We start from the raw sequence: 49,494 nt of genomic DNA on the forward strand, positions 1-49,494 counted from the left end.
TAATTTGAAACCGCTCTTTATTAAGAGAAATTTCTAATTGGATTATCATCAACGAGTGCCCACACAGATTGATAGGTTCTTATTTTTAAAGAGCTACTCTTCTTTGCGATTCGCATCACTTCGGAAGAGGCGGCCATTCTAGCGAGATAATTTTCCGTGTCAAACACTTTTTGCTTTTTATTTTACTTTTTAAAAGTAAAGGCAATTAACTATTTCGCTTTTCTTTTTGACCTTGCCGACTTTGCTTGAACCCTTATGAGCGCTTGCCCTGTCGACGAGGTGGCATTATAGAGATCGCGCTCACGTTGGCAAGCGTTATTTTGCAAAATTTGCAAAAATAATGGTTAAACGATGACTTTTCACTCAAAGCCTTATTTATCCAACTTTACCCCTAACAATCAAACAGGTTATCCACAGAGTTATCCTTAAATACCTGTTTTTGCCCCCTGCTTTTTACTTCTATAAGTAAAAAAGAGAGCTGCTTTACAGCAGCTCTCTTTTTATAGGAGATGGAGACCGAGCTCTATCTCTTCTTATATACCCGAACCATCTTGTTCAGAGTCATCATCTTCGTGAAGTCCACATTCACGCTTCAAACCAAAGAATCGAGTTTCTTCCTCTGACATTCCAGGTTCCCACTTCTGCGTTGTATGTGTATCACCTACAGAGAGATAACCTTCATCCCAAAGTGGATGGTATTTCAGTCCGTGTTGCTCTAAGTAATAGTGGACATCTTTATTTGTCCAATCGATTACTGGCAAAAACTTAAATACGCCATTCTGAATTGATAGTATCGGCAAACCTGCTCGAGATTTGCTTTGCTCTCTGCGAAGGCCAGAAAACCAAGTTCCGACTTTAAGCTCTTTCAATGCACGACGCATTGGTTCAACTTTATTGAGTTTGTTGTACTTCTCGATCCCTTCAACACCCTGCTCCCAAAGTTTTCCATAACGAGCTTCTTGCCATTGAGCACTTTCTACTGCTCGGTAAACTTTTAGGTTGAGGTTCAGTTGCTCGGTTAACTCATCAATAAAGCGATAGGTTTCAGCAAACAAATACCCGGTATCCGTTAAGATAATTGGGATGTCTGGTTTTTCTTGAGTCACAAGATGAAGCATTACTGCGGCTTGGATACCAAAACTAGACGAAACGGCAAACTCTCCGTCTAGGTTTTCCAAAGCCCATTTTACTCGCTCTTGTGCCGAAAGCTGTTCAAGTTCGACATTGATTTGGGCAAGACGGAGGATTTGCTCCGTCTTAGTTAATGTCAGCAACTCTGCCAGCTCCGGTTTGGAAGCTACAGAATCAAGCATGCAAGTCCCTCTTAGATACTTTGACTTCTTGAATGATGCCAGCGCGAATTGCAAAATCACCAAATCCTTCGCCAGTTTCACGCTCTGTGGCCCAACGACCTACAAGCTGATCAATCTCTTCTAGTATCTGTTTGTCAGTGATGTTTTCTTTATACATCTTCGGAATACGTGTACCCGCTCGGTTACCGCCTAGGTGAAGGTTGTAACGACCCGGTGCTTTACCTACTAATCCAATTTCAGCCAACATTGCGCGTCCACAACCGTTAGGACAACCAGTGACACGTAGGATGATGTTGTCTTCTTCAGGTAAACCGTGTTTTTCCAGGATACCTTCTACATCAGTAACAAACTGAGGTAGGAAGCGTTCGGCTTCCGCCATTGCAAGCGGACAAGTCGGGAACGCCACACACGCCATTGAGTTTTTACGCTGTTCACTGACGCTATCATCAACCAAGCCATGCTCACGAGCGATCTTCTCGATTAGCTCTTTTTGATCAGCCGGTACGCCCGCAACAATCAGGTTTTGGTTCGCTGTCATGCGGAAATCACCTTTGTGAATTTTCGCGATTTCAGCGACGCCCGTTTTTAGTGGCTTACCTGGGTAATCCAATAAACGACCATTCTCGATAAACATAGCTAAGTGGTGCTTACCATCAATGCCTTCTACCCAACCGATTCGATCACCGCGTTCGGTAAACTCGTATGGGCGGCTTTCTTCAAACTGAATGCCAGCACGTTTTTCTACTTCCGCTTTAAAGACATCAATACCAACACGATCTAGTGTGTATTTAGTTTTCGCGTTCTTACGGTTTGAACGGTTACCCCAGTCACGCTGAGTCGTTACAACTGCAGCGGCAACATCGAGTGTCTTTTCTAGTGGAACAAAACCAAAGTCGTCTGCACGGCGAGCGTAAGTTGACGTATCGCCATGCGTCATTGCCAGACCACCGCCAACAAGCACGTTGAAACCAACCAGCTTGCCGTTATCTGCAATCGCAACGAAGTTCAGGTCGTTCGCGTGTACATCCACATCATTTTGCGGTGGGATCACAACGGTCGTTTTGAACTTACGTGGTAAGTAATTTTTACCCAGAATCGGCTCGTCTTCTTCTGTTGATTCGACTTTCTCACCGTCTAACCAGATTTCAGCATACGCACGCGTTTTTGGTAAAAGATGCTCACTGATCTTCTTCGCCCACTCGTATGCTTCCTGGTGCAGCTCAGACTCAACTGGGTTCGTAGTACACAGTACGTTACGGTTAACGTCACCTGCCGTTGCGATTGAATCGATACCAATGCTGTTCAACGTTTGGTGCATCAACTTGATGTTTGGCTTCAGTACACCGTGGAACTGGAACGTTTGACGCGTCGTCAGACGAATACTTCCATATAGAGAGTGCTCTGTTGCAAACTTATCAATCGCTAGCCACTGCGTTGGGGTAATAATACCGCCAGGCATACGAGCACGAAGCATCACGTTATGAAGAGGCTCAAGCTTTTGCTTGGTACGCTCGTTACGGATATCGCGGTCGTCTTGCTGATACATACCGTGGAAACGAATTAACTGGAAGTTATCTGCGGTAAAGCCACCAGTAATACGATCCTGTAGGTCTTGCTCAATAGTGCCACGTAATAAGTTACTTTCTCTTTTCAGACGCTCGTTATCAGATAGTGGTCCTAGCTCTTCGCCTAATACAACCTGCTTATTATTCTCAGTCGAAAAAGTCATTAGTACACATCCCTCTGATAACGTTTCGCTTTACGTAAGTCATTAATAAATTGTTCTGCTTCATCGCGAGCCAGTTTACCTTCCTGCTCAGCGACAATGACAAGTGCGTCATGAACATCTTTTGCCATGCGGGTAGCATCACCACATACATAGATGTAAGCGCCTTCTTGAATCCACTGCCAAACTTGCTCAGCGTTTTCCAGAATACGGTGTTGTACATAAACCTTTTCTACTTGGTCACGGCTAAATGCCACATCCAAACGGCTTAGTGCACCTGACTTAAGGTATTTTTGCCATTCAACTTGGTACAAGAAGTCTTGCGTGAATGTGCGGTCGCCAAAGAACAACCAGTTTTTACCTTCTGCATCGCGGTTTTCGCGCTCTTGAATAAAGCTACGGAATGGAGCAATACCAGTACCCGGGCCGACCATGATGATTGGTGTATTGTCGTCTTCTGGCAGTTTGAAGTTGTTGTTGTGTTCGATAAACACTTTAACTTCACCACCTTCTTCCAGGCGTTGTGCCAAGAAGCTAGACGCACCACCATAACGTTTTTCTTCGTTGTGATCGTACTCGACCAAACCAACCGTCAAATGTACTTCTTCATCCACTTCTGCTTGGCTTGAAGCAATAGAGTAAAGACGAGGCGTTAGACGGCGTAGTAAACCGACCAGCTCATCAGCCGTTAGCTTAGTTTTCTTCTCTGCCAGCACATCTACGATTTGCGTGTTAGCCGAGTACTCACGAAGCTTGTCTTTATCTTCAACCAGCTTTTGCAGCTTCTTGCTACCAGAAAGCTCTGCAAACTTAGTCACAAACTGAGGGTTCGATGTCGTGATTTCGTATTTACTCACTAGCGCACTGTGAATAGATAGACTTTCGCCATCGACTTCTACCGTTTCAACACCTGACAGGCCAACTTTGCCAAGAACCGCATTTGCTAGCTCTGAGCTGTTTTCATACCACACACCTAACGCATCACCAGGTTGGTAAGTAAGACCAGAGTCTTCCAGATCGATTTCGATATGGCGAACGTCTTTACCTGAATCTCGGCCAGTGATCTTTTGGCTGGTCAACAGTGTCGCTGTGTAAGGGTTCTGCTTGTTGTATTGCGAATGCGTTGCTGCTGCTTGTCCAACAGGAAGTTGCACAACTTCAGCTTCGTTACCAGATGAAAGTGTTTCTTTTACTTTCTCCAGTGCGCTCTTACGCCATTCAGTAGCAGGTGCTTCGTAGTCAACGTCACAGTCAATGCGGTCGATAAACGGCTTCGCACCTAATTTTGATAAATAAGTGTCGAAGTCTTTACCTGTTTGACAGAAGAATTCATAGCTTGAATCGCCAAGCGCAATAACACCATACTGAAGGTTAGGCAGTTTTGGCGCTTTCTTAGATTGCAAGAACTCATGCAGTTCAATGGCATTATCTGGCGCTTCGCCTTCACCATTCGTTGACGCGACGAAAATAACGTGCGTTTCTTTAGCTAGGTTTTTGCCTTTGTAATCGCTGGCATCAAATAGCTCAACGGCAATTCCTTCTGCTTTTGCTTCTTGCTCTAAAGCTTCAGCAACACCTTTGGCATTACCGGTTTGAGAAGCAAAAATAATACTCAGTTTACCTGCTGGTTTTGCTGATACAGCGGCTGCAGCTTGCGTAATTGGCGTAGCCGCTGCACTCGGTTGATTTTGAGCCAAACCCCAGAAGTAACCACTGACCCAAGCAAGTTGTTGCGAAGACAACCCAGAGACAGTGTTTTGGAGTGAATTAAATTGTTGGTCATTCAGCGGGCTAGCGATTGGAGGAACTCCCCCTTGCCCGTTATTATCATCAGACACATTATTGTGTGAATACTCATTCTTTTGAAAAGACATTATCACGACATCCCTATTCATTGCGTGACGATAGAGTACCCACTCTCCTTAATAACAAGAAAGAATAGAAGTGAATGTTTTATAACTTTTTGGAAGTAAGAACGGCTTAGTTTTTGCTCAACGGTCTTCAATGCGGACTTGTTGAAACCCTACGGCCATCGCTGACTTTGATGCTGCATCCAAATCTTCATAAAGACATTCTTCACCATGATTGTCTGTCAGAAACACGAATCCACCTCGTGCATGCCTAAACTCCACGACCCAACCACCTTCTTGGATCGACGGTTCAATAATGGCTTCCACAAGCTGGTTTTCACGAAATAGATGTCTTAATTCATTTATTGTCATCGCTATCCCTGCTCTAACTTTCACATTGATCCTAGATAAGCATGGTCTAACTGGAGAAAATAGGCAGAAAAATTCGATTACATATAATGAAGAGGTATAAAAAAACGCCGCTTATAATGCGACGTTTTAAAACCAGAACCGTTAATCGGCTTAAAAAGTGTATTCAGCACTCAAGAAAAAGCCATCGGCGAAAATGAACTCTTTACCTAAACTTGAAAGAAATTGTTCTGATTCCAAGTCTATCACTCGATAACCACCACGAAATGCCAGTTGGTTTTCTTGCAAAGGCAGTTTGTATTGAATGCCTGCCATTAGATCTGTGCTTTTAATGCCTTTACTGTCACCAAAGTTCATTTCTCCAATCACATCAAAATTGGTATTTGGAACGGTTATTTCCGCGTAGCCGTACCATGCCCAAATGAGGTCATCAAAATCTTCAGTGCGAGGAGAGGTGCCAGCATCAATGTACTTCGTATCACTTAAATTACTGAAAGTAAGGCCGGCATCAAAGTGCAATAAATCATGCTCTAACACTTGGTAATACAGCGTCAGATCTAATTTATCAAAGCCCATGTAATCAGCATCAATGCTGGTATATCGCAAGCGTGCATTAGGAACGTATTTTACGTCATGTTCAATTGCGGCATAGAATGCGCCAGTCGTACTGCTATCTCTTCTGACTTCGTTAACTTTTGTATCTGCCGCCCAGACATCCACGCCAACTTTAGTTGAAACGGAAGACTCAGCGAAAACAGGAAAAGTGGCTGCCAGCGATAGTGCTGTTAAAGCGATGGTCGCTTTATTTGTCATGTAGTGTGTTCTCCGAGATAGCTGATATTCAACAGTTAGGGTATGAGTAGAAATATACCACACTCTCATACCCCTCCATCAACTAAATCAATGAGATCAACGGATCGCCTATTTGTAGCGAGGCTGCGCAACCACGTTTTTGAAAAACCAAATACCCAATGCGATGACAATTAGCCAAGGTAACAGTTTTAGTACCGCACCTATCATCCCCAGTAAAAACATCACAACCAGAGCAATACCTGTTGCCGCGAATACTGTCACCATTGTGATGCCCGTTACTAATAGGGTCGCCGCAAAGACTAAAAGAAAGATCAGCTCCAACATAATTACTTCTCCATACATTTTTCAAATAACAGAGCAGGTAACATGCCAACTTGAAAGAATTAACATAACCTTTTGATATATAAAAACAAAAAAGCCAGAGGCATTTCTACGCTCTGGCTTACTCATTCTCTAGTTGGTCATTTTTACCAACCACTGGTGAATTTTACACATTCAACTCTTTTGGGATCTTCGCTAACGCATCTTGTAGCACTTCTAGGCCAGAACCAGGCTTGTGCGCATTTTCACTGATATGACGACGCCATTGACGAGCACCCGGCATGCTTTGGAATAAACCCAGCATATGACGAGTAATATGACCAATATATGCGCCTTTTGCGAGTTGCTCTTCAATGTAAGGGTACATTTCTTCTACAATTTCGCTGCGCTTTTTCACGGGAGCACTCGAACCAAATAGTTCTTGATCGACCGAGGCAAGAATATACGGACTTTGATAAGCTTCGCGGCCAATCATCACACCATCAAGATGTTGTAGATGCGCTTTCGCTTCTTCTAACGATTTTACCCCGCCATTGATAGCGACAGTTAGATGAGAGAAGTCTTTCTTTAACTGGTAAGCACGCGGGTAATCCAATGGTGGAATCTCGCGGTTTTCTTTCGGGCTAAGGCCACTTAGCCAGGCTTTGCGCGCGTGAATGGTAAACTGCTCACAACCGCCTTTCTCAGACACTATCGACACAAAATCCGTCAGGAACTCGTAAGAGTCTTGATCATCAATACCGATACGTGTTTTTACTGTAACGGGTACATCAACTACGTCTTTCATTGCGGCGACACAGTCTGCGACCAGCTGAGGCTCCGCCATCAGACACGCACCAAAGCGACCGTTTTGCACACGATCAGATGGGCAACCCACGTTCAGGTTGATCTCATCATAACCACGCTCCTCGGCAAGCTTAGCACACTTAGCTAGGTCTTCAGGGTTCGAACCACCCAACTGAAGGGCTAACGGATGCTCCTCTTCGTTGTAAGCAAGAAAGTCTCCTTTTCCATGAATGATCGCGCCTGTGGTCACCATTTCAGTGTACAGCAGGGTTTCTTTGGTCATTAAGCGATGGAAGTAGCGACAATGACGATCGGTCCAATCCAACATTGGTGCTACGGAGAGCCTGCAAGAATGAGTCATGATTTCAACACCCGTTTTTATGTTACCAAGGTCGAGCGCAGCAGTACGCCCAAAAAATAAGTCGGGTATTGTATACCCAAGTCACCTTAAGGTGCTAGTTTCCACATGAAGTTCTTGGCCATAAAACCAATCCGCAGATGATGTGAATACTGTCTCCAGCAAAGAAGAAGTGGTCGATTAAAACGATTTCTGCACCGTCTTACCATTCTGTTATGACCACTTCGTCACGCTGCGAGGAGCGATTTGCTTTAATTCATGATTTTCGCAGTGATAGTAGGTAAAATGAAATATCTCTAGACGAACTTCGTCGAGAAAAAATTGATAATAGAGCACGTCCAATAGTTATGGTGAAAGGTTTGACCCCAACAATCATTGAACAAGTTGAAAATATCTGCGCCGAGCGCGGAGTAAGATTGACTCCCCAGCGCCGACGTGTGTTTGAACTTATCTGTTCGAATCGCAGTGCATCAAGTGCGTATGAGCTATTGGAGCAATTAAAAGAGAGCGAACCACAAGCGAAACCACCTACGGTTTATCGCGCCCTGGACTTTCTCCTCGAGCAAGGCTTTATCCATCGAGTAGAATCAACCAACAGTTTTATAACTTGTTGTTCTTTCAATACGCAACAACACTTTTTTCAATTACTAATTTGTGATAAATGTGGTGCTGTTGTTGAACTCGAAGACGAAAACTTGATCGCCCTGTTAGCTAAAAATGCTGAAAAGCATGGATTCAAACTCACTAATCAAGTTATTGAAACACATGGTGAATGCCAAGCCTGTGCTTCCGAAACGAAAGAATAAGTATAGAAGACCAATATGCGCGCTGAATTTGTAAACCCGTTTTTAGCTTCTTTAATGAACGTGCTGAAAACAATGGCTTCTCTGGAGCTGAAGCCTCAAAAACCTCGAATCAAAAAAGATGAAATCGCACGAGGTGATGTTTCAGGTTTAATAGGCATGGTTGGTCCGCAAACTCGTGGCTCAATGTCGATTACCTTCGATGAAGCGTTAGCATTGGAAATCATGCAAAACATGCTTGGAGAGCGCCCTAACGGACTCAATGAAGAAGTGACCGATATGGTCGGTGAAATCACCAACATGGTTACTGGCGGAGCAAAGCGTATTCTGGCTGAGAGTGGGTTTGATTTTGATATGGCAACACCTGTGGTGGTTTCTGGCCGAGGCCATACTATTCGTCACAAGTGTGAAGGTTCGATAATTATCATGCCTTTCTCCTCACAATGGGGAAATGCGTTTATCGAGATTTGCTTCGAATAACCCTCTCTATTAATGAGTGAAACTAACGCACTCAACTCAGAGATTCAAAAAAGGTCAGCAATTGCTGACCTTTTTTATTCTAATCGTGCATTACGCTTTGAAAGCTTTGAATGCGTTGATCAGACCATTTGTAGAGCTATCGTGTGAACTGATTGCCGATTCATCAGCTAGCTCTGGCAGGATTTGGTTTGCTAGCTGTTTACCAAGCTCAACACCCCATTGGTCAAAGCTGAAGATGTTCCAAATAACGCCTTGTACGAAGATCTTGTGCTCGTACATTGCGATCAGGTTACCTAGCGTGCGAGGTGTGATTTTCTTAACTAAGATAGAGTTAGTTGGGCGATTACCTTCAAATACTTTGAATGGAGCGATAGCCGCTACTTCTTCTGCATTTTTACCAGATAGTACCAACTCTTCTTTCACTGTCTCTACACACTTACCAAACGCAAGCGCTTCTGTTTGTGCGAAGAAGTTCGACATCAGTTTCTGATGGTGATCGCTTGCTGGGTTGTGGCTGATTGCAGGTGCAATGAAGTCACATGGGATCAGCTTAGTACCTTGGTGGATTAGCTGGTAGAACGCGTGCTGGCCGTTTGTACCTGGTTCACCCCAGATGATTGGGCCAGTTTGGTAAGTCACAGCATTACCGTCACGGTCAACGTATTTACCATTTGATTCCATGTTACCTTGCTGGAAGTACGCTGCGAAACGGTGCATGTACTGATCGTAAGGCAGGATAGCTTCAGACTCTGCGCCGTGGAAATTGTTGTACCAAATGCCGATAAGCGCCAGGATCACTGGGATGTTGCTTTCCAGTTCTGTTGAGACAAAGTGCTTGTCCATCTCGTGCGCGCCATCAAGTAGCTCAACGAAGTTGTCGAAGCCAACGGCTAGTGCAATTGAAAGACCGATTGCAGACCATAGTGAGTAACGACCGCCAACCCAGTCCCAGAATTCAAACATGTTGTCTGTGTCGATACCGAACTCAGAAACTGCAGTCGCGTTAGTAGAAAGTGCCGCGAAGTGCTTAGCAACGTGTGCTTGATCGCCAGCCGTTTCCAGGAACCAATCACGAGCAGAATGCGCGTTCGTCATGGTTTCTTGAGTTGTGAATGTTTTAGAAGCGATCAGGAATAGTGTTGTTTCAGGATCGACTTTCTTTAGTGTCTCTACGATGTGAGTACCATCAACGTTAGACACGAAATGCAGGTTTAGATGGTTTTTGTATGGTGCCAGTGCTTCCGTCACCATGTAAGGACCAAGGTCAGAACCACCTATACCGATGTTTACGATATCTGTAATCGCTTTACCAGTGTAACCTTTCCATTCACCGCCAATCACACGCTCTGTGAAAGACTTAATTTTTTCCAGAACGGCATTTACAGCTGGCATTACGTCTTCACCATCAACCATAACCGATGTATTCGCACGGTTACGCAGAGCGGTGTGCAGAACTGCACGGCCTTCTGTTTGGTTGATCGCTTCACCACTGAACATCGCTTCGATTGCAGATTTCAGCTCAGTCTCTTTAGCAAGAGTGAACAGGTGCTTCAGAGTTTCCTCATTGATGAGGTTCTTTGAGTAGTCGACAAGAATGTCTGAGCCGAAACGTGCAGAGTATTTGTCAAAACGATCCGAGTCTTGAGCAAACAGCTCTTTTAGATCCATATCTTGTGCAGATTCGAAGTGCGCTGTTAACGCTTTCCAAGCTTGTGTTTGCGTTGGATTGATATTTTTCAACATGGTCTTTATCCCGATGTTACAGTAGGTTCCATTCCTTACAGTCTAGCGAAAACTGCGGAATCCCCGATTTAGCAAAAAGAATTTAAATGTAGATGTTTGGGCGTTTTGCCACAAAACAAGTCTTTGTAATTTTTTTTCAGGCAACAATTATGACCGAGAGCATTTACCCTCACATTGAGTTAGGTCACGTTAGCTGCCCTGAATTTGAACAATTCATTCATAGGTATAGAATAATATCATCAAGTAATGACAGGCTCTAATTGGATTAGAATAGACGCCAAATTAGAAATGTCCAAAGGAACGCGTATGTGGACGCAAAAAACACTAAATTTAAAAGCAAGAAGTCGCGGTTTTCACCTGATTACTGATGAAATTGAACAACAATTACCGCAAATAAGTACTCTTTCAGTAGGTTTGTTACACCTTTTTATTCAGCATACCTCTGCGAGTCTGACCTTGAATGAGAACGCTGATCCTACCGTCCGTATGGATATGGAAGCGCATTTCAATAAGTATGTTCCTGAGCGCGCTTCTTATTACCAGCATACTTATGAGGGTGACGACGACATGCCTGCCCATATTAAAGCATCACTACTTGGCAGCAGTGTGACGATTCCAATTCAGAATGGTCGCTTGGCGTTAGGAACATGGCAGGGCATTTACTTAGGTGAACATCGAGATTTTGGTGGCAGCCGTCGTATCATCGCGACGTTAAATGGTGGATAAAAAATAGGGGCTAACGCATTGGTTAGCCCCTATTCTTGAATTGCTATTATCCGGAAGTTACTTTGAATATTCCATTTCGACACGTGGCGTTAGCTTGGTCACTAACTCATACGCTATGGTACCAATGTGATGAGCCACTTCCTCAACAGGTAACTCTTTGCCCCACAGAATTGCTTCATCACCGACTTTGTCTTTCGCATCCGGCCCAAGATCGACGGTCAGCATATCCATCGAGACCCGACCGGCGATAGGCACTTTACGCCCGTTGACCCACACTGGTGTACCATTCGGCGCGCCTCTTGGGTAACCGTCGCCATAACCAACTGCAATCACACCTACTTTGGTGTCTCGCTCGCTCGTCCAGGCTCCACCGTAACCAACACTCTCGCCTTTTTTCACTTCACGCACTGCGATCAGGTGAGACTTAAGCGTCATCGCGGGTTGGTAACCTAAATCTTGTGCCGTTTTATCCCCAAACGGAGATACGCCGTACATGATGATTCCCGGACGAACCCAATCGAGGTGGCTTTGTGGCCACGCCAGTAGCCCCGCTGAGGCTGCTAGTGAACGCTCGCCATAACAGCCCTGCGTCAATGAATTAAACAGTTCTATCTGCTGAGATGTGATTTCACTGTCTAACTCGTCAGCACAACCAAAGTGGCTCATGTAACGCAGCGGTTTAGCCACATTAGGACACGCTTTGAGTCGTGAGGCTAATTCATCAAACTGCTCAGGGCGTACACCCAGTCGATGCATACCACTGTCAATTTTGAGCCATACCACCACTGGTGTTTCCAGCTCGGCTTGCTCAAGAGCTATCAACTGCTCTTCACAATGCACAACGGTTTGGATGTTATTAGTCACCAATACAGGTAAATCACCCGAAGAATAAAACCCTTCTAACAACAAAATTGGCTTCACGACACCGCAAGCTCTCAGTTGCAGCGCTTCTTCAATACGCGCAACACCAAAAGCGTCGGCTTCACCAGTCTGCTTTGCTACGTGACGCAAACCATGGCCATAACCGTTGGCTTTCACCACTGCCATTACTTTGCTGTTTGGTGCTTGAGCTTTAACTCGGCTTAAATTGTGTTGCAATGCAGACAGGTCAATACACGCCTTCGCGGCTTTCATGTAGCTCATGGCATTACTCATCATCAATGTCGAATGCTGGACCCGCATAATTGTCAAAGCGTGAGTGTTGGCCTTGGAAAGTGAGACGTACAGAACCGATTGGACCGTTACGCTGCTTACCAATAATAATTTCAGCAGTACCTTTATATGCGCTATCTGGGTGGTAAACCTCATCACGGTAAATAAACATGATCAAGTCGGCATCCTGCTCGATAGAGCCCGATTCACGCAAGTCCGAGTTTACCGGACGTTTATCTGCACGTTGCTCCAAAGAACGGTTTAGCTGCGAAAGTGCCACAACAGGTACATTCAATTCTTTCGCCAGCGCTTTAAGCGAGCGCGAGATCTCAGCGATTTCCAGAGTACGATTGTCTGTTAACGCAGGCACTCGCATCAACTGAAGGTAGTCGACCATAATCATGGATAAACCACCGTGTTCACGGGCAACACGACGAGCACGAGAACGTACCTCTGTCGGCGTTAGACCAGAGCTATCGTCGATGTACATGTTTTTCTTCTGCATCAGGATACCCATGGTAGAAGAAATACGCGCCCAGTCTTCATCATCCAGCTGACCAGTACGAATTTTAGTTTGGTCGACACGCGACAAGGATGCCAGCATACGCATCATCAACTGTTCAGCAGGCATCTCTAACGAGAAAATCAGCACGGGTTTATCTTGCTGCATTGCCGCGTTTTCACACAAGTTCATCGCAAAAGTGGTTTTACCCATAGATGGACGTGCCGCGACAATAACCAAATCAGAACCTTGTAGGCCTGCGGTTTTCTTATTGAGATCGGTAAAGCCAGTGTCGACACCTGTTACACCATCCTGCGGAGTTTTATATAACAACTCGATACGCTCGAGGGTTTTTTCCAGGATGTTGTCGACGTTTTGTGGCCCTTCGTTTTCACTGGTACGAGACTCGGCAATCGCGAAAACTTTACTCTCCGCTAAGTCGATCAAATCTTCTGAACTGCGGCCTTGCGGATCATAACCCGCGTCAGCGATATCGTTGGCCACGCCAATCAAGCCACGAACGATAGCACGCTCGGCAACGATATCGGCATACGCATTGATGTTAGCCGCACTCGGTGTGTTTTTCGCTAAGTCAGCTAAGTAAGCAAAGCCACCCACATCATCTAACTGCTCGTGACGTTCGAGGTATTCCGACAACGTGATAAGGTCGAGTGGTTTGCCATCTTCAAGAATGGTTTTTACACCTTCAAAGATAAGGCGGTGCGGACGGCTATAGAAATCACTGGCGACAACGCGCTCGGCAACGGTATCCCAACGCTCATTGTCCAGTAAGAGACCACCAATCACTGATTGCTCTGCTTCTAGTGAGTGAGGTGGCACTTTGATTGCGTCGACCTGACTATCTGAAGGTTTGCGATTTCTGTTTTCCGCCATGATTTTGCTCGATAACTACTAATGACCCAAGATTATAACCTTAACCCAACAGAGATGCTCCCTTGAAGCGAAAATTACTTGTTAAGAATCGGAATGCGTTCGGCTGACAAACATTTTGATAACCAGGTCCGCTGGATAGTTAAAGCCCTAAGATAAGTGCCTACTTTATGGGAGATTTTAGCTTCTTTAATCCTGTAATTTTGCTCTTTACTAAGATTTAGTTAGCCTAACCAGGTCTAATAAAATTTAACCTACCATTGACCAAAGCGAGCATCTGTATCAGTATCATGCCCCTCCTTTTCATTACGTTCGAGGTTCATGTGTCCCGATACTGGTTACTAAGCGTTAGCATACTATGCGTGGGAGCATCGTACGCTGATGAATCAGTACAACCAGAGCAAACTATTGATGTGCCAGATCCACTGCAAACAGAAGTGGAATTTGGTTATCAAGCTCACACAGGTAACACGGACTCTCGTTCCCTGAATGCTCGTTTGAGTGCTGAATACATATCTGGTCGACATCGTTCTTATGGGGAGTGGAAATACTACAACCTGTATAAAGACGGTGAAGAAGATAAACGCTCTTCCACTTATTCAGTGCAGAGCGACTACAAACTCGGCCCTAGAACCTATTTGTATAGCAGTTTCAAAGGCGTGGATTCACGCTACAGCGCGTATTTTAAAGATTACACGCTTTCTGGAGGCCTGGGTTACCAGTTCTCCTACACGGAAGATCTCGTATTAGAGGTCGAGGTAGGTCCGGGTTATCGTTACCAGGAGCCTAATCTGGATGAAATAGATGACGACGATATTGTATTTCCGGATATCGTCCGTGAAGGGATCTTTCGTGGCAACCTGAACGCAACTTGGCATGCATTGGACAACCTAAGTTTCGCAGCGGATCTCACGTTGGTAACCGGTAGCAGTAATACCAGCTTGGATAGCGAGTTCAGTGTTACTAACGACATTACTGAAGATATTGCGTTAAAACTGACTCACTCGCGTCAATACCACGACAGAGTGCCTGAGGGGTTAAGTAAAGCGGATAGTGTTTTCTCTGTAAATTTGCTTTTCGTTTTCTAATATCCATTTACCGTTCATGCCCAAACATCAGACATAAAAAAAGCACCTCCGAAGAGGTGCTTTTTAGTATTTCGTCTTGATACTGAATTACTCAGCAGCAACAACTTGTAGGTTCACAGTTGCGAAAACTTCAGAGTGAAGTTGAACGCTGATCTCGAACTCACCAGTTGTACGTAGAGCACCTTCAGGAAGGCGAACTTCGCTCTTAGCAACTTCAACGCCTGCAGCTGTAATAGCGTCAGCGATGTCACGAGTACCGATAGAACCGAATAGTTTGCCTTCGTCACCAGCTTTAGAAGCGATAACAACAGCTTCTAGAGCGTTAACTTTCTCAGCGCGAGCTTCTGCAGCAGCTAGTTGCTCAGCAACTTTAGCTTCTAGTTCAGCACGACGTGCTTCGAACATTTCAACGTTGCCTTTAGTAGCCATAACTGCTTTACCCTGTGGGATAAGGAAGTTACGAGCGTAACCAGATTTAACGTTAACTGTATCGCCAAGAGCACCTAGGTTACCGATTTTATCAAGTAGAATAACTTGCATTGCTTAATCCTCTTTCTTAATAAACGGAACCGATTACTGATGCTTGTCAGTGTACGGTAGTAGAGCTAGGTAGCGTGAACGCTTGATAGCACGTGCTAGTTGACGCTGGTACTTAGCGCTTGTACCTGTGATACGGCTAGGTACGATTTTACCAGCTTCAGTGATGTAGTTTTTAAGAGTTGCTACGTCTTTGTAATCAATCTCTTGTACGCCTTCTGCAGTGAAACGGCAGAATTTACGACGACGGAAGAAACGAGCCATGGGCTATCTCCTGATCTTAAATTTGAGTAATGTTGTCGGCATGTAACACTAATTTCCCAACACCATTTCGGCCGGTCTGATAAGCGACAAAGCCACTTACCTTAATGTTACTACCTTGTACTAAATTCTGAGTTATTGCTTGTGACCCAAGCCCGCTGACTACAACCGGCATACGACAATAAACTTGTCTCGGTAAATCAGCTTCGATAACAGTAGAGCGATGCTCTAGCCAAAACCGACAGTGTTCAATGCCACCAGGGCTTTTACTACGAATGGGCGGTTTGGCAATAGTGCCGCTCAGCTCCATTCGATTGGTCATAACAAATATTACTCAGCAGCTTCTGACTTAGCTTCAGGCTTAGCTTCAGAACGCTCTTCACGACGTGGAGCACGCTCTTCTTTTTGCTTAAGCATGATAGATTGCTCAGTGATCGCTGCTTTAGTACGCATGACCATGTTACGTAGAACTGCATCGTTGAAACGGAAAGCAGTTTCTAGTTCATCAATTACAGCTTGGTCAGCTTCAACGTTCATTAGAACGTAGTGAGCTTTGTGAAGCTTGTTGATTGGGTAAGCCAGTTGACGACGACCCCAGTCTTCTAGACGGTGGATTTTACCGCCAGCTTCAGTGATAGAACCAGTGTAACGCTCGATCATGCCAGCAACTTGCTCGCTTTGATCTGGGTGCACCATGAATACGATTTCGTAATGACGCATTGGTTGCTCCTTACGGATTATTCAGCTTCCACAATTGGCTCAGTCGTCCAGAGGAAGCAAGGAACTAAAGATAATTGACTGAGTTTTAAGGAGCACGAATAGTACAGAAAGGACGCAAATTAGGCAAGTGATTATTTGCTCAGCGCGGTGGATATTTTCTTTTCGCAAAAACCAGAAACAACAAAGGCTGCCACTCATTGGACAGCCTTTCAAATCAGCAGGTTAAATTGCTTATCTTACCTGTGATAGCTCTTCACGCATTTGGTCGATCACGGCTTTGTAATCTGGCTGACCAAAAATCGCTGACCCAGCAACAAACATGTCTGCGCCCGCTTCAGCAATTTCACGGATGTTGTCCACTTTAACGCCACCGTCGATTTCCAGGCGAATATCACGACCTGATTCATCGATCATCTTACGTACCGCGCGTAGCTTATCCATTGTATGAGGAATGAAAGACTGGCCACCAAAACCTGGGTTGACCGACATCAGCAGAATCATATCTACTTTGTCCATAATGAACTCAAGGCTTGCCAACGGCGTTGCCGGATTTAGTACTACACCCGCTTTACAGCCGTGCTCTTTGATAAGCTGCAGAGTACGGTCAACGTGCTCAGACGCTTCAACATGGAAGGTGATCATCGATGCGCCAGCTTTCGCGAAGTCAGGAATAATGCGGTCAACCGGCTTAACCATTAGGTGAACATCGATTGGTGCAGTGATGCCGTAATCACGTAGCGCTTTACACACTGGTGCACCAAAAGTCAGGTTTGGCACATAGTGGTTATCCATAACATCGAAATGCACCACATCTGCACCCGCTGCGAGAACTTTTTCTACGTCTTCACCTAGACGAGCGAAATCTGCGGATAAAATGGATGGAGCAATAAGAAAATCTTTCATACCTGACCTCAGTAGTGACGAGCAAACCAATTTGCGCGCAATTCTACCGAAGCCAGTGGGGAGATCCACTATTTAGAACAAATAGTGTGAGAACTATGAAGCAGCGCTGTCTGAATCAGGAGTATTAAAAAGTGCCAGCAGTTCATCGACTTTATTTCGACCACTGCCATTACGGCTGATGGTGCGCTTCACTTTTACCACGCTCAAATCCGCTCCGTGGTATAAACGACGCGTTAATGTTGTATCGTGGTTTGAAATCAGTACCGGAATGCCGCGTTCAGTGGCGGTTCTTTCCGCGATATCGGCCAGTGCCGCCTGATCATCGAGCGTAAACCCATTTCCTGCGTAAGAGGTGAAGTTTGCGGTATTTGAAAGCGGCGCATACGGTGGATCGCAGTAAACAACGCTGCCTTTACGCGCACGACGAAACGTCTCGGGATAGCCTTCACAAACAAACGTGGCTTTCTTGGCTTTTTCTGCAAAGAATTCCAGTTCAGCTTCAGGGAAATACGGTTTCTTGTATGACCCAAACGGGACATTGAAACCGCCTTTTTTGTTGTAACGGCACAGGCCATTAAAACCAAAACGGTTCATGTAAAGAAAAGCAAGTGAGCGATACATCACGTCGTCAGTCTTGTTGAACTCAGCGCGAATACTCAGATAAGCTTCTTTGCGGTTATTTTCGGCCACGAACCAACGCTTCGCTTCAGAGATATACTCCTCCGGACGCGCTTTAATAAGGTTATACAGATTGATCAAATCTGGGTTGATATCAGCCAGTAAATACTGATCGTAATCTGTATTCAAAAAAACAGAGCCAGCGCCAACAAAAGGTTCAACTAGCTTTCGAGCCGGTGGTAAATGACGTTGGATGTCTTCAACCAGTCCGTATTTTCCTCCTGCCCACTTTAGAAAGGCTCGTTGCTTTTTCATCTACTGCTCTATCTATCGACCCAAAATTAAGGTTGCGGAATGTAACATATTTTTCAGCGAAGCTCAGGTTTATTTCACGCGGTCAATTTCACGCTGTACCTGGCCTAAAGATTTTGCCCATGGACTGAGCGACTTAAGTGAATCTGGCAGCGCTTCAACGGCATCGCGAGCCAATTGAATTGTCTGATAATCTCGGTAGGTGATGATAAACCATTCCACTTCATTACGGACCGTTGGGTAAATACGCACTTCGTTATTCAACTGATACTCATCAAGGAATATCTGTACATCTTCCATTGAGGTCATCGCAGCAAGTTGGATGGTATAAGCGCGAGGTGACAACGCCTTTAGCTCTTCGCGAGCAAATGAAAACTTAACAACGGGCTTAGTCGCCGTCACCGATGATTCAGCGTTTTGCACTGACGAAGCATCATTTGGCTTCACCACTTTTATCAAGGACGAGTTCGTCTCTCCTTGATCTGGTGTTGTCGCTTCTTCGGCTTGTTCGTCGTCAGATTCATCAGGTTGATCTTCTTTTCCTTCAAGCAGGGCGTCAACAACATCAGACTCAATCACTACACGTTGGTGCGTATCATCAATACCGACACTGGCCACCTCTTCGGTAACTGTTGGTGGTAATGAGTCAGAATCATCACTTGCATTAAAAGCACCTGAACCAGTGGAATCACCTGTCACGGAAGTCAATCTACCACTTTCCGTCTCTGATAAAGTCGGGATCGCCGTTTGTTCAATGTTACCGGTCAATTGTTGCGCTCTATCATCTGGGCTCGGTTGGCTGAACATCCACCAATAACCACCAGCAACCAGCAATAACAACACCAAAATTACCAGCGTAATCTTGAGCGGGCTGCCGACAATTGAGCGGATAATGATCCTTTTTTCCACTTTCATCTCTCCTAATGCCATGATGTCACCTGGGATCGGATCCACTCTCTTAAATGCATCCCGAACTCGTTTTTCCGATTGATCATCCACATACCGTGCAACTAAAAACTCGAAAAAGCGACGAGCTTCTACTTCAGACAGCATATCGATATCCACCTCAACCGGCTTTATTTCTAACCCGTAGCTTATACGCGAAAGTACACCATCTAATCGGCCTGGTAGAGTGAACAGCAATACATTGATTGTCCAGTTCGGTTTTTCCTGCGCCTGCAACACGAGTGTCCATAACTCTGAAATCAGAGTCGCACTCAACAACTGTGCATCATCAACGACAATGACGATATCACAACGCTCGTCACCTAATACTCGCTCGAGAGTATCAACCAAAGGCTCCTGTTGGTTGAATAACGCGTCGGATAGTAGTTGGCTCAATATGAGAATGCGATGCTGAAGATCATCTTGATTTCTATGACAAAGTAGCAAACATTGGTTTTTGTTGCTGGCACCCACTTCAAGATATCGTTGTGCCAACCAAGATTTACCAAAGCCAACATCGCCATTTATCACGATCAGGTTGGAACCAAAGTTGGTTAATAACCTCAATCGCTCTAATAGCTCTGTTTGAGAATCTAATTCCAGACCGTGAGCAGCACTCATCTAATAACCGTAAATCCACAAAAGAATGACGCCCAACGGCGCCATTACAAGATTAAATATTCCGACCAAATTCGATAGCTTGCTTAAGCACTTCTTGAGTCGTATCAGCGATGACCTCAGCAGTACCAATGCCAGTAGGTAAAACTAACCTTAGTTGACCAGAAAGAACCTTTTTATCGCGCATCATATGTTTGATAAAGTCGTCAAAGCTCATGCTATCCGGCGTATGCACTGGTAACTTAGCCCGGCGTAAAATCGCCACAATACGTTCAAATTGCTCTTCAGAAATAAGCCCACGCAAAAGCGAAGTTTTTGCAGCCATTACCGTGCCGGATGACACTGCTTCACCATGCAGCCAGTTACCATATCCAAGCTCAGCTTCAATCGCATGACCAAAGGTGTGGCCTAAGTTTAGTAACGCGCGAATGCCGGACTCTTTTTCATCCTGAGCCACAACTTCAGCTTTAATTTGGCAACAACGAGCAATCGCGTAAGTTAGTGCATCTTCATCCAACGCATACAGACGCTCTAGGTTTTCTTCCAGCCAAGCAAAGAAATCTGCGTCATAAATGATGCCGTATTTGATGACTTCAGCCATACCCGCTGCGAATTCACGCTCAGGCAACGTAGACAAGCAATTGGTGTCAATGATTACCGCTTTAGGTTGGTAAAACGCACCAATCATGTTTTTCCCCATGGGGTGATTGACCGCAGTTTTGCCACCGACCGAGGAATCTACTTGAGACAACAAAGTGGTTGGAATTTGAATAAAATCCACGCCACGCTGGTAACACGCTGAAGCAAAACCAACCAAATCACCGATAACACCGCCACCGAGTGCGATAATAACCACATCACGCGCATAGCTTCCTTCTAGCAGAAAGTTCATGACCTGATTAAACACTTCCAGGTTTTTGTACTTCTCGCCGTCAGGCAGTTCTAGCAACGATGCGCTGCATCCAAGTTGTTCTAGTTGATTAAGAATTTTATCTGCATACAAAGGGGCTACCGTGACATTGCTGATCACGACCACTTTTTGATTTGCATTTTTGTTTGAGAGAACTTGAGAAAGGTACGCCGGGTCCTCAAACAACCCGGCGCCTATAGAGATTGGGTAGCTACGCTCAGCTAGATTGACCGTAATCCGTTCCATCGGTGTGCTCCAATTTAAAAAAGATAAATACTTATCTCTCTTCTAGCATTTTTACGATCTGGTTGGCTACCACTTTTGCACTCTGATCGTCAGTGCGAACAGTGTAATCCGCTACTTCTTCGTATAGAGGGTTACGTTCTTTAGCTAATTGCTCCAATACTTCACGAGGACTATCCGTTTGAAGTAGTGGACGCTTCTTGTCACGGTTAGTACGTGCAAGTTGCTTTTCAATCGTCGTTTCTAGGTAAACAACAACACCACGTGCAGAAAGGCGGTTACGGTTTTCTTTACTCTTTACAGAGCCACCACCCGTTGCAAGCACGATGCCTTGCTCTTGTGTTAGGTCTTCAAGCACCGATTCTTCACGCTTACGGAAGCCTTCTTCACCTTCTACATCAAAAACCCAAGAGATGTCTGCACCAGTGCGTTCTTCGATCACTGTATCGGAGTCAACAAACTCCATATGCAGCTGCTGTGCTAGATGTCTACCAATTGTACTTTTGCCGGCGCCCATAGGCCCAACAAGGAAAATATTACGTTTCTCAGCCATGTTTAGCAGTAATTTACAACATTGATTCAATAAGATCGCCACAAGAAAACACAGCTAAGCCGCTGTTCTACAAGGCTTGTGGCACCAATTCCTCACAGATAATTCGTGATAAGACCCGAAATTATCCAAGCATGGTGCCACTAATGCAACTTTATTTTTGATCTAATCTTCTTTTTGCTCACTTATGGCTATTGAATAACAACCTTTGGTGTAACGAAAATCAGCAGTTCACTTTTGCCAACTTTTTCATAACTTCTGCGGAAAAGAGCACCTAATAACGGCAGATCACCGAGTAATGGCACTTTATCGACAGAGTTGGTAATGCTGTGTTGGAAAATGCCGCCAAGAACAACCGTCTCACCGTTGTTGACTAAGACTTGAGTCCCGATTCTCTGGGTGTCTATTGTGACCGCTTCGCCAGTTCCCGTTTTTACCACTTGCCCCGGTCTGTCCTGAGTAACACTTAAATCCAACACCAGACGGTTATCCGGGGTAATTTGTGGCGTTACCTTTAAACTTAACACCGCTTTTTTGAACGTGATGGTTGTCGCACCACTCGATGATGATTCTAGATACGGAATTTCTGTACCTTGTTCTATATAGGCAGGTTTTTTATTAGTCGTGATTAAACGAGGGCTTGAGATGATCTCAGCTTTCGACTCCTGCTGCAGTGCAGAAAGTTCCAGATCGAGCAAAGTGTCAGAGCCCAACTTGGCGACCTGAAACGCAATGCTGGTTGCGCTCGGGTTAGTAGCGGCCAGATTGACGTTAAGAAAATCATCAATTCCAACACTGCCGCCCTCACCCTCTTCACCATCACCTTCATAAAGCCCAATGGTTGCGAGGTTATTCTCAATCGAGCCACCAACGGTGTTATTGCCGTTGATGGAAGAGAATCCCCATCGAATGCCGAGTTCATCCATATTCCCTTCACTGACGGTGACAATTCTCGCTTCGATTTGGACCTGCTTAACCGGAATATCGAGTGACTCAATAATGTCACGAATAACCAAGATATTCTCTGGCAATTCTCTGACCAATAGTGAGTTAGTGCGCTCATCAATCGTCATGCTGCCTCGCTCAGAGAGCATGCTGATATTGCCTTCACCATTAATCATCTCAGCAATATCGGATGCTTTGGCAAAATTCACTTTGATGATTTCAGACGACAGTTCGCCCATTTCCTCTTCAAGTTGCTGCTTCTCTAGTTGCTGCTTCTCTCGAAGGTCAAGTTCATCCGTCGGCGCGACAAGAATGACATTACCATCAACTCGCTTATCCAAACCTTTTACTTGCAGAATAATGTCCAAAACCTGCTGCCAAGGTACACCATCAAGTCGCAGTGTCAGGTTGCCTTCGACCGAGTCTGATACCACCAGGTTAAACTGGTTATAGTCGGCAATGAGCTGTAAGACGTTACGTACCGGGATATCCTGGAAGTTAATCGATATCAGTTTGCCTTCTTTCTCTAAAATGCTCTTATCTGGTATTTTTTCATCAGACTTGAGTTTACTGACCGTGATTTCCAAATAGCGCCCTGCCAAGCGGTAATCATGGGTGTAATCATCACTGATATGCGTGACCAAACGAGTCGTCGAGGTATCACGAAAGACTTCTACGCTGTCCACTACCGTTGAAAAGTCTTTTACATCGAGGAGATATAACTGCTCATCTTTCACTGACGTATTAAGCAAGTCGATGCTCAGTCCTTCCTGAACCCGCTGAATATCGACTATCGACGCTGGGGAAGACAGTTCCACCACAATCACCGCGTCTTTGTCCTTGTTCGTGCGAAAGTCGATACTCTTTAACGCATTAGACATCCCGCTATCAGCCAAAGCAAAAGGGGTGAAAAGTAAAACTAACCAAAAGGATAAGAGCCCAGTGAGCATCCTTGGTGTACGTGTAAGTCCTTGTCTCATTATCATCACTCAATATCAAAAATAATTAGAGATTTATCTATCTCAAAGCCAGCTTTACTTTGCGTTTCTGCCAGCAACCCAAACCATCAGGCAGCGTTTCGTCGATCAGTAAGTAAGAATGGGTAATTTTGGTGACCTTACCGTTATTACGTCCGAGATACTGACCGGGGGCGACTTTGTAAACCGTTCCATTCGGAGCCTGCACAAGCCCGGAGACTGTGCTGCCTATCCCCATAACGCCTTTCAGCCTTAGCTGACTTAACGGAACTTTTTCTAACTTGCCAGTACGAGTTCTGGATGGCGGCTGCCAGCAGTCTTTTCTCGCAATAGGTTGAGTCGCAATCGTCGCCTCTCGGGGTAATTCAAAAGGCGCTCTCATTGTTTGCGGCGCGTAGGCAACCGCGACATATTGGTCCGATGGTTTGAGCTTCTCAACATCCCGCCTCGCCTGATTTTCAACGTCACGTATAAAGTCCGTTAACGACTCATCATTTGCCTGACACCCCACCAGCAACGCCCCTATCAGAACCATCAGCAAAGATTTATTTTTCATCTTTCTTTTCCTCTGGCTTGAACTGATAGGTATGTGCTCTTACCCGGAAGTGCAAAGTTTCACTCTCCTGACTGACGCGTTGCCAAGTCACATCTTGAAAAGTGATGATGCGTGGTAAAGTTGCAATCGCTTGTGAGAAACGGCCGATGTCATGAAAATCACCGGTTAACTCGATGTTAAGTGGCAGCTGATACAAAAAGTGATCAGACTGCTTTTCTCCCCAGTCAATGCGCGTGAAGGTCAGTTTATTGTCTATGCCGAGCTCATTAACGGACGCCAGCATGGTGGCTAACTCTTTCTGGGCGGGTAATTGCTGCAACAACAACTCGTAACGTGTAGTCAATTCATCTAATTGAGATTGGAGCTGCGGTAATGCGGCAACCTTGTTGGCTTTAATTCGTAACGCAACTTTGAGTGTTTCTTCCTGCTGAATGAGGTCATTTAACCGCTCTTCCTTAGGCACTAGGTAGAACCAATAGCCGACACCTTGGAGCAAAAGAATGAACAAACTAATGGCGAGCAACTGAGGAATTAAAGGCCACTCAGCAATCTCATCCATTTCCAGATCTTGCCAGTTAACCATGCTGACCTCCCTCTTCCTGCTCTACCGCTTTAAATATGAAAGACACTTTGAAGGTTTGAAATTCTTTACCGAAGCGTTCTTTGCCATGGACAATAGAGTGCATTTCAACGTCCAATAGCTTTGCCGAACGCTCCATGTTATCGAGCATGGTTGCCAGACGTGGTGTGCTATCAGAAATCCCCGCGATTTCGATTTCCAGATCATTCATTTTGATCTTATCGACGTAAACACCTTCAGGAATAACAGCAGGCATCAGGTTCATGAACTCTGTGGTTTTGTTGCGACCATTTTGCAAGCCTTCGACCACCTTCAAACGCTCTAATATTTTGCTGTGCTCTTGCTCGGCAATTTTCATTGCTTCAATACGTTGATCAAGTTCCGTAATATAGTGAGTAAGATAGTCGAGTCGGTCTTGCTGCTGATCTTGTTGGATCTCATAAAACTTCCCAATCCCCCATTGAATACCAACAGCACAAAACAAGCCCAGAATGAACATGCCAACAAAACGACGGCGATGTTCTTCCCTTTGGTTCTCCCTCCAGGGCAATAAGTTAATTCGATAAAGCACGGCGACCTCCTAACCATTGGATACCTCGTACTGCCAAGCCAGCGGCGGTTGAAAAGTGCTGCCACTCTGCCGCTCGACGCTTACGTTTAGCGACGTTCATTTCAAATAAGCCTAACGGGTTCAGTAACTCGCACTCTATCGCCAATTGATGAGATAGCTCCTCAGCCAGCATTGGCGTTGTTGACCCTTCACCGGATAACCAAAGACCTTTGATGTTTTGTGATCCGTTAATGGACGTATAAAGCTGTATCTGACGTTTAACACGATCGACCATCTGACGGTTAAATTGACTCGTTTTGGCTTGCTCTTCTCCGGACAGAGGACTTTCCTGCACAGAGCACTGAATGGAACCTGTTCCACAGGCAAATTCTTTATGAAATAGCTCGTTTTGCTCGGTGAACATCGTGAAAGAGCTCGACACAGAACCAACATCAAGCAAACCGTACTGACTTTTATCTGGAAAACGTTCTGTGGCCAGTTTCCATATCTGCCCGAGGCTTTGTGAATGGACCTCGACGAGGACAGGTTTAAAACCGGATTTACGTATTGCTTCAACCCGACTCTCCACGACATCTTTACGTGTTGCAAAAACTTGGTAGCTAACTGGCCCTCGCAGGCCTCCTTCATGATTAAGACGGACAAAGTCCAGACTCAACTCATCTACGGGGAAAGGAGATTGATGAGAAAATGCCTGCACGACCGCGAACTCTATTTCGTTCTCTTCAAGGTCTTGTTCGATGTGCAGTTTTTTGCTGATAACCGCATTATCAGGCACTGAAATTGCCACTCTGCTTGCACCAAATGGCAGGTCTTTTTTCACCTGTTTAAGGGTATTTACAATTTCTTGATGATTTATGGTGTTATTTTCAGCGACAATACCATCCTTAAGTAATATTTCTTTGTAACCCAACAAGGCGAATTGCTCGCCATTGGGTTTAAGTACGACGGCTTTGAGGCTGTTATGGCCTATATCGATGCCTGTAACGATTCGCTTATCCATCTTCTACTCTCGCTCCGAAATTTCTTCGCGCAAAGGTTGTTATTAACGCCCAAATAAGAGTTAATATCTCTATGTGCTAAATTTTTGACCTAAGAGTACAAGGGTTTGCAGTTACACAGCCTCAACCAATCAGGGATTCTCCGGTGAAGTTCATAAAGCGTTTATTTTTATTAACATTGATTTGCATAATTCTTGGAGTCACCACTATTTTTGGCTTCTATCAGTACGTGAAGCCTGAATTACCAGATGTTGCAACTCTAAAAGACGTTGAATTACAAACACCTATGCAGGTGTTTAGTCAAGACGGGAAGCTGATCGCACAGTTCGGTGAAAAGCGTCGCATTCCTGTAACTTATGATGAAATTCCTCAAGACTTGATTCATGCGTTAATCGCAACAGAAGACAGCCGTTTTTACGAGCATCCTGGTATCGACCCAATCGGTATCACTCGTGCTGCAGTAGTCGTTGCGCTTTCTGGTTCAGCAAAGCAAGGGGCGAGTACCATTACTCAGCAGTTGGCGCGTAATTTCTTCTTATCAAATGAGAAGAAACTCATGCGTAAAATTAAAGAGATTTTCATCGCAATCCACATTGAGCAATTGCTGAGTAAGCAAGAGATCATGGAACTTTACGTTAACAAGATCTTCCTCGGTTACCGCTCATATGGTTTTGGTGCAGCTGCGCAGGTTTACTTTGGTAAAAGTCTCAACGAACTGACACTCAGTGAAATTGCAACGTTGGCTGGTATGCCAAAAGCGCCATCAACCATGAACCCGATTTACTCACTAGAGCGTGCGACTAATCGTCGTAACGTCGTCTTAATGCGTATGCTGGATGAGGATTACATCACTCAAGAACAGTACGATGAGGCTCGTAATGAACCGATCGTAGCGCGCTATCACAGTGCGGAGATCGAGTTATCAGCACCGTATGTTGCTGAGTTAGCTCGTGCTTGGGCAGTGAAAGAGTTCGGTGAAGAAAAAGCTTATACGTCAGGTATGAACATCTACATGACGGTAGATTCAAAACTTCAGGATGCCGCAAACGCTGCTGCCGTAAATAACCTGCTCGCCTACGATGAACGTCATGGTTATCGTGGTGCCGAAAAAGCACTTTGGAAAAAAGGTGAAAGTGCCTGGGATACCGAGCAAATTGAACAGCACCTTAAGAAGCAGCCTACCTACGGCGACCTTTCTCCTGCAGTAGTAACCAAAGTAGAAGGCAAAACGGCGCAGGTATGGGTGAAGAACAACCAGATGCAAACGATCCCTTGGTCAGGCATGAACTGGGCACGTAAATACCTAACGGATAATCGTCAGGGCTCAGCGCCAAAATCAGCGCAGGATATTCTCTCTGAAGGTGATCAGATTTGGGTTCGTGAGATGAGCTCTAGCGATGACGAAGGTAATACGGTACACAATTGGAAGCTGAGTCAGGTTCCGAATGCCAACACCGCGTTTGTCGCCATGAATCCAGAAAACGGCGCTATCTTGTCTATGGTGGGTGGCTTTAACTTTATCCATAGCAAGTTTAACCGTGCAACCATGTCGGTACGTCAGGTAGGTTCGAGTATCAAACCGTTCATTTATTCTGCCGCTATTGATAAAGGTCTGACGCTGGCGACGCTCGTCAACGATGCACCTATTAACAAATGGGATGCAGGCTCTGGTTCTGCATGGCGACCAAAAAATTCACCGCCAACTTACGGTGGTCCAACTCGCCTTCGTATCGGCCTTGCTCAATCTAAGAACGTAATGGCTGTTCGTACACTACGCGAAGTGGGTCTGGATGAAACACGTCAATACCTAACACGTTTTGGTTTTGATATTAACGATGTTCCGCGCTCAGAAACCATTGCACTTGGTGCTGGTAGCTTAACGCCGATGAAAGTCGCGCAAGGTTATTCCGTATTTGCTAACGGCGGTTACTATGTTGAACCGTTCTATGTCGACCGAATTGAAGATGCGTTTGGTGAAGTACTGTTTAAAGCAAACCCTAAGAGCGTTTGTAAGCAGAACTGCCCACAAGTCGTCGAACAATACACCGAGGATCGCTTTGCGAATGAGTTTGGTGAACAAGATGTCGAGATTGAAGGGTTAGCAACAGACAACGCGCTAGACAGTGATGAACCTCAATACGCCCCTCAAGTTATTTCACAAGAAAATGCATTCCTGATGCGTGAAATGATGTATAGCAATATTTGGGGTGGCGGTGACTGGCGAGAAGGCACTGGTTGGAACGGCACAGGTTGGCGTGCACAATCTTTGAAACGTCGTGATATCGGCGGTAAGACGGGTACAACGAATGACTCTAAAGACGCCTGGTACAATGGTTACGGCCCAGGTGTTGTAGCTGTCGCCTGGGTTGGCTTTGACGACCACTCACGAGCGCTTGGCCGTGCTACGGTGAACAGTAACCTCGGTCAAGGCCAAGTATCAGGTGCAGAGGCTGGCGGTAAAACAGCCGAGCCAGCTTGGATCGACTTTATGCGTGTGGCGCTTGAAAACACACCAGAGCAGACTAAACAGGTTCCGGACAACATTGTACAAGTACGCATTGACCGTAGTAGCGGCATGCTGACCGACAATGTCGATGGCAGCTCTATGATGGAATACTTCGAGAAAGGTACAGAGCCAACCGAATACTCAGGTAGCTTCTTGGAAGACAGTATTTACTCCAGCGGTGGTGGAGCAACCGAAGAACTGTTCTAAAACCTGCACAATAAACAACAAGGGGAGCCAATAGCTCCCCTTTTTTACATAAACTCATCGCTATTAAGCTGCAATAGAGGATGGGTAACTCGCCAGAATATCTTTGATCTTCGCCGCGAGTGCTTCAAATCGTGCACGAAGTGGTGAGCCAGGACGGTACACCAGAACAATTTTACGAGTGGGCGTCGGATTTACCGCTGGAATGTAACTAACGCCATCTTTTTGCTTTTCATGTGGCAGTGATAGCTGAGGTAGCAAAGTGATCCCAGCGCCTGCAGCCACCATATTACGCAGCGTCTCTAAACTCGTGGCTTTGAATCGCTCATCATCTTTTGCACCTGCCGCAAAACAAAAGCCTAGCGCCTGATCACGTAAGCAGTGGCCATCTCCGAGAGCCAGTACCGTCTTCCCCTTCAGGGACATCATGTCAATTTTATCTAACGATGCCCACTCATGATCGCAAGGCACTGCAACACTTAACGGCTCGTTATACACCTCGATCTCTTTGAATGGTTCGGTTTCTGCCACGGACGCCAGTACCAGACAATCCAACTTACCATCTTCCAACTGATGCACCAGTTGCTGGGTTTGCGCTTCATGTAGGAATAACTCCAGATCCGGAAATTCAACTTTTAGATCTGGCAGGATTTTAGGTAATAAGTAAGGACCGACTGTAGGTATAAAGCCAATATGCAATGGACCGGTCATCGCGCCATTTTGGCCGCTCGCCATATCCTTAAACATTTTCACTTCACTTAAAATACGTTTTGCTTGATCCACCAGTTGTAAACCAGAGTCAGTAAACAGCACTCGGCGGCTGCTGCGCTCCAAAAGCGTTGTTCCAAGCTCGTCTTCTAACTTACGAATTTGTCCGCTAAGGGTCGGCTGGCTGACAAAACATGCTTCTGCCGCCTTACGGAAGTGTTTATGTTCCGCAAGCGCGACGAGGTACTCAAAGTCCCTAATATTCATAACACACGATTCGCTTCTATTTAGTGATAGTTAACACCTATCAAAACCATAACACTAAACGATTACAGCTATCAAAAGATTTTTATCATAATAAGCCTAATCAAACAGAACAGATACGAGCCGAACGCTCACGACTAAAAAGAATTAAAAGGAACACTATGTCTATCTCTAAAGAAGGTCAGAACATCCCACAAGTTACTTTCCCTACTCGTCAAAACGGCAGCTGGGTTAATCTCACCACGGATGAGCTTTTCAAAAACAAAACGGTCATCGTATTCAGTTTACCAGGCGCGTTTACTCCGACTTGTTCTTCAAGCCATTTGCCTCGCTACAACGAACTGCTTCCAGTATTTAAAGAGCACGGCGTGGATGAAATTTTATGTGTATCAGTTAATGACACGTTTGTAATGAACGCATGGAAACAAGAGCAAGAAGCGGAAAACATTACCTTCATCCCTGACGGAAACGGTGAATTCACCGAGGGTATGGGAATGCTGGTTGATAAAAGTGAACTAGGCTTTGGTAAACGCTCTTGGCGCTACAGCATGTTGGTGAAAAATGGTGTGGTTGAAAAAATGTTTGTTGAACCTAATGAGCCAGGCGACCCGTTTAAAGTCTCAGATGCGGATACAATGCTCAACTACATCGCTCCTGACTACAAGACGCAGGAATCAATTACGGTCTTCACCAAGCCAGGTTGCCCATTCTGCGTGAAAGCGAAGCAGAACCTTATTGATAAAGGGCTTCAGTATGAAGAAGTGATCCTGGGTAAAGATGCAACGACAGTAAGCCTACGCGCGATTTCAGGCCGTACTACTGTGCCTCAGGTATTCATTGGTGGCCGACTCATTGGCGGCAGCGAAGAGCTGGAAACCTACTTAGGCTAAACCAGCCTCATTACTCAAATTACAGATAGAAAAAAGCCCCAAAATCAATATCGATTCTGGGGCTCTCTTAGATTCTTCTAAGAAAAAGCAGTGGTACTTTAATAGACCCGGCTTCCTCTTAAAGGTTCCATCTTTTTTCGAATTTTTTAGCAAATACTTATGTAACGATATCGCCACTCAGTTATGTCGTTGAATGCTAAAACGATCGACCATTTATGCTACATAACTTTTCTGGATCAACTGCTCGACCAAATTGATCTCCAGCGCAACTTCATCACACGCATGTTGACGAGGGCACTGGTCACAGTCTTTCAGTACTTTCTCCGGTAATAGAGATTTCGAAGTCGGTACAAAGTTCTGTTTCATAAAGAACTCAGGTGTTCTTGTTAACACAAAGACTTTTTTTATCGCCATTTGACGCGCTTTTTCCACTAAGTAGTTCACAATCGCACTACCCTGCCCCTGGCCTTGCCAGCCAGCTTCAATGCCCAGAGAGCGAACCTCGGCTAACCCAGAGTCATAGACATACAATGAAGCGCAACCAGTGACTTCACCATGATGCTCTGCGACCGCAAATGAGCCAATATCGCGCACCAATTCATTACGAGAGCGTGGCAGGTTTTCACCCAGGTTAGCCCAGTAAGCGACCATACCTTCTAACGTCTCAATGTCAGTCAAACGCGCAGGACGTACTTTAACTGCCGCATTATCACGCTGAATTAAACGCTTGTCTGCCTGATCAACCGCATAAGCCACTTGCTGTGGTGACACACCACCAAGCGCACAACGTTTTTCAAGACAAGATTCGATAGTAAGAATCTCATACACATCATCTTCAATGACGTCAGAGAATACTTTCAGCTCTTCTAAAGACAGCTCTTCAAGCGCGCAGCCTTTCTCAATCGCACCGACTACGGCAACACCAACAATATGGTGAGCTTCACGGAATGGAATACCTTTCGCAACAAGGTAATCAGCCAGCTCAGTCGCATTCGCATAACCCTGCTTCGCCGCTTCCAGCGTTCTTTCACCATTGACTTTGATACCATCGAAACACAACGCTGCCATTTCCATGCAATCGTTCCAGGTATCTAATGCGTCGAACAAACCTTCTTTGTCTTCCTGCATGTCTTTGTTGTATGCCAGTGGCAGCGCTTTAACGGTCATCATCATCGCAGAAAGCGCACCGTAAACACGGCCAGTTTTGCCACGGATTAACTCAAGTGCATCTGGGTTTTTCTTCTGTGGCATCAAGGATGAACCAGAAGTCACCGTATCAGCCAACTCGATGAAGTTCGACTCACCTGAGTTGTAGAAAATCATATCTTCAGCCAGACGCGAAAGGTGCAGCATAGAGATAGAAGCGACAGACATCAGTTCCATCACATGGTCACGGTCTGATACCGAATCCAGTGAGTTACGCGTTGCACGGTGGAAACCGAGATTGTGCGCCAGTTGCTCACGGTTGATTGGGTAAGCAGTACCCGCCAGAGCACCAGAGCCCAGTGGACAGGTGTCCAAACGCTGTAGTGCGTCACTCAAACGAGAGTGGTCACGCTCAAACATTTCAACGTAAGCCAGACACCAGTGAGCAAAGGTCACAGGTTGTGCACGTTGAAGGTGAGTGTAACCTGGCAATACCGTGCCTTGGTGTTGCTTAGCAACGTGGACCATTTGCGATTGCAGACGGTCTAAAGCAATCAATAATTGCTGACCTTGTTGACGACACCAAAGCTTAAGGTCGGTGGCTACCTGATCGTTACGTGAACGGCCAGTATGAAGTTTTTTACCTAAGTCACCCACTTTACCGATAAGTTGCTGCTCAACCCAAGAGTGGATGTCTTCTGCGTCAGAGCCTAGGATCTGATGCGGATCTTCCATCACTTCAAGTTTCAGCTCGTTTAAAGCGAGTTCAAGTTTCTGTTGTTCTTCTGCCGACAGCACATCGACAGACAGCAATGCCTTAGACCATGCAATTGAGCCTACAATGTCTTGCTCAGCCAATCGGTAGTCGAAACGCAACGAATCGTTGAATTCTTTGAATCTGGTATCTGCTGCTTGGGTAAATCTTCCGCCCCATAATGCCATTGCGTCTCTCCTGATGACTATTGCTAACTCTAAAGTACTCTAATTAGTGATGACTAAATTGATGGTCATTTGCTCACTTTTTCTTATAGGCCAACGTTACGGCAATTTGAAGAAAAAATAAAGTATAAATTCAATATTTTTACATATCTATTCACGATAATTTAGTTTCATACACATAAAAACGCGTTGAAAACAAAAAGACCTGCCAAACAATGGCAGGTCTTTTTAATCAATGATGAAATATGCTTATTTCTTCTGGCTGTTCAGAGCGCGGATACGGCTTGATAGCGAGTAAAGACGGATGAAACCACCAGCATGGCTTTGGTCGTAAACCTCGTCCTCACCGAAGGTAGCAAACTCTTCTGAGTACAGGCTGTTGTCAGAACGTTTTTGAGTAACCGTTGCCTGACCTTTGTATAGCTTAACAACCACTTCGCCATTCACATCTTGAGCAAGCTCTTCTGAAGCCGCTAGGATTGATTTACATAGCGGCGTGAACCAACGACCATCGTACACAAGGTGAGAGGCTTTAAGACCTAGCTCTTCACGGAATTCGAATGATGATTTGTCTAGCACTAGCTGCTCAACGGCACGCAGTGCTTCCATCATGATGGTGCCTCCCGGAGTTTCGTAACAACCACGAGACTTCATACCCACCAAACGGTTCTCTACGATATCGATACGACCAACACCGTGCTTCGCGCCTTTCTCGTTTAGGTAAACTAACGCATTGTATGGCGTCATTGCTTCGCCATCTACTGCAACCACGGCACCTTTCTCAACTTTTAGCGTCACGTATTCAGCTTCGTTTGGCGCTTGCTCTGGATCAACTGTCCATACCCAGCAATCTTCGTTTGGTGCATTCCAAGTATCTTCTAGCACGCCACCTTCGGTTGAGATGTGCCATGCGTTTGCGTCACGAGAGTAAATCTTAGTCAGAGACGCTGAACAAGGAATGTTACGCTCAGCCAGGTAATCCAGACATTGCTCACGGCTTACTAGATCCCATTCACGCCAAGGCGCAATAACATGTAGATCTGGTGCTAGTGCTGCAAACGCACCTTCAAAACGAACCTGGTCGTTACCTTTACCAGTACAACCGTGACACAGTGCGTCAGCGCCAACTTTACGAGCCACTTCAACCTGTGCTTTCGCGATGATTGGACGCGCCATTGAAGTACCTAGCAGGTATTTACCTTCGTAGTAAGCGCCAGTTTTTAGCGTTGGGTAGACGTAGTCTGCAACCATCTCTTCTTTCAGGTCCGCGATGTAACATTCAGATGCACCTGATGCTTTCGCTTTCGCTTCAATGCCTTCTAGCTCTTCTGCGCCTTGGCCTACATCAGCGACAAACGCCACAACTTCACAGTTGTAGTTCTCTTTTAGCCACGGGATGATTACTGAAGTATCTAGACCGCCTGAGTATGCGACTACTACTTTATTTACGTTCACTTTGCTCATTTTTTTCTCCAAATTTAACTGGCTCTGCTCTCGGCGGTCAGTGCCAACTACTTCCTAATGTTTAATTCTTTAAATTCTTTACTGCGACGTTATTGAGGCAGAAATTGCGTACCGATGCTCTGACCAGCAAATAGCTGCTCCAGCTTCTCAGGGTAACGCCAGGTTGCTACTTCGATAGGACGACCAAGATCATTGGCAGCCTCCAAAGCGGCTTTAACTTTGACGATCATGCCGTCAGTGATCACATGACCTTCGATCAATGCATCGGCTTCTTTTTCAGACAAGCTTTTGATCAAGTGACCTTTACCATCCAAAACGCCGCTTACATCTGAAAGCAGAACCAACTCCGCATCCAGTGCACCAGCAACCGCAACGGCCGCTTGATCCGCATTGACGTTCATCAGTTGACCTTCTTTTGTCAGGCCAATTGAACTGATGATTGGCAGCGCGCCAGTGTTTAAGATCGCTTGGATCAGTGTTGAATCACCCGGAGAGGCTTTACCTACTGCGCCCAATTCCGGATCGAGTTCTTCCACCTGGCATAAACCGCCATCCGCTAAGCTCATGCCCACTGCGTTAAGACCATCTGCAATCGCCTGACCTTGTAGTAACTTATTTGCTGTACCCGCTAGTGCTCCTGCAATAACTGGAATTTGATCGTATGGCGTCACGCGTAATCCGTGCTTCTTTACGGTTTCGAGCTGCAACTTGCTCATTAGCTCGTCCACCAAGTAGCCACCGCCATGAACGATGGCGATTTGTCGCTGCGCCGAACTTTGATAGGCCGCGATGGCACCAAAAAGTTGGCTTAAGGTTTTTGTGCAAGATAAAGCTGCACCGCCTAGCTTAATGACTAATGGAGCTTGATTGGTTTGCGTCATTGCTTTTCCCTCTATCAACGACTACAGCAACGCTGTCAGTTCTGGGTAACCGTAATGAATATTTAAACATTGCATCGCTTGACTTGATGCACCTTTGAGTAGGTTGTCGATGGCAGAAATCACAATCACGTGTTCGCCTTGAACCTTCCAGCCGATATCGCAGAAAGGCGTATTTTCAACATCCTGAATACGTGGAATACCATCGCCTTTTAGACGTACCGCAGGCTTGCCTTGATACGCTTGTTCGAACGCCTGAGTCACTTGCTCTGCAGTCACACCTGCGGACAACTTCATTGTGATGGTGGCTAGAATGCCACGCTTAAAGTTGCCCAGATGAGGCGTAAAAATCACATCACAACCCAAGTGTTGAGCGATCTCTGGTTGGTGACGGTGGTTGAACACTCCGTAAGGTTGCAGGCTCACTTCGCAGAAGCTGTTGGTCATCGACGCTTTTCTGCCTGCACCAGATACGCCACTCGTCGCGTTGATCACTGGCCATTGTTGAGTATCCAATAAACCACCTTCTAAAAGGGGCTTGATGGCCAATTGCGATGCTGTTGGGTAGCAGCCAGCTACCGCAACTAAAGGAGTGTTTTTAATTGCTTCGAAGTTCCACTCCGCTAAGCCGTACACCGCTTTATCTAGCCAGTTGTTAAATTGATGCTTGAAGCCATAGAACGTGTCGTAAAAGCCTTCGCTCTGAACACGGAACGCGCCAGATAAATCGAAAACCTGACATCCGGCATCAAGGAAAATTGGGGCGAGGTCATGGCTGACTTCATGTGCTGTTGCTAAAAACACCACATCAGATTCTTCAGCCACTTGTTTTGGATCGGTTAACGGATTCACTGGCATATCGATAACGCCAGCTAACTTGCCGTGCAGTTGGGCAATACTTTTTCCTGCATCTACACTGTTGGCGGAAACGTATAAACCTGATAGCGTGAGTTCTGGGTGTTTGTTAACCATTAAAGCTAACTCTGCGCCGGTGTAACCGCTGGCTCCGATAATCGTGGTTTTTAGCATTCTATAACATCCGTAAACTTAAAGGCTCAAGTGACTATTCATATTTAATTTTTGCTATATTTTGATTTTTTATTCATTAAATATGATTTAATATGTGTTTTACAGTTTTGTGCTCTGTCTGTCAATAGGAGATTTGAAGAATCCATGCAATTACCAACGTTTCTAGAGGTCTATGAAGGACTCATCAGCACCTCTTCGATCAGCTCCACCGACCCAAAATGGGACCAAGGCAATGCCAAAGTCATAGAGAAACTCGCATCCTGGTTCAAAGATCTTGGGTTCAGTGTGGAGGTGGTAGAAGTCGAACCAGGCAAACACAATATGATCGCACGTATGGGCGAAGGCGAAGGTGGCCTCCTCTTAGCCGGTCACAGCGACACGGTGCCATTTGATGAAGGGCGCTGGAACTTCGACCCGCACAAACTGACTGAAAAAGACAACCGCTTTTACGGTCTGGGTACGGCAGACATGAAAGGCTTCTTTGCGTTCATTTATGAAGCCGTCAAGAAAGTCGATTGGAGTAAACAGAAGAAGCCACTTTATGTATTAGCGACCTGTGATGAAGAAACCACGATGTTAGGTGCTCGACACTTTACCGCTAATGCGCCGTTTAAACCGGACTACTGCATTATTGGCGAACCGACCAGCCTGGTTCCAATTCGCGGCCACAAAGGTCATGTCGCCAACGCCATTCGTGTTACGGGTAAATCAGGTCATTCATCCGATCCTGCACTTGGCGTTAACGCCATTGAGATCATGTATGAAGTGATGTTTGCCATGATGCAGCTGCGCGATAAGTTAATTAAAGAGTACCACCACCCGGGTTTTGCTATACCTAACCCAACATTGAACTTGGGCCACATTCACGGTGGTGACAGCGCAAACCGTATTTGTGGCTGCTGCGAATTGCATTACGACGTTCGCCCTTTACCTGGTATTAGCTTAGATGGTCTGGAGAACATGCTGCGCGGAGCTTTAAAAGAAGTGGAAGCCAAATGGCCGGGACGTATTGAGATAGTACCTCTGCACGAATCGATTCCGGGTTACGAGTGCCCTCATGACCACCCGTTCATTGGTGGCGTAGAAGAACTGTGTGAAACCAGCTCTCAAACCGTGAACTACTGTACAGAAGCGCCATTTCTACAGGAACTGTGCCCAACCTTGGTACTTGGACCGGGCTCTATCGATCAGGCCCACCAGCCAGATGAGTTTCTTGCTTTTGATTTTATTGACCCGACCATTGATGTACTGTCTAAAGCAATGGTCAAATACTGTTGTTAGCGAAATAAAAAGACAACGTACCTGTACAGCTCCGATGAGCTGTACAGACGGTTATTTATCACCACAATGAGTTAACCGTTAACACTAATTTAACTTGTTATTTTGTAATTAATTTTCATTTATTACGCCATAGGCCTAGTAACTTTGCTCTAAATCAGGAGAGAAGCGGAATAATTACAAACATAGTCGGCTTTATTTGACTAGAACTGGTGCTTTTCGCTAGATTGGTGTCTTAACAAGGACAATGGATGTAGTTTTTTTACGAGGCAGGACGACAATGAACGAGAAATACGCCGCACTCAAAAGCAATGTGCGCATGTTAGGCCACTTACTGGGTAATACCATTCACGATGCCCATGGCGAAGAAATCTTCGAGAAAGTGGAAACTATTCGTAAATTATCCAAATCAGCCCAAGCAGGAAACCAAGCAGACAAAGAAAGCTTGATAGAAGAAATTAAACACCTTCCTGATGAGCAATTGACACCAGTCACTCGAGCTTTTAACCAATTTCTAAACCTCACGAATATTGCTGAGCAATACCACACGATTTCACGTCACTGTGAAGAGCACATCTGCGAACCAGACGCGATCAACTCGCTATTTTCTAAACTGGTACAAAACGATGTTAGCAAGCTTGATACTGCTCAGGCTGTACGTGACCTGAATATTGAACTGGTACTGACGGCTCACCCAACTGAAATCACTCGTCGCACCATGATCAACAAACTGGTGAAAATCAACGAGTGTTTATCAAAGCTAGAGTTAAGCGACCTTTCATCGAAAGAGCGCAAGAAAACTGAACGTCGTCTGGAACAGCTGATTGCCCAAGGCTGGCACTCAGACGTCATCCGCCAACAACGTCCGACACCGCTTGATGAAGCGAAATGGGGCTTTGCTGTTGTAGAAAACTCACTATGGGAAGCCGTACCTGAGTTTTTACGCGAGATGAATGATCGTCTGGAATCTTATCTTGGCGAAGGTTTACCAATCGACGCACGTCCAGTGCATTTCTCCTCTTGGATGGGCGGCGACCGTGACGGCAACCCGTTTGTTACGCACAACATCACGCGTGAAGTTCTGCTTCTATCGCGTTGGAAGGCGGCAGATCTTTATCTAAATGACATCAACGAACTGATCAGTGAACTGTCGATGACAGTCAGCAACGATCAAGTGCGTGAACTGGCTGGAGATGATCAACACGAACCATACCGTGCGATCCTCAAGCAGCTTCGCTCTCTGCTCAACGAAACCAAAGATATTCTTGATGCGAAGATCAATGGTCAGAAGCTGGCAGTCAAAGCACCACTACAAAAAGTAGAACAGCTTTGGGAACCTCTATACGCGTGTTACCAATCACTACACGAGTGTGGTATGGGTGTAATCGCAGATGGCTCATTGCTTGATACTCTGCGCCGCGTGAAAGCATTTGGTGTTCACCTAGTTCGTCTGGATATTCGTCAGGAAAGTACTCGTCACGCAGATGCACTATCTGAGTTGACTCGCCATCTTGGTATTGGCGACTACCAGCAGTGGAGTGAGCAAGACAAGCTTGCGTTCCTAACCAATGAGCTAGCTTCCAAACGCCCTCTTCTACCTCGTGACTGGGAACCATCTGAACCAGTTCAAGAGGTTTTGGACACCTGTAAGATCATTGCTGCACAATCTCGTGAAGCATTCGGTGCTTACGTTATCTCCATGGCACGTACCGCGTCAGACGTACTGGCAGTTCACTTACTGCTACAAGAATCTGGCTGTCCTTACCGTATGGATGTCTGTCCTCTGTTTGAAACCCTGGACGACTTGAATAACGCTGAGTCAGTTATTAAACAACTGATGGATATCGACCTATACCGTGGCTTTATCCAAAACCACCAAATGGTCATGATTGGCTACTCTGACTCTGCAAAAGATGCGGGTGTTATGTCTGCAGGCTGGGCTCAGTACCATGCAATGGAGTCTCTGGTTAAAGTTGCTGAAGAGGAAGGCGTGGAACTGACATTATTCCACGGCCGTGGCGGTACGGTTGGTCGTGGTGGTGCTCCTGCGCATGCTGCGTTACTGTCTCAGCCACCTAAGAGTCTTAAAGGTGGCCTGCGTGTTACCGAGCAAGGCGAGATGATTCGCTTTAAGCTGGGTCTACCAGACGTTGCCGTAAACAGCTTTAACCTATACGCCAGCGCGATTCTGGAAGCGAACCTGCTACCGCCACCAGAGCCAAAACAAGAGTGGCGTGATCTGATGGAAGTGCTGTCTCAGGTGAGCTGTGAAGCGTACCGTAGCGTTGTACGAGGCGAACCAGATTTTGTACCTTACTTCCGTCAGGCGACCCCAGAACTGGAACTCGGTAAACTGCCACTGGGATCGCGCCCTGCGAAGCGTAACCCTAAAGGTGGTGTAGAAAGCTTACGCGCCATTCCATGGATCTTCTCATGGAGCCAAAACCGTTTGGTTCTGCCAGCATGGTTAGGTGCCGGTGAAGCAATCCAGTACTCGATCGACAAAGGTCATCAAGCGTTACTGGAAGAGATGTGTCGTGAGTGGCCATTCTTCTCAACGCGCCTTGGCATGTTAGAAATGGTGTACTCGAAGTGTAACATCGATATCTCTCGCTACTACGACCTGCGCTTGGTTGATGAGTCACTTCGTCCATTAGGCGAAAGATTACGAGAGCAGCTTCAGAAGGACATCAAAGCGGTTCTGAATGTAGAAAACAACGAGAACCTGATGCAGCATGACCCGTGGGGTCTGGAGTCCATCCGCTTACGTAACATCTACGTTGAGCCATTGAATATGCTTCAAGCCGAGTTGCTGTATCGTACACGTCAAAATGAGGAAGCATCAGCAGACCTTGAAGAAGCGCTAATGGTGACTATTGCGGGTATCGCGGCAGGTATGCGTAACACTGGTTAAAATAGCCTGTTACTTGTAACAGATTATGATATAAAAGGCTGAGCAATCGCTCAGCCTTTCTTATACCCATCAAATTGAACAGCAATTAACCAGATAAAGCCCCTAAAAACAACCCAAAAAGAACCAATAAATCAGAATAAATAACCACAAAAACACATTACTGAGTATTATGTTAGTTTTTTAGTGTTATTCTTTCCTAGTATTCCACTTCATGCTTATTATTTATATACTACTCGCCTTGCTGAGAGCGAATAAATCCAACCATATCAGCTCCAGCCTTGATGGGTTCCACCCATCTTTCTAGGTGATAAACGGCTTTAAGGTGACAGGACCAACATTTGTTGGTGCTACTTATGCATAAAAACTCAAAACGCCATTAAGAGCGCAGCTGAAAGTATAAGTAGCTTGTTTACAAGTTTATTGACCATTTGGATTGAAGACATGTCATTACCACACGTAATCTTAACTGTGCTTAGCACGCGCGATGCAACCGGTTACGATATCACAAAAGAATTCTCAGCTAGCATTGGTTACTTCTGGAAAGCGAGCCACCAGCAAGTTTACCGTGAGCTAAACAAAATGGCTGAGAAAGAACTGGTTACTTGCGTACTAGAGCCTCAAGAAGGCAAACCAGACCGTAAAGTGTACTCCATCACAGATGCTGGACGTAGCGCACTAGGTGAATGGTTTGATCAGCCAACTGCACACCCAACAGTTCGTGACGAGTTCTCAGCGAAGCTGATGGCTTGTGCTGTGCAACCGTCTGCACCTTTCCGTGAGCAACTGTCTGAACTGGTTGAAGAGTCACGCAAACTGGTTTCTCACTACAAAGAAATAGAAGCTGCATACTACGCGACGCCGTCTACTCTGGATAAACAAGCACGTCTGGAGCGCCTGACACTGCGCCGCAACCTTCTACTACGCGAAACGTGGATCACGTGGGCAGAAGAAGTGCTAACTGAACTTGAAGTTATCGGCTAATCCACTTCAAACAGCTCATAGCTTAACAACAAAAAAGGCTTGCCATTGGGCAAGCCTTTTCTTTTTCACTCACGTTTTAGACTGCAACTTGAGGACGTACACCCAAGGTGTGACACAACGCGTAAGTCATCTCAGCTCGGTTTAGAGTGTAAAAGTGGAAGTCTTTCACACCTTCACGGCTCAGTACACGCACCATATCAATCGCCTGACTTGCACCAACTAGTTGACGAGTAACCGGATCATCGTCCAGCCCTTCAAACTGTTTGCTCATCCAGCCTGGAACTTTTACGTTATTTTGCGCAGCAAAGCGAGACGCCTGTTTAAAGTTAGATACTGGCAAGATACCCGGTACGATTTCTACGTCGATACCAGCGACAACACAGCGGTCACGAAAACGTAGGTAAGACTCTACATCGAAGAAAAACTGAGTAATCGCTCGGTTAGCACCTGCATCCACCTTACGCTTCAGGTTTAGCAGATCAGCCTGTGCGCTTTTTGCTTCAGGATGCACTTCTGGGAAAGCTGCAACTGAGATATCGAAATCATGACGAGACTTCAACAGTTCAACCAGGTCAGATGCGTACATATCAGGAGCGCCGCCACCTGGTGGAATATCACCACGTAGTGCGACGATATTTTCGATACCGTTGTTCCAGTAATCATCGGCAATCTCAATCAATTCTTCACGAGTCGCATCGATACAAGTCAGGTGCGGTGCTGCCACTAAGCCTGTTTCTGATTTGATTTCTTTGATGATGGAATGAGTTCTGTCACGCTCGCCTGAGTTAGCTCCGTAAGTAACTGATACAAACTTAGGCTTGAGTGTTTTTAGACGGTGCACAGAGTTCCATAGCGTCTCTTCCATCTTTTCATTGCTTGGCGGAAAAAACTCAAATGAAACATTAATATTGTCTGACAATTCAGCGATATTCTGGTTTAAGGCATCGATATGGCCTGCGTGCGTGTAACCCATCTTACTCTCCCTGTGGCAACCCGCCACGAAATCAAATTCTCAAATCGACGTTTAGACGTCTATATGTCTACAGAATGTATTGAATACGATTTAATGTCAACCTTGTGATTATGAATTTTTTTCACGTTAATGATGAGGATAGTTCAAGTTGATTATTAGCTAATATTTATCCACAAAAATAGTTCGCCAATAACGGTTCTGAGATTAATTATGGCACCAAGACAGGAATAAAAAACCCCGGATGAATTCCGGGGTTTTGAGTGTTTAGAATAGCCCAGCAAGGCGGTTTAAATCGGACTGAATCGCCCCTGCCGTAACTTCACGTCCAGCGCCAGGACCGCGGATAACAAGCGGGTTGTCTTTGTACCACTTGCTCTCAATAGCAAAAATATTGTCGCACGGCAGTAGGTTAGCCAGCGCATGCTCACGGGATAAGGCTTCAATGCCGACGGTCGCTTTGCCATCTTTCTCTAAACGCGCAACGTAACGCAGTACCTGATCGTTTTTCTGCGCTTTGGACAAACGTTCTTGCAGAGTCTGGCTCAGCAGTGCGGCGTTATCAAAGAACTCATCTAAGCTCAGCGTGCGCAGTTCTTCAGGAACTAACGATTCTACCTTTACGCTTCCCGGCTCGATGTCCAGACCAGACTCACGGGCCAGAATAACCAGCTTACGCATCACATCAGAGCCATCTAAGTCAGAGCGAGGGTCAGGTTCTGTTAATCCTTGCTGCCAGGCTAAATCCACTAACTCGCTGAATGGCACTGAGCCATCAAACTGTTGGAATAACCATGAAAGCGTACCGGAGAAAATACCAGAGAGTGCAATAATCTCATCACCACTCTCACGAAGATCGCGCACCGTATGGTTGATTGGTAACCCAGCACCTACCGTAGCGTTGTACAGCCAGTGACGTCCAATTTTGGCAAACGCATCCTGGACCTGATGGTAATATTGACTATCAGCTGAACCTGCGACTTTATTCGCTGAAATTAGGTGAATGCCTTGCTGAGCGATATCAACGTAACATTTCGCTAATTCCTGACTGGCGGTGACATCGAGGACCACAGCTTCATCGTAGTCCTGCAAAGCACCAAGACGAGATAACCAAGAGCCGTCGTTTGCAATACTTTCGTCATTGAAGCGTGCTGAAACACTGGATGCATCAATGCCTTGGCTATCAAACCAATACATTTGGCTATCAACCACCGCGACTAAGTCAAAGCTCATGCCATGACGTTTTTCAAGTTCATTCTTCTGTGAAGCGAATAAACTCAGCCAGCTCGAACCGATATTCCCTTTACCGCATAATGCGACAGCAACGCGCTTCTGTGCCTGAAATAACTGGCTGTGAACCGTCTGTACCAGTTCTTCGGTATCAGTGTTACGTAATACTGCTACCAGGCTTAAACCAGACTCCGTCTCAGAGATAAATTCCACCGGAGAGTGTTTCAGCTTTTGCTGAAAACCAAAACAGTGGTTGGCATTAGTTGTCACACCAGCGCCTACAGCAGCAATCAGAGAGTAACCCTCAGTGAGGTTAATCTCCGCATCCAGATCAGATTCCTGTAGATACTTGAGTGCACCGCCAGCAATTTCTGCTGTGTATGCCAGTCGTAATATCTGCTGTTCAGGCTGAGCTTCAAATGCCAGTGGCTCCAACTGAACGCGTTTTAGGGATTCCAGAACATCACTCTGTGCTTTCTCAAAGTCATGTCCATGCGCAAATGCTAGCTGAACCAATAGCACGTCATCCAGTGAGGTGATGATTTTCGCCCCGCGACCAGAAGCCAGAACTCGCTCAATGCGGGTCGAACCTGACTCTGGCAGGTAACTGCATTTAAGGCTCAAGTCCATGGTACTTTGAGCCACAGGCTGCAAGGTTCGGCTGTGCAGTACTGGCGCAGCTAAACGAGCCAGCTCACTCGCTTCATCCAGTCTTAAGAGTGGTAGTAAACATGCATCTGATACCAGACGAGGGTCTGCGCTATAAACGCCCGCTACATCACTCCAAATCGTCACTGTACTCACTTCTGCAAGCGCACCAATCACGGTTGCAGAGTAGTCTGAACCGTTACGGCCAAGCAGAACAGTTTCACCGTTATCGTTTTGTGCCATGAAGCCGGTAATGATCACACGCTTGTGACTATGTTGTGCCAGTGCCTCTTTGATAAGCGGATATGAACGAGCACGATCAACTTCTGGTTGAGTACCCGCTTCTGCGCGTAGGAATGCTCGCGCATCTTGCGCTACAGCAGGCAGTTGCTTTTGCGTCAGTAAAGCGGCCAGTAATCGAGAAGACCATACTTCTCCGTGGCCTAATACCGCCGCCTTTTGCGCTTCGGTTAGCGGAGAGGTCAGTTCCGCTAATGTACTGAATTCATCTTGTAAGGAGGCAAGCAGCTGTTCTTGCGCGTCTCCCTCTAATAACTCTTCAATGAGACTGATTTGAAACTGTCTCAAGCTCTGCAAAGCTTCATGCGCAATTCGACCATCTTTTTCTAAGCCTTCAAGGAACTCAATCAGGCGGTTGGTTGTTTTACCTGCTGCAGAGACCACCACCAAGTCATTTTCTGCAGAGTATTCCTTGAGAATTCCCGCTACACGTAAATAACACTCTGGGTTTGCCAGGCTGCTACCACCAAACTTGTGTAGCTGACGTTGTACAGTCATTATTAACTCCTATTGCTGTGCAGATTTAGTGAATGCTTGTTCTAGGTCGGCAATAAGATCTTGTGCATCTTCTAGCCCTACAGAAAGGCGCAGCAATTGCTGTGATACACCCGCTTCAGCCAAGGCTTCTTCACCCATCGCGCGATGCGTCATAGATGCTGGGTGACAAATCAAGCTTTCTACCCCGCCCAGAGACTCTGCAAGTGAGAACAACTGAAGCTCTTTAACAAAGGCTTTAAGCTGCTCAAACGAGCCCGCAAACTCAAAGCTCAACATAGAGCCAAAACCAGACTGTTGCTTTTTAGCAATCTCATGGCCAGGGTGCTGTGGAAGACTTGGATGATAAATTTTCGCCACCAAAGATTGCTTCTGCAGGTAAGCCAGCACCTGCTGTGAGCTTTCTTCATGCACTCGCATGCGCGCACCTAAGGTACGAAGACCTCTCAAGGTCATGTAGCTATCAAAAGGTGTGCCTGTCGCACCAATACAGTTACCCCACCACGCTAACTCTTCTGCATGCTCTTCCGTTTTAGCGATAATCACACCACCAATGACATCTGAGTGTCCATTGATGTATTTCGTTGTAGAGTGAATAACAAAGTCAGCGCCTAGTTCTAATGGCTTCTGGTACACAGGAGTCAAAAAGGTATTGTCTACGGCGACTAATGCGCCAACCTGCTTCGCTTTTTCACACACGACAGCAACATCGACAACACGAACCAGAGGGTTAGATGGCGTTTCTAGCAGAACCAGTTTTGGTTTCTGTGCTAATGCCGCATCCAGCGCCTGTTCGTCAGTTTGATCGACAAACAGCACCTTGAAATCGCCTTTGTTTGCACGAGTGTTAAACAGACGATAAGTGCCCCCATAACAGTCGTTTGGCGCAACAATAAGATCATCAGGTCCAATAAAAGCAGACACCCATAAGTTCAGTGCGGACGTACCACAGTTAGTGATGACAGCCCCTTTACCTGACTCCAACTCAGACAATGCACTTTCTAATAATCCACGGTTTGGGTTACCAGAGCGCGTGTAGTCGTACTTAGGCACTTCCCCAAACGCAGGAAAGCCGTAATTCGTTGAAAGGTAGATTGGTGGAACGACAGCATGGTATTGAGTGTCAGACTCAATACCAGTGCGTACAGCAATAGTTGCAGGCTTACGGGAACTCATGGGTGTATCCTTTCACAGGTGATGACTTCTAAATGGGAATGCGCTATATCTAAGTGGTCAGATTCAATGAATTGCACACTTCCCTTACTGTTCTTGTCACTTTACTCGCCAAAAATTAAGACGTCAACACTTCTAGACGTCTATATGTCTTTGCTTATGGCAGTAAATGCAGCTAAAATCAGCACCTCAATTAGTTTTTAACCTATTACAAATATGAAGGTACGCAATGGCTGACTGGAATGGCGAATACATTAGCCCATATGCTGAGCATGGAAAGAAAAGCGAACAAGTAAAAAAAATCACTGTATCTATCCCGCTGAAAGTTTTAAAAGTGCTAACTGATGAACGTACTCGTCGTCAGATCAATAACTTACGCCACGCAACCAACAGCGAACTCCTATGCGAAGCATTCCTACATGCGTATACGGGTCAGCCACTTCCAACGGACGAGGACCTTCGTAAAGATCGCCCTGACGATATTCCGACTGAAGCAAAAGCTCTGATGACCGAAATGGGCATCGAATTTGAGTCATTTGACGAAGAGTAATTAGGAGCACGTTGAATACACCAAACGGTTATTTAGCGCCTAATACTAAAAATGACATAAAAAAATGGGACGCCATCGCGTCCCATTTTTTGTACATCGTTTAAATCTTTGTCTTACTCTGCCATGTAGTTTTCAGGCATTTCAATACGAGCAACACCAGAGTCAACCGCCGCTTGAGCAACAGCTTTTGCAACGCGAGGCAGTAAGCGAGCATCCATTGGCTTTGGAATAATGTAGTCAGTGCCGAACTCAAGCTTATCTACACCCGCCGCTTTCAGTACCGCTTCTGGCACTGGCTCTTTCGCCAATTGACGAATAGCGTCAACCGCAGCCAGTTTCATCTCATCGTTAATTTCGCTTGCGCGCACATCAAGCGCACCACGGAAAATAAACGGGAAACACAGTACGTTGTTTACCTGGTTCGGGTAATCACTGCGGCCCGTGCCCATAATTAAGTCATCACGAACTTCATGTGCTAGCTCTGGCTTAATTTCAGGATCTGGGTTTGAACATGCGAAAACAATCGGCTTATCCGCCATCAGTTTTAATGCTTCAGGTGGAAGCAGGTTTGGACCTGATACGCCAAGGAACAGGTCAGCACCTTCAATTACATCTTCTAAAGTACGCTTGTCGGTGTTATTTGCGAATAGCTCTTTATACTCGTTAAGATCATCACGGCGAGTATGAATCACGCCTTTACGATCCAACATGTAAATCTTTTCACGCATCGCGCCACATTTGATCAGTAGTTCCATACACGCTACTGCAGCCGCACCGGCACCAAGACAAACGATCGTAGAGTCTTCAAGCTTCTTACCTTGCAGCTCAATTGCGTTCAGCATGCCAGCGGCCGTTACGATAGCGGTACCGTGCTGGTCATCATGGAATACAGGCACATCACAGCGTTCGATAAGACGCTTTTCAATTTCGAAACAGTCTGGCGCTTTAATATCTTCAAGGTTAATACCACCGAAGGTATCAGCAATGCTTGCTACGGTATTAACGAACTCGTCGATCGTGCGGTGTTTTACTTCGATATCAATCGAATCAAGTCCAGCGAAACGCTTAAACAGTAGCGCTTTACCTTCCATTACAGGTTTAGAAGCAAGCGGACCTAAGTTACCCAAGCCAAGAATCGCGGTACCGTTAGAAATAACGGCAACCATGTTACCTTTCGCGGTGTACTTGTATACATTGTCTGGGTTTTGTGCGATTTCACGTACAGGCTCAGCTACACCTGGGCTGTATGCTAGTGCAAGATCACCGGCGGTTTCTGCGGGTGTTGTCAGCTCGACTGCAATCTTCCCTGGGGTTGGGTATGCATGATAGTCAAGGGCTCGTTGGCGCTGCTCTTCTTCGGGAGTTACTGCTTTGTCTTCAGACATGTGGGCGTTTCTCTTTTTATTTTTTAGGTAAGGGGGAATAAATTCTAATGGATAGAAGTCAATCTTCATAGGTAAGATTGCGAGCAATATCCTTAAAAAATCGATATTAAAAGAGATTAGACCAGATAAGCAGGAAAAGCACCCAACTTTTAAGTCAGGTGCACTGCTGTAAGCATCAGATTTGTAAACATAACGAGGAAATTGCCGAGATTATTCCTCATCGACATACTGCGCTTGCAGATAATTTTCGATGCCAGACATCTCGATTAAGCCAAGCTGAGTCTCAAGCCAGTCGACATGTTCTTCTTCATCTTCGAGGATATCCTGAAACAAATCACGTGAAACGTAGTCTCGAATATCTTCTGCGTAAGCAATCGCATCTTTTAAATCAGGAATAGCGGCCATTTCCAGTTTAAGATCGCATTCAAGCATTTCTTTGGTATCTTCACCGATCATCAGCTTGCCGAGATCTTGCAGGTTAGGTAAACCTTCTAAGAATAGAATACGTTCAATGAGATGATCGGCATGCTTCATTTCATCAATAGACTCGTGATATTCCTTATCAGCCAGGTGCTTTAAACCCCAGTCTTTATACATACGAGCATGAAGAAAATACTGATTAATAGCGACGAGTTCGTTACCAAGTATTTTGTTGAGATGTTGGATTATGATTGGATCGCCTTTCATTGACTAGCCCCTCCTCTATTTAGGCTTCATTTAAATGTAGAAGCAAATGAGAAGGTGTCAAAAGGCTCAGCGCTTTCACCAGAGCAATTACAGTGATTAGCTAGCTTGTTTTAGTTCGGTGTAGTGTTCTGCTAAAATTTCTTTGGCTTGTCGGATGCACTTCCCGCATTGGCTACCCAAAGCTGTACATCGCTTTATTCCCCTGATATCCGTTATGCCTTCATCAACTGCCAACTTCCTAATTTTCTTGTCAGAAACACCATGACAAAGACATACAAACATACTCAAAACCCATAAACAGTAACTATCGAAAAAACAATATAAACAAGAATAGTTCTTGTTACCAGTCGTATTGAAAGGTCAATTCAGAACATTTGGTTATATTAATCTTGGAAGAATAAGAAAGGATCAAGCACTTAGAATGCAGAGATAAAATGAAGATATTGGTAAGAGGGTAACACGCTGTTTTAAAGAAAGAAAAAGTAGGATCGTTTTTTATCTGCTTATAACTGAATGGATCATTAGATATGAAAAAGGGAAGCCAAAGCCTCCCTTTTTCTGCTGCGTTTTCTTCAAGATGAAGAAACGTGCGAGATTTCGTTTAATTCGTTAAGAATTAGTCGAAGATCTTAGCAACAACACCAGCACCTACTGTACGGCCACCTTCACGGATCGCGAAACGTAGACCTT

Annotated in this window: 45 protein-coding genes and 1 pseudogene; 10 read left to right on the forward strand and 36 right to left on the reverse strand. The window is 45.6% G+C overall.

From position 1 onward, the window contains the following. Positions 1-533: 533 nt before the first annotated feature. The 7 genes from V1U08_RS22035 to dusA all read right to left on the reverse strand — a co-directional run bounded on the left by V1U08_RS22035 (position 534) and on the right by dusA (position 7,539). Positions 534-1,313 carry a phosphoadenylyl-sulfate reductase gene (locus tag V1U08_RS22035; protein WP_065297443.1) on the reverse strand — a complete coding sequence of 260 codons (780 nt, stop codon included), beginning with the start codon at positions 1,311-1,313 and terminating at the stop codon, positions 534-536. After that, a complete protein-coding gene (gene cysI, locus V1U08_RS22040; RefSeq protein ID WP_014233128.1) occupies positions 1,306-3,042 on the reverse strand; it encodes an assimilatory sulfite reductase (NADPH) hemoprotein subunit in 1,737 nt (578 codons plus the stop codon). Before cysI ends, V1U08_RS22035 begins: the two co-directional genes overlap by 8 nt. Then, positions 3,042-4,913 (reverse strand): assimilatory sulfite reductase (NADPH) flavoprotein subunit, encoded by a 1,872-nt coding sequence (locus tag V1U08_RS22045; protein WP_014233129.1) that lies wholly within the window; start codon positions 4,911-4,913, stop codon positions 3,042-3,044. The genes cysI and V1U08_RS22045 overlap by 1 nt, the downstream gene beginning before the upstream one ends. A 117-nt stretch (positions 4,914-5,030) precedes the next feature. Beyond that, positions 5,031-5,261 carry a hypothetical protein gene (locus V1U08_RS22050; RefSeq protein ID WP_014233130.1) on the reverse strand — a complete coding sequence of 77 codons (231 nt, stop codon included), beginning with the start codon at positions 5,259-5,261 and terminating at the stop codon, positions 5,031-5,033. Positions 5,262-5,411: 150 nt separating this feature from the next. Further along, positions 5,412-6,071, reverse strand: a complete 660-nt coding sequence (locus V1U08_RS22055) for a TIGR04219 family outer membrane beta-barrel protein (protein ID WP_020334602.1) — start codon at positions 6,069-6,071, stop codon at positions 5,412-5,414. A 108-nt stretch (positions 6,072-6,179) separates the two neighbouring features. After that, a complete protein-coding gene (gene pspG / locus V1U08_RS22060; protein ID WP_014233132.1) occupies positions 6,180-6,395 on the reverse strand; it encodes an envelope stress response protein PspG in 216 nt (71 codons plus the stop codon). Between the two features lie 163 nt (positions 6,396-6,558). Beyond that, entirely contained in the window at positions 6,559-7,539 is a 981-nt protein-coding gene (gene dusA / locus V1U08_RS22065) for a tRNA dihydrouridine(20/20a) synthase DusA (RefSeq protein WP_014233133.1), read from the reverse strand. A 344-nt stretch (positions 7,540-7,883) separates the two neighbouring features. Here dusA and zur point away from each other — a divergent pair, with 344 nt between their 5' ends. Both zur and V1U08_RS22075 read left to right on the forward strand, forming a co-directional pair. After that, positions 7,884-8,342: a zinc uptake transcriptional repressor Zur gene (gene zur, locus V1U08_RS22070; RefSeq protein ID WP_014233134.1), complete on the forward strand. Its 459-nt coding sequence runs from the start codon at positions 7,884-7,886 to the stop codon at positions 8,340-8,342. 15 nt (positions 8,343-8,357) lie between these two features. Beyond that, positions 8,358-8,819 (forward strand): chemotaxis protein CheX, encoded by a 462-nt coding sequence (locus tag V1U08_RS22075; RefSeq protein WP_005381269.1) that lies wholly within the window; start codon positions 8,358-8,360, stop codon positions 8,817-8,819. Between the two features lie 90 nt (positions 8,820-8,909). On the opposite strand, the gene pgi is transcribed toward V1U08_RS22075, so the two are convergent. Further along, complete coding sequence (pgi, locus tag V1U08_RS22080) at positions 8,910-10,562, reverse strand: glucose-6-phosphate isomerase (RefSeq protein ID WP_330471423.1); 1,653 nt, start codon at positions 10,560-10,562, stop codon at positions 8,910-8,912. Between the two features lie 306 nt (positions 10,563-10,868). Here pgi and V1U08_RS22085 point away from each other — a divergent pair, with 306 nt between their 5' ends. Beyond that, positions 10,869-11,288, forward strand: coding sequence for a secondary thiamine-phosphate synthase enzyme YjbQ (locus V1U08_RS22085; RefSeq protein WP_118119485.1), 420 nt, complete (start codon positions 10,869-10,871; stop codon positions 11,286-11,288). A gap of 57 nt (positions 11,289-11,345) precedes the next feature. Here the strand turns inward: V1U08_RS22085 and alr are convergent, their stop codons facing one another. After that, on the reverse strand, positions 11,346-12,422 hold the full coding sequence (gene alr, locus V1U08_RS22090) for an alanine racemase (RefSeq protein WP_330471430.1): 1,077 nt from the start codon (positions 12,420-12,422) through the stop codon (positions 11,346-11,348). Positions 12,423-12,435: 13 nt separating this feature from the next. After that, positions 12,436-13,836: a replicative DNA helicase gene (locus V1U08_RS22095; RefSeq protein WP_020334607.1), complete on the reverse strand. Its 1,401-nt coding sequence runs from the start codon at positions 13,834-13,836 to the stop codon at positions 12,436-12,438. A gap of 320 nt (positions 13,837-14,156) precedes the next feature. On the opposite strand from V1U08_RS22095, the gene V1U08_RS22100 reads away from it, so the two are divergent. Next, the gene (locus V1U08_RS22100; protein WP_024372658.1) at positions 14,157-14,921 is read left to right on the forward strand and encodes a DUF481 domain-containing protein; all 765 of its coding nucleotides are present in this window, start codon (positions 14,157-14,159) and stop codon (positions 14,919-14,921) included. An 87-nt stretch (positions 14,922-15,008) separates the two neighbouring features. Here the strand turns inward: V1U08_RS22100 and rplI are convergent, their stop codons facing one another. The 14 genes from rplI to pilM form a co-directional block, all read right to left on the reverse strand. Beyond that, entirely contained in the window at positions 15,009-15,461 is a 453-nt protein-coding gene (gene rplI, locus V1U08_RS22105) for a 50S ribosomal protein L9 (protein WP_065297445.1), read from the reverse strand. 33 nt (positions 15,462-15,494) lie between these two features. Next, positions 15,495-15,722: a 30S ribosomal protein S18 gene (gene rpsR, locus V1U08_RS22110; protein ID WP_000090472.1), complete on the reverse strand. Its 228-nt coding sequence runs from the start codon at positions 15,720-15,722 to the stop codon at positions 15,495-15,497. 16 nt (positions 15,723-15,738) lie between these two features. Further along, entirely contained in the window at positions 15,739-16,041 is a 303-nt protein-coding gene (gene priB / locus V1U08_RS22115) for a primosomal replication protein N (protein ID WP_014233141.1), read from the reverse strand. A gap of 8 nt (positions 16,042-16,049) precedes the next feature. Next, positions 16,050-16,439, reverse strand: a complete 390-nt coding sequence (gene rpsF / locus V1U08_RS22120) for a 30S ribosomal protein S6 (RefSeq protein ID WP_014233142.1) — start codon at positions 16,437-16,439, stop codon at positions 16,050-16,052. Positions 16,440-16,670: 231 nt separating this feature from the next. Next, on the reverse strand, positions 16,671-17,342 hold the full coding sequence (gene rpe, locus V1U08_RS22125) for a ribulose-phosphate 3-epimerase (RefSeq protein WP_014233143.1): 672 nt from the start codon (positions 17,340-17,342) through the stop codon (positions 16,671-16,673). 93 nt (positions 17,343-17,435) lie between these two features. Next, positions 17,436-18,275, reverse strand: coding sequence for a Dam family site-specific DNA-(adenine-N6)-methyltransferase (locus V1U08_RS22130; protein WP_020334610.1), 840 nt, complete (start codon positions 18,273-18,275; stop codon positions 17,436-17,438). 69 nt (positions 18,276-18,344) lie between these two features. Next, on the reverse strand, positions 18,345-19,838 hold the full coding sequence (locus tag V1U08_RS22135; protein WP_330471425.1) for an SPOR domain-containing protein: 1,494 nt from the start codon (positions 19,836-19,838) through the stop codon (positions 18,345-18,347). Positions 19,839-19,890: 52 nt separating this feature from the next. Then, positions 19,891-20,991 carry a 3-dehydroquinate synthase gene (aroB, locus tag V1U08_RS22140; RefSeq protein ID WP_020334612.1) on the reverse strand — a complete coding sequence of 367 codons (1,101 nt, stop codon included), beginning with the start codon at positions 20,989-20,991 and terminating at the stop codon, positions 19,891-19,893. Positions 20,992-21,022: 31 nt separating this feature from the next. After that, a complete protein-coding gene (gene aroK / locus V1U08_RS22145) occupies positions 21,023-21,541 on the reverse strand; it encodes a shikimate kinase AroK (protein ID WP_014233147.1) in 519 nt (172 codons plus the stop codon). Positions 21,542-21,729: 188 nt separating this feature from the next. Beyond that, positions 21,730-23,433 (reverse strand): type IV pilus secretin PilQ, encoded by a 1,704-nt coding sequence (locus V1U08_RS22150; protein WP_330471431.1) that lies wholly within the window; start codon positions 23,431-23,433, stop codon positions 21,730-21,732. A 67-nt stretch (positions 23,434-23,500) separates the two neighbouring features. After that, complete coding sequence (locus V1U08_RS22155) at positions 23,501-24,016, reverse strand: pilus assembly protein PilP (RefSeq protein ID WP_014233149.1); 516 nt, start codon at positions 24,014-24,016, stop codon at positions 23,501-23,503. Further along, positions 24,006-24,599 (reverse strand): type 4a pilus biogenesis protein PilO, encoded by a 594-nt coding sequence (locus V1U08_RS22160; RefSeq protein WP_014233150.1) that lies wholly within the window; start codon positions 24,597-24,599, stop codon positions 24,006-24,008. Before V1U08_RS22160 ends, V1U08_RS22155 begins: the two co-directional genes overlap by 11 nt. Beyond that, the gene (locus tag V1U08_RS22165; protein ID WP_243975175.1) at positions 24,592-25,167 is read right to left on the reverse strand and encodes a PilN domain-containing protein; all 576 of its coding nucleotides are present in this window, start codon (positions 25,165-25,167) and stop codon (positions 24,592-24,594) included. The genes V1U08_RS22160 and V1U08_RS22165 overlap by 8 nt, the downstream gene beginning before the upstream one ends. Then, complete coding sequence (gene pilM, locus V1U08_RS22170) at positions 25,151-26,167, reverse strand: type IV pilus assembly protein PilM (protein ID WP_330471426.1); 1,017 nt, start codon at positions 26,165-26,167, stop codon at positions 25,151-25,153. The genes V1U08_RS22165 and pilM overlap by 17 nt, the downstream gene beginning before the upstream one ends. Positions 26,168-26,310: 143 nt before the next feature. On the opposite strand from pilM, the gene V1U08_RS22175 reads away from it, so the two are divergent. After that, a complete protein-coding gene (locus tag V1U08_RS22175) occupies positions 26,311-28,878 on the forward strand; it encodes a penicillin-binding protein 1A (RefSeq protein WP_330471427.1) in 2,568 nt (855 codons plus the stop codon). 63 nt (positions 28,879-28,941) lie between these two features. Here the strand turns inward: V1U08_RS22175 and oxyR are convergent, their stop codons facing one another. After that, a complete protein-coding gene (gene oxyR / locus V1U08_RS22180) occupies positions 28,942-29,850 on the reverse strand; it encodes a DNA-binding transcriptional regulator OxyR (RefSeq protein WP_014233154.1) in 909 nt (302 codons plus the stop codon). Positions 29,851-30,008: 158 nt separating this feature from the next. Between oxyR and V1U08_RS22185 the strand changes: the two genes are divergently transcribed. Next, the gene (locus tag V1U08_RS22185; RefSeq protein ID WP_014233155.1) at positions 30,009-30,737 is read left to right on the forward strand and encodes a redoxin family protein; all 729 of its coding nucleotides are present in this window, start codon (positions 30,009-30,011) and stop codon (positions 30,735-30,737) included. Positions 30,738-30,950: 213 nt separating this feature from the next. Here the strand turns inward: V1U08_RS22185 and argH are convergent, their stop codons facing one another. The 4 genes from argH to argC all read right to left on the reverse strand — a co-directional run bounded on the left by argH (position 30,951) and on the right by argC (position 36,193). Continuing rightward, a complete protein-coding gene (gene argH / locus V1U08_RS22190; protein ID WP_014233156.1) occupies positions 30,951-32,825 on the reverse strand; it encodes an argininosuccinate lyase in 1,875 nt (624 codons plus the stop codon). 246 nt (positions 32,826-33,071) lie between these two features. After that, positions 33,072-34,286, reverse strand: coding sequence for an argininosuccinate synthase (locus tag V1U08_RS22195; protein WP_014233157.1), 1,215 nt, complete (start codon positions 34,284-34,286; stop codon positions 33,072-33,074). Positions 34,287-34,375: 89 nt separating this feature from the next. After that, a complete protein-coding gene (gene argB, locus V1U08_RS22200) occupies positions 34,376-35,167 on the reverse strand; it encodes an acetylglutamate kinase (protein ID WP_014233158.1) in 792 nt (263 codons plus the stop codon). Positions 35,168-35,188: 21 nt separating this feature from the next. After that, on the reverse strand, positions 35,189-36,193 hold the full coding sequence (gene argC, locus V1U08_RS22205; protein ID WP_020334620.1) for an N-acetyl-gamma-glutamyl-phosphate reductase: 1,005 nt from the start codon (positions 36,191-36,193) through the stop codon (positions 35,189-35,191). A gap of 144 nt (positions 36,194-36,337) precedes the next feature. Here argC and argE point away from each other — a divergent pair, with 144 nt between their 5' ends. From argE to V1U08_RS22220, 3 genes are all read left to right on the forward strand, one after another. Continuing rightward, the gene (gene argE / locus V1U08_RS22210) at positions 36,338-37,474 is read left to right on the forward strand and encodes an acetylornithine deacetylase (RefSeq protein WP_014233160.1); all 1,137 of its coding nucleotides are present in this window, start codon (positions 36,338-36,340) and stop codon (positions 37,472-37,474) included. Positions 37,475-37,751: 277 nt separating this feature from the next. Continuing rightward, positions 37,752-40,385: a phosphoenolpyruvate carboxylase gene (gene ppc, locus V1U08_RS22215; protein WP_330471428.1), complete on the forward strand. Its 2,634-nt coding sequence runs from the start codon at positions 37,752-37,754 to the stop codon at positions 40,383-40,385. Between the two features lie 441 nt (positions 40,386-40,826). Beyond that, entirely contained in the window at positions 40,827-41,366 is a 540-nt protein-coding gene (locus V1U08_RS22220) for a PadR family transcriptional regulator (RefSeq protein ID WP_014233162.1), read from the forward strand. A gap of 76 nt (positions 41,367-41,442) precedes the next feature. Here V1U08_RS22220 and metF read toward each other — a convergent pair whose 3' ends face one another. The 3 genes from metF to V1U08_RS22235 all read right to left on the reverse strand — a co-directional run bounded on the left by metF (position 41,443) and on the right by V1U08_RS22235 (position 46,185). Beyond that, on the reverse strand, positions 41,443-42,339 hold the full coding sequence (metF, locus tag V1U08_RS22225) for a methylenetetrahydrofolate reductase (RefSeq protein ID WP_014233163.1): 897 nt from the start codon (positions 42,337-42,339) through the stop codon (positions 41,443-41,445). A 264-nt stretch (positions 42,340-42,603) separates the two neighbouring features. After that, positions 42,604-45,012, reverse strand: a complete 2,409-nt coding sequence (locus tag V1U08_RS22230) for a bifunctional aspartate kinase/homoserine dehydrogenase II (protein WP_330471429.1) — start codon at positions 45,010-45,012, stop codon at positions 42,604-42,606. A 9-nt stretch (positions 45,013-45,021) separates the two neighbouring features. Then, positions 45,022-46,185, reverse strand: a complete 1,164-nt coding sequence (locus V1U08_RS22235; protein ID WP_020334622.1) for an O-succinylhomoserine (thiol)-lyase — start codon at positions 46,183-46,185, stop codon at positions 45,022-45,024. Between the two features lie 226 nt (positions 46,186-46,411). On the opposite strand from V1U08_RS22235, the gene metJ reads away from it, so the two are divergent. After that, the gene (metJ, locus tag V1U08_RS22240) at positions 46,412-46,732 is read left to right on the forward strand and encodes a met regulon transcriptional regulator MetJ (RefSeq protein WP_014233166.1); all 321 of its coding nucleotides are present in this window, start codon (positions 46,412-46,414) and stop codon (positions 46,730-46,732) included. A gap of 113 nt (positions 46,733-46,845) precedes the next feature. On the opposite strand, the gene V1U08_RS22245 is transcribed toward metJ, so the two are convergent. The 4 genes and pseudogenes from V1U08_RS22245 to V1U08_RS22260 form a co-directional block, all read right to left on the reverse strand. Continuing rightward, positions 46,846-48,117 carry a malic enzyme-like NAD(P)-binding protein gene (locus tag V1U08_RS22245; RefSeq protein WP_014233167.1) on the reverse strand — a complete coding sequence of 424 codons (1,272 nt, stop codon included), beginning with the start codon at positions 48,115-48,117 and terminating at the stop codon, positions 46,846-46,848. Between the two features lie 210 nt (positions 48,118-48,327). After that, a complete protein-coding gene (bfr, locus tag V1U08_RS22250) occupies positions 48,328-48,804 on the reverse strand; it encodes a bacterioferritin (RefSeq protein ID WP_014233168.1) in 477 nt (158 codons plus the stop codon). A gap of 96 nt (positions 48,805-48,900) precedes the next feature. Continuing rightward, on the reverse strand, positions 48,901-49,086 hold the full coding sequence (locus V1U08_RS22255; RefSeq protein ID WP_076633424.1) for a (2Fe-2S)-binding protein: 186 nt from the start codon (positions 49,084-49,086) through the stop codon (positions 48,901-48,903). Positions 49,087-49,420: 334 nt separating this feature from the next. Next, a pseudogene (locus tag V1U08_RS22260) lies at positions 49,421-49,494 on the reverse strand (elongation factor Tu); the annotation flags it as partial.

Source organism: Vibrio sp. YYF0003, from assembly GCF_036350715.1.
GTDB classification, from domain to species: Bacteria; Pseudomonadota; Gammaproteobacteria; order Enterobacterales; family Vibrionaceae; genus Vibrio; species Vibrio natriegens.

What these genes read in the sequence shown, in the direction of transcription:
- V1U08_RS22035 (WP_065297443.1), bottom strand. Translation starts at nt 1,313, where the DNA reads ATGCTTGATTCTGTAGCTTCCAAACCGGAGCTGGCAGAGTTGCTGACA.
- cysI (WP_014233128.1), bottom strand. Translation starts at nt 3,042, where the DNA reads ATGACTTTTTCGACTGAGAATAATAAGCAGGTTGTATTAGGCGAAGAG.
- V1U08_RS22045 (WP_014233129.1), bottom strand. Translation starts at nt 4,913, where the DNA reads ATGTCTTTTCAAAAGAATGAGTATTCACACAATAATGTGTCTGATGAT.
- V1U08_RS22050 (WP_014233130.1), bottom strand. Translation starts at nt 5,261, where the DNA reads ATGACAATAAATGAATTAAGACATCTATTTCGTGAAAACCAGCTTGTG.
- V1U08_RS22055 (WP_020334602.1), bottom strand. Translation starts at nt 6,071, where the DNA reads ATGACAAATAAAGCGACCATCGCTTTAACAGCACTATCGCTGGCAGCC.
- pspG (WP_014233132.1), bottom strand. Translation starts at nt 6,395, where the DNA reads ATGTTGGAGCTGATCTTTCTTTTAGTCTTTGCGGCGACCCTATTAGTA.
- dusA (WP_014233133.1), bottom strand. Translation starts at nt 7,539, where the DNA reads ATGACTCATTCTTGCAGGCTCTCCGTAGCACCAATGTTGGATTGGACC.
- zur (WP_014233134.1), top strand. Translation starts at nt 7,884, where the DNA reads ATGGTGAAAGGTTTGACCCCAACAATCATTGAACAAGTTGAAAATATC.
- V1U08_RS22075 (WP_005381269.1), top strand. Translation starts at nt 8,358, where the DNA reads ATGCGCGCTGAATTTGTAAACCCGTTTTTAGCTTCTTTAATGAACGTG.
- pgi (WP_330471423.1), bottom strand. Translation starts at nt 10,562, where the DNA reads ATGTTGAAAAATATCAATCCAACGCAAACACAAGCTTGGAAAGCGTTA.
- V1U08_RS22085 (WP_118119485.1), top strand. Translation starts at nt 10,869, where the DNA reads ATGTGGACGCAAAAAACACTAAATTTAAAAGCAAGAAGTCGCGGTTTT.
- alr (WP_330471430.1), bottom strand. Translation starts at nt 12,422, where the DNA reads ATGAAAGCCGCGAAGGCGTGTATTGACCTGTCTGCATTGCAACACAAT.
- V1U08_RS22095 (WP_020334607.1), bottom strand. Translation starts at nt 13,836, where the DNA reads ATGGCGGAAAACAGAAATCGCAAACCTTCAGATAGTCAGGTCGACGCA.
- rplI (WP_065297445.1), bottom strand. Translation starts at nt 15,461, where the DNA reads ATGCAAGTTATTCTACTTGATAAAATCGGTAACCTAGGTGCTCTTGGC.
- rpsR (WP_000090472.1), bottom strand. Translation starts at nt 15,722, where the DNA reads ATGGCTCGTTTCTTCCGTCGTCGTAAATTCTGCCGTTTCACTGCAGAA.
- priB (WP_014233141.1), bottom strand. Translation starts at nt 16,041, where the DNA reads ATGACCAATCGAATGGAGCTGAGCGGCACTATTGCCAAACCGCCCATT.
- rpsF (WP_014233142.1), bottom strand. Translation starts at nt 16,439, where the DNA reads ATGCGTCATTACGAAATCGTATTCATGGTGCACCCAGATCAAAGCGAG.
- rpe (WP_014233143.1), bottom strand. Translation starts at nt 17,342, where the DNA reads ATGAAAGATTTTCTTATTGCTCCATCCATTTTATCCGCAGATTTCGCT.
- V1U08_RS22130 (WP_020334610.1), bottom strand. Translation starts at nt 18,275, where the DNA reads ATGAAAAAGCAACGAGCCTTTCTAAAGTGGGCAGGAGGAAAATACGGA.
- V1U08_RS22135 (WP_330471425.1), bottom strand. Translation starts at nt 19,838, where the DNA reads ATGAGTGCTGCTCACGGTCTGGAATTAGATTCTCAAACAGAGCTATTA.
- aroB (WP_020334612.1), bottom strand. Translation starts at nt 20,991, where the DNA reads ATGGAACGGATTACGGTCAATCTAGCTGAGCGTAGCTACCCAATCTCT.
- aroK (WP_014233147.1), bottom strand. Translation starts at nt 21,541, where the DNA reads ATGGCTGAGAAACGTAATATTTTCCTTGTTGGGCCTATGGGCGCCGGC.
- V1U08_RS22150 (WP_330471431.1), bottom strand. Translation starts at nt 23,433, where the DNA reads ATGCTCACTGGGCTCTTATCCTTTTGGTTAGTTTTACTTTTCACCCCT.
- V1U08_RS22155 (WP_014233149.1), bottom strand. Translation starts at nt 24,016, where the DNA reads ATGAAAAATAAATCTTTGCTGATGGTTCTGATAGGGGCGTTGCTGGTG.
- V1U08_RS22160 (WP_014233150.1), bottom strand. Translation starts at nt 24,599, where the DNA reads ATGGTTAACTGGCAAGATCTGGAAATGGATGAGATTGCTGAGTGGCCT.
- pilM (WP_330471426.1), bottom strand. Translation starts at nt 26,167, where the DNA reads ATGGATAAGCGAATCGTTACAGGCATCGATATAGGCCATAACAGCCTC.
- oxyR (WP_014233154.1), bottom strand. Translation starts at nt 29,850, where the DNA reads ATGAATATTAGGGACTTTGAGTACCTCGTCGCGCTTGCGGAACATAAA.
- V1U08_RS22185 (WP_014233155.1), top strand. Translation starts at nt 30,009, where the DNA reads ATGTCTATCTCTAAAGAAGGTCAGAACATCCCACAAGTTACTTTCCCT.
- argH (WP_014233156.1), bottom strand. Translation starts at nt 32,825, where the DNA reads ATGGCATTATGGGGCGGAAGATTTACCCAAGCAGCAGATACCAGATTC.
- V1U08_RS22195 (WP_014233157.1), bottom strand. Translation starts at nt 34,286, where the DNA reads ATGAGCAAAGTGAACGTAAATAAAGTAGTAGTCGCATACTCAGGCGGT.
- argB (WP_014233158.1), bottom strand. Translation starts at nt 35,167, where the DNA reads ATGACGCAAACCAATCAAGCTCCATTAGTCATTAAGCTAGGCGGTGCA.
- argC (WP_020334620.1), bottom strand. Translation starts at nt 36,193, where the DNA reads ATGCTAAAAACCACGATTATCGGAGCCAGCGGTTACACCGGCGCAGAG.
- argE (WP_014233160.1), top strand. Translation starts at nt 36,338, where the DNA reads ATGCAATTACCAACGTTTCTAGAGGTCTATGAAGGACTCATCAGCACC.
- ppc (WP_330471428.1), top strand. Translation starts at nt 37,752, where the DNA reads ATGAACGAGAAATACGCCGCACTCAAAAGCAATGTGCGCATGTTAGGC.
- V1U08_RS22220 (WP_014233162.1), top strand. Translation starts at nt 40,827, where the DNA reads ATGTCATTACCACACGTAATCTTAACTGTGCTTAGCACGCGCGATGCA.
- metF (WP_014233163.1), bottom strand. Translation starts at nt 42,339, where the DNA reads ATGGGTTACACGCACGCAGGCCATATCGATGCCTTAAACCAGAATATC.
- V1U08_RS22230 (WP_330471429.1), bottom strand. Translation starts at nt 45,012, where the DNA reads ATGACTGTACAACGTCAGCTACACAAGTTTGGTGGTAGCAGCCTGGCA.
- V1U08_RS22235 (WP_020334622.1), bottom strand. Translation starts at nt 46,185, where the DNA reads ATGAGTTCCCGTAAGCCTGCAACTATTGCTGTACGCACTGGTATTGAG.
- metJ (WP_014233166.1), top strand. Translation starts at nt 46,412, where the DNA reads ATGGCTGACTGGAATGGCGAATACATTAGCCCATATGCTGAGCATGGA.
- V1U08_RS22245 (WP_014233167.1), bottom strand. Translation starts at nt 48,117, where the DNA reads ATGTCTGAAGACAAAGCAGTAACTCCCGAAGAAGAGCAGCGCCAACGA.
- bfr (WP_014233168.1), bottom strand. Translation starts at nt 48,804, where the DNA reads ATGAAAGGCGATCCAATCATAATCCAACATCTCAACAAAATACTTGGT.
- V1U08_RS22255 (WP_076633424.1), bottom strand. Translation starts at nt 49,086, where the DNA reads ATGTTTGTATGTCTTTGTCATGGTGTTTCTGACAAGAAAATTAGGAAG.